The sequence below is a fragment of the Pseudomonas quebecensis genome (assembly GCF_026410085.1).
GTDB lineage: Bacteria > Pseudomonadota > Gammaproteobacteria > Pseudomonadales > Pseudomonadaceae > Aquipseudomonas > Aquipseudomonas quebecensis.
Map to the genome: position 1 here is coordinate 4431515 of NZ_CP112866.1, position 55464 is coordinate 4486978.

The following is a 55464-nucleotide window of genomic DNA, read 5'->3' on the forward strand; positions in this document are numbered from 1 at the left end:
CGGCGCCTCCAAGGCCGGCCTGCGGTATTTGTTCGAATCGCTGCGCATCAGCCTGTCGCCGGAAAACATCGACGTCACGGTGATCAGCCCGGGCTTTGTCGACACGCCCCTGACCGAACGCAATGACTTCCCGATGCCCCTGAGCTGGCCCGCCGACAAGGCCGCGCGGCATATCTTCGCCAAACTGCAAAAGCGGCCGTTGGAGATCGCCTTCCCCGCGCTGTTTATCGCCACCCTGTGGCCCTTGTCGAAGCTGCCTAACCGCGCGCAGTTGATCATCGGCAAGCGCATGTTGCGCAGTGCTCCGCCGAAGAAGGACGACCTGTGAAGATCGCCATCATCGGCAGCGGCATCGCCGGGTTGACCAGCGCTTACCTGCTCAACCGCCGTCACGACATCACCCTGTTCGAAGCCGGCGACCGCATTGGGGGCCATACCCATACGGTCAAGGTCACGGTGGAAGGCCAGCACTACGCGGTGGACACCGGTTTCATCGTGTTCAACGACTGGACCTACCCCAATTTCATTCGCTTGCTGGGGCAGATCGGCGTGGCGTTCAAACCCACCGAGATGAGTTTTTCGGTGTGCGACGAGCGCACGCGCTTTGAGTACAACGGCAATAACCTCAACAGCTTGTTCGCTCAGCGCAGCAATATCCTGTCGCCGGGCTTCTGGGGCATGTTGCGCGACATCCTGCGCTTCAATCGCCAGGCGCCATTGGATTTACAGGAACACCGCATCAGCGCCGACATGACCCTGGGCGACTACCTCACCGCCGGCGGCTATGGCGAGCGCTTCGTGCGCCACTACATCGTGCCGATGGGCGCGGCGATCTGGTCGATGTCGCTGGCGGACATGCTGGGCTTTCCGTTGCAGTTCTTCGTGCGTTTTTTCAAGAATCACGGCCTGCTCTCGGTGAACAATCGCCCACAGTGGTGCGTGATCGAAGGCGGCTCCAGTGCGTACATCGAACCCCTGACTCGCGGTTTTCGTGAGCGGATCCGCTTGAGCTGCCCTGTGCATAACGTCGAGCGCAACGAGGACGGCGTGGTTATCCACAGCGCGTCCGGCAGTGAGTCCTTTGACCGCGTGGTGTTCGCCTGCCATAGCGACCAGGCCCTGGCGTTGCTCGGCGACCCGAGCCAGGCGGAGCAGGAGATCCTCGGTGCCCTGCCCTATGCCGATAACGACGTGGTGCTGCACACCGACACGCGCCTGCTGCCCGATCGCACACTGGCCTGGGCCAGTTGGAACTACCGGCTGACCGGCGACAGTCAGGCCCAGGCCGCCGTGACCTACGACATGAACATCCTGCAAGGCATCGACAGCGCCACGACGTTCTGCGTAAGCCTCAACCAGACGGCGGTGATCAACCCGCTGAAGATTCTTGCGCGCTACACCTATGCCCATCCGCAATACAGCCTGGGCGCCGTCGCCGCCCAGAACCGCTGGGAAGAATTGAACGGCGCCCGCCATACCCATTATTGCGGCGCCTACTGGGCCAATGGCTTTCATGAAGACGGCGTAGTCAGCGCCCTGCGCGTGGCGCAAGCCTTTGGGGAAACCCTGTGAACAGTGCCCTGTACAGCGGCTGGATCGCCCATCGCCGGTTTGCGCCCAAGGGCCATGCGTTTCGCTACCGCATCGGCCTGCTGTACCTGGATTTGAGTGAAGAAGACCACGTGCTAGGGCTCTCGCCCCTGGCCGGGCGCAGCCGCCTGGCGCCTTTTGGTTTTCGCCAGCAGGACTACCTGCGTGAGTTGACCGGCCACGGCATGAGCCTGAGCGATGCCGTGCGCCAGGAAGTCGGCAAGGCGCTGGGGCGTACACCCCAGGGCGTTATCTGCCTACTGACCCAGGCCCGCAGTTGGGGCCTGGCTTTTAATCCGGTGAGTTTCTTCTACTGTTTCGAGGCCGACGGGCAACTGGCCGCGATCCTGTGTGAAGTCACCAATACCCCTTGGCGCGAGCGCTACCGCTACGTCCTGCCGGCCCAGGCTCTGGGTGCGGACGAGCACCAGCATTTTGCCGTGGCCAAGGCGTTCCATGTGTCGCCGTTCCTGCCGCGCGACCTGCAATACCGCATGAGCTTCAGCCCGCCCGCCGAGCGGCTCGGCGTGCACATGGCCGACTGGCAGGGCGAATTGAAAGTCTTCGACGCCACCCTCAGCCTGCACAAAGAGGCGCTGACCCGCGCCAGCCTGCACCGCTACCTGTGGCGCTTTCCGTGGATGACCGCCAAGACCTGCCTGGCGATTTACTGGCAGGCCTTGCGCCTGTTGCTTAAACGTACACCGATTTTCTCCCACCGGGCCGCCGATGGCGCCTCTCGCACCGCCGTCGGGTATACCAAGGAACATCGCCATGAAATCCCCTAGCTTATCGGTCAAGGCCAGCCGCCTGAACGTCAACGGCATGACCACCGCGCTGCTGCGCAAGGGTGTGCTGCGTCAACTCAGCCAATTGCGCCACGGCCAGTTGGTGGTGATCGAGGATGGTGAACGCCAAGTGTTCGGCGCACGGGAAGCGCACCTGCTAGGGGAAATCCAGATCGTCGATCCGGCCGTGTGGGGCCTGGTGGCGGCCAACGGGTCGATCGGCGCCGGCGAGGCATTTATCCACGGCCATTGGACCAGTCCGGACCTGACCGCCGTAGTGCGGGTGATGGTCAGCAACCTGGACGTACTCGACGCGATGGAGGGTGGCCTGGCCCGCCTCGCGCGCCCGCTCACCCAAAGCCTGCACTGGCTCAACCGCAATACGCGCAAGGGCTCGCAAAAAAATATCGCCACTCACTATGACCTGGGCAACGACTTGTTCGAAGCGTTTCTGGACCCGACCATGATGTACTCGGCGGCGCAATTTCTGACGGCCGACGACACGCTGGAACAGGCGCAACTGAACAAACTGGAACGCATCTGTCAGAAACTGGCGCTTAAACCCAGCGACCATTTGCTGGAAATCGGCACCGGCTGGGGCAGCATGGCGCTGTATGCGGCGCAGCATTACGGCTGCAAGGTCACCACCACGACGTTGTCCAAAGAACAGTTCGCCTACACCCAGCAACGAATCCACGCCTTGGGCCTGCAGGACCAGGTCACCCTGTTGCTGAGCGATTACCGCGATCTGACGGGGCAGTACGACAAACTGGTGTCGATCGAGATGATCGAAGCGGTGGGCCATCGCTTTCTGCCCACCTACTTCAAGCAATGCGCGCAGTTGCTCAAGCGCGACGGCCTGATGCTGCTGCAGGCCATCACCATTCGCGAACAGCGTTTCGAGCAGGCCAGGCGCAGTGTGGATTTTATCCAACGCTACATTTTCCCCGGCGGCGCCCTGCCTTCGGTGCAGAACATGCTGCACATCGTCGGCCGCGACACCGACATGAACCTGTTGCACATGGAAGACTTCGGCCTGCACTACGCAAAAACCCTGCGCCTGTGGCATGAGAATTTTCGCCGCGCCCATGGCCGCCTATCGGAACTGGGCTACGACGAATACTTCCTGCGGCTGTGGGAGTTTTACCTGTGTTACTGCGAAGGTGGCTTTATGGAGCGCACCATCGGCACCGCTCAATTGCTGCTGGCCAAGCCCGCAGCCATCAACCCACCCCTGCTCGGACGCTTCAATGCTTAAAACCGTGGCCAACGCCGCGCTGTTCCAGTGCGGCTGGTTTGCCTGCGTGCTGGGCGGCGACAGCCTCTGGTTGCTGGTGGGTGTGGTAGTCCTGGCCGTTCACCTGCTGTGGATAAGTTCATGGGCCGAGGACGGCGCGCTGATTATCGGCGTGACCCTGGCGGGCACTGTGCTGGACACCTTGCTGCGGGTGTCGGGGGTGTTTCAGTTCAGCGAACCGGGGCCGTTGATCCCGTTCTGGCTGATGCTGTTGTGGGCCCTACTGGCGACCACGCTGCGGCATTGCCTGGCCTGGAGCGCGCAACCCTGGTGGCTGGCCGCCTTGCTGGGCGCGGTGGGTGGGCCGCTGTCGTATTACGCCGGCAGCCAGTTGGCGGGGGTGCGATTTGGCTTCGCCCTGGCACCGACGCTCAGCGGGTTGGCACTGCTGTGGGCGGCGGTTTTTGTCGGATTGCATCGGCTGGCACGCTGACGTCTGTCAGACCTTTCACACCCACAGCCTGCGCTTGCCTTACACTGCGCGCCTATGAACACCATCCCCCACCTGCAAATTGCTGAACCCGCCGTCACCTGTTCTACGTGTGCGGCGTGCTGCTGTCAGCTGGAAGTCATGTTGATTACCGACACGGGTGTACCGCAGCGCTATATCGACACGGACGATTGGGGCGGTGAAGTCATGCTGCGCCTGGACGACGGCTGGTGCGCGGCGCTGGATCGGGACACGATGATGTGCACAATTTACGAGCGGCGACCGCTGATTTGTCGCGAATTCGAGATGGGCGCACCGGAGTGTCTGGACGAACGCCAGGGCATTGCCACGGCGTATCGCTGATGCGCCATGCGGTAGGAGGCAAGCCCCCTGCCGCAAGGGTTTTACGGGAGGGCGGTTACAACGGCATGGTGTAGTGCAGCGCGTAGCTCTCTACCCCATCGTTGTTGCTGCTGATACCGGCGTTGGAATAATGCGTGGCGCGGATGCCCACTTCATGCCCACCGGTAAAGCGCAGCCCGAAACCCAAGCGGTCTTCGAACTGGAAAGCCTGGCCAATGTTGTTGTCTTCCAGCTTGGTGCGGGAAAACACCGCCACACCGATGCCGGCCTCGATATACGGCTTGACCGACTGCCCGGCGAATTCATACACGAACACTGGCGAGAACGACAGGCTGCTGGCGCCTGCGCGGTCGTCACCTTCCCAATACGTGTAAGCGCCGCTCCAGTAACCGGTCAGGCGCCCCATGTCGCTCTGCATCCAGCTCTTGTCCCAATCCGACGTCAGCCCCAGGCGATACGTCAGCGTCGAATCACTGGTGGCCCCCAGGCCGAATTCGAGGCCGGCGGCCTGCGCCGATAACGAGTGTCCTACCGCGACGGCTGCAATCGCAGCCAAACAGAACAAGCGCTTCATAAAACATCCCTTCCGAACGAGTTGTATGGTTTTTTGTACAAGCAATCTCGCTATAGAAGCCTGCGCAGTGACAGAAGTTCAGCTTCTAATGGCGAAATTTCACGAAATTTTCACGTGCGGAAGCTTCGCACAATTCCGGGATGTTTCCATAGTGTCGGTAGGACATTTCTGAAGTGAGACAGATCGCCACTGGTCCAGAACTGCGCCATCGCAGGTTCGCCGCCGGCCAGCACGTCGCGTTCACCCAATAAACGCTTAAGTTGACGTGCCACTGCGGCGCCAGTATCGATCAGGATGATGCTCGGCGGGAGCATCTGCGCCAGCAGCGGTTTGAGGAAGGGATAGTGAGTGCAGCCAAGGATGATGGTGTCGCAACCGCCACTGAGCAGCGGCCCGACGTAGCCCTGGAGCAACTGGCGCAGGGCCGGGCTGTCCAGGTCGCCGGTTTCAATCAGTTCCACCAGGCCCGGACAGGGTTGGGTGATCACGCGCACATCGGCGGCAAAACGATCAAGCAACGCCGCGAACTTGGCGCTTTGCAGGGTGCCGGTGGTGGCGAGCACGCCGACCACACCGCTGCGGGTCGCGGCGGCGGCGGGTTTGACGGCGGGCTCCATGCCCACCAACGGCCAATCGGGGTAATCCAGGCGCAGGTCAGCAACGGCGGCAACGGTGGCCGTGTTGCAGGCAATCACAAACGCCTTGGCGCCCCGCTCACGGAAAAACGCCGCGACCAAACGCGAACGTTCGCGGATAAAGGCCGGAGTTTTCTCGCCATAGGGGATATGTCCGCCATCGGCCACATAAAGCAGCGACTCGTGGGGCAGCAGTTGCTGGATTTCCTCCAGCACCGACAGGCCGCCGACACCGGAATCGAACACACCGATCGGCGCGTCCTTACCCATGGCGAGTGCCGCAGACACTGCAGCCAGGGTCACGCTTGACCCGCAGCTCGCGAAAACGCGTGGTCAAGGCATCGATCAGCAATAAACGCCCGACCAACGGTTCACCGAAACCGGCCAGCAGCTTCAGGGCCTCGAGGGCTTGCAGGCTGCCGACCAGCCCCACCAGCGGGCCGACCACGCCGGCTTCACTGCAGGTCAGCTCGGCGTCGCTGCCGTGCCCGTATAAACAGTGGTAACACGGGCTGTCGGCGCGACGCGGGTCGAACACCGACAGCTGGCCTTCCAGGCGAATCGCCGCGCCGCTGATCAACGGCTTGACGGCGGCGACACAGGCGGCATTGACCGCCTCGCGGGTGGAGAAGTTGTCGCTGCAATCGAGTACCACATCCACGCCGGCCACGGCAGCGGCCAGCGAATCGGCGTCCAGCGCGGTGCGATGGGGCACCAGGCGGATGTCGGGGTTGATCGCGCTCAGGCGCGCCATGGCCGAGTCGACTTTGGTCTGCCCGACGCTGGCGGTGTCATGGATGATTTGACGTTGCAGGTTGGTCAGGTCGACCGTGTCGAAGTCCGCCAAATGCAGCTGGCCCACTCCCGCAGCCGCCAGATACAGCGCGACCGGCGCGCCCAGGCCGCCGAGGCCTACGATCAGGGCGCGGGCGCTTTTGAGGCGCAACTGGCCGTCGATGTCCACATGCTGCAACAGAATCTGTCGGCTATAGCGCAACAGCTCCTGGTCGGTCAGCACGGCCGGCGCCCCAGGCTGATACGGTCGTGGCCGCCCAGGTCGACGCGGCTGTGCACGTGCTCAAACCCTTGGCTATGCAACAGGTCGCGCACCGCAGGGGCCTGATCGTAACCGTGTTCCAACAGCAACCAGCCACCGGCATTCAAGTGGGCCGGCGCGTCTTTGATGATCAACCGCAGGTCATCCAAGCCATCATGGCCCGCCACCAGGGCGCTGGCCGGCTCGAAACGCACGTCACCGGCCACCAGATGCGGCTCGTTGTCGGCGATATACGGCGGGTTGCTGATAATCAAGTCGAAGGTATGACCATGCAGGGCGCTGAACCAATGGCTGTTGAGCACCGTGACGTTAGCCAGGTGCAGACGCTGGCGATTACGCTCGGCCAGTGCCACCGCTTCCAGCACACGGTCGACCGCGGTGACCTGCCAGGCCGGGCGTTCGCTGGCCAGGGCCAGGGCAATCGCGCCGCTGCCGGTGCCCAGATCAAGCACCAGAGCGGGTGTAGCGGGCAACAATTCCAGCGCCGCCTCCACCAGCATTTCGGTCTCCGGACGCGGGATCAGCGTGTGCGGCGCCACTTCAAGGTCGAGTTTCCAGAAGCCCTGCTGGCCGAGAATATAAGCCACGGGCTCGCCCGCACGGCGGCGCTGCAGGTAGCCGGCAAATGTCAGGGCGTCTTCGCTGCTGACGATTTTTTCCGGCCAGGTGTGCAGGTAACTGCGCGATTTGCCCAGGGCCGCGGCCAGCAACAGTTCGGCGTCCAGACGCGCGGTGGGCGAATCAGGCAGGTCGGCGGCGCGCAACAGGCTGGCGATGATGGTCATTTATTCACCTATCGCCGCCAGTTGGTCGGCCTGGTATTCGGCGAGCAACGGCTCGATGACCGCGTCCACGCCGCCGGCGAGGATCTCGTCCAGGGAATACAGGGTGAGGTTGACCCGGTGGTCGGTTACTCGGCCCTGGGCGAAGTTGTAGGTGCGAATACGCTCGGAACGGTCGCCCGAACCCACCAGCAGTTTGCGCTCGCTGGCAATCGCATTGGCAGCGGCGCTGGTTTGCTGGTCGTTAAGCTTGGCCGACAGCCAGGACATCGCCCGCGCCCGATTCTTGTGCTGGGAGCGCTCTTCCTGGCACTCCACCACGATGCCCGACGGCAAGTGAGTGATACGAATCGCCGAGTCGGTCTTGTTGACGTGCTGGCCGCCGGCGCCCGACGAGCGGTAAGTGTCGATGCGCAGGTCCGCCGGGTTGATCTCGATGGCTTCCTGCTCGTCCGGCTCGGGCAACACGGCCACTGTGCATGCGGAGGTGTGAATGCGGCCCTGGGATTCCGTGGCCGGCACCCGTTGTACACGGTGCGCGCCGGACTCGAACTTCAGCTTGCCATAGACATTGTCGCCTTCGACACGCGCAATGACTTCCTTATAGCCGCCGTGCTCGCCTTCGTTCTCGGACAGGATCTCCACCCGCCAGCCGCGACGCTCGGCGTAGCGCGAGTACATGCGAAACAGGTCGCCGGAAAAAATCGCGGCTTCGTCGCCACCGGTGCCGGCGCGGATCTCCAGGAATACGTTGCGCCCGTCATTGGGGTCCCTGGGCAGCAGCATGCGCTGCAGGTCGCCTTCCAGTTCGGCAAGCTTTTCCTTGGCCTCGCGGACTTCTTCCACGGCCATTTCACGCATGTCCGGGTCGCTGTCCTTGAGCAGCGCCTGGGCGCCTTCCAGGTCCGCCTGCACTTTGAGCAGGTTTTTGTAGGTGGCGACCACGGGCTCAACTTCGGCGTATTCCTTGGAATAGGCACGGAACTTGGCTTGATCGGCGATGACTTCGCCATCGCCAAGCAATGCGGTCAGTTCTTCGAAACGGTCCTGGAGCACGTCCAGTTTATTGAGCAGTGACGCTTTCATTGCGGTTTTTTATCCGAAGAGCTGTCTGACGCGCCCTCACCGAGGGCAAAGAGTTCCTGGGCCATGGCCAGCGCATCGAGGCGGCCTTCGGCGGTCAATTTCTTGAGCTGTACGCTGGGTGCATGCAGTAATTTGTTGGTCAGGCCCCGCGCCAATTGCATCAGCACCTCTTCAGCGCTGCTGCCATTGGCCAACAGACGTTGAGCTTTGATCAGCTCTTCATCGCGCAGACGTTCGCCCTGCTGACGATACGCCTTGAGCACATCCACCGCCGCCAATTCGCGCAGGCGCACCATGAAATCTTCGGCGCCGGTGCTGACCATTTCCTCGGCGGCCTGGGCTGCGCCCTGCCGCGTCTTGAGGTTTTCGGCGACCACTTCATGCAGATCGTCGACGCTATATAAGTAAACGTCGTCCAATTCGCCGACTTCAGGCTCGATATCCCGGGGAACGGCGATATCCACCATGAAAATCGGCTTGTGCTTGCGCAGTTTCAGCGCACTTTCCACCGCGCCTTTGCCCAGGATCGGCAACTGGCTGGCGGTGGAGCTGATGACAATGTCACTGCGTACCAGTTCAGCGGGAATATCCGCCAACAGCACCGCATGGGCGCCGAACTGCTCGGCCAGAATGCTGGCACGCTCCAGGGTGCGGTTGGCCACCACGATACGCTTGACTCCCAGGTCGTGCAGGTGACGGGCGACCAGGGTAATGGTTTCCCCGGCGCCGATCAGCAGCGCCTGGCTGCGCTGCAGGTCGCTGAAAATCTGCTTGGCCAGGCTGACGGCGGCAAACGCCACCGACACCGGGTTCTCGCCGATAGCGGTGTCGGTGCGCACCTGCTTGGCGGAATTGAAGGTGGCCTGGAACAACCGGCCCAGCAGCGGCCCCACTGTGCCGGCCTCGCGCGCTACGGCGTAGGCGGATTTCATCTGGCCCAGAATCTGCGGCTCGCCCAATACCAGCGAATCGAGACCGGATGCCACGCGCATCATGTGACGAACTGCCGCATCCTCTTCGTGCACATAAGCGCTGGCGCGCAGCTCATCGAAGCTCAAATGATGGTAATCGGCCAGCCAGCGCAGAACGACATCCGCCGAAAGATGTTCCTGTTCTATATAGAGCTCGCTGCGATTGCAGGTCGAAAGGATCGCAGCTTCGCGACTGTCGGTGAGCCGGCAGAGCTGCTGCAAGGCCTCAACCAACTGCTCAGGCGTAAACGCCACGCGCTCGCGCACGTCTACAGAGGCAGTCTTGTGGTTAATACCGAGTGCGAGGAAGGCCATTCAATATCGCTGATGATGTCGGGAAGCCGGCGATTGTCCTACTTCGAAAGATTCAGAACAACCACCGTCGTCTATTGTCCCTATACCTTGTGCCTATAAAAGGCGCGCACTGAGACTCGGTTATGTTTGACCGAAGGCTTGTGTCATGATGATCCGACCGCAGGTTAGTCGTCCTCTTCCTATATGAATAGATCTTCCGCGTTGCTCCTTGCTTTTGTCTTCCTCAGCGGCTGCCAGGCCATGGCCCCCGCGCAGCCGGACGGTACGCCGCCGGCGGAAGACAGCACCCCCGCCCCAGAAAAGCCCAAGGTGTATTCATCGTTCAGTGAAGAAACGGTGTACAGCCTGCTGACTGCCGAACTGGCCGGCCAACGCAATCGCTTCGACATTGCGCTGGACAACTACGTCACCCAGGCCATCAATACGCAGGACCCGGGCATCTCCGAGCGCGCGTTTCGCATCGCCGAGTACCTGGGAGCCGATCAAGCGGCGCTGGATACTTCACTGATCTGGGCAAAGAACGCCCCGGACGACCTGGAAGCACAGCGGGCCGCAGCCATCCAACTGGCGCGGGCCGGACGCTATGACGACTCCATGGTGTATATGGAGAAAGTCCTGCAGGGCAAGGGCGACACCCATTTCGACTTCCTCGCGCTGTCGGCCGCCGACACCGATCAGGACACCCGCAATGGCCTGATGAAAAGTTTTGACCGTTTGTTGCAAAAGCACCCGAAGAACAGCCAGCTGATTTTCGGCAAGGCCTTGTTGCTGCAGCAGGATGACGAGGCCGAGGCGGCCTTGAAACTGCTGGAGCAGAACCCGCCGGACGACGGCGAGATCGCCCCGATCCTGCTGCGCGCTCGCCTGCTGCAGGCCCTCAATCGCGGCAAGGAAGCGATTCCGCTGCTGGAAAAAAGCATCAAGAAATACCCGGAAGACAAGCGCCTGCGCCTGACTTACGCCCGCACGCTGGTGGAACAGGATCGTATGGAGGACGCCAAAGTGCAGTTCGCCAATCTGGTCCAGCAATACCCGGACGACGACGAACTGCGCTATTCGCTGGCCCTGGTGTGCCTGGAAGCCAAAGCCTGGGACGAGGCCAAAGGGTATCTGGAAGAGTTGATCCAGCGCGAAAGCCATGTGGACTCGGCACACCTGAACCTTGGCCGTATTGCCGAAGAACGCAACGATCCACAGGCTGCGCTGCTCGAATATGCCCAGGTCGGCCCCGGCAACGACTACCTGCCGGCGCAACTGCGCCAGGCCGATATCCTGACGAGTAACGGCCGCACCGATGAAGCGGAAAAGCGCCTGGCCGCGGCGAGGGCTGCCGAGCCGGACTACGCCATCCAGCTGTACCTGATCCAGGCCGAGACATTATCGGCCAACAATAAAGGCGATCGCGCCTGGAAAGTGCTGCAGCAAGCCCTGCTGCAATTCCCCGACGATTTGAATCTGCTGTACACCCGCGCCATGCAGGCGGAAAAGCGCAATGATCTGGCACAGATGGAAAAAGACCTGCGCCTGATCATCAAGCGCGATCCGGACAACGCGATGGCGCTCAACGCTCTGGGCTACACCTTGTCTGATCGCACCACGCGCTACGACGAGGCCAAGGCACTGATCGAACAGGCGCACAAGCTCAACCCGGAAGACCCGGCCGTACTCGACAGCCTCGGCTGGGTGAACTACCGCCTGGGCAATCTGAATGAGGCTGAACGGTTGCTGCGCCAGGCACTGGAGCGCTTCCCCGACCAGGAAGTCGCCGCTCACCTGGGCGAAGTGCTGTGGGCCAATGGCAAGCAACGTGAAGCCCGCCAGATCTGGGAGAAATTCCTCAAGGAACAACCTGAAAGCCCTATTCTGCGCGGCACCATCAAGCGCCTGACCGGATCCGAGACCCTTTAAGCTTATGTTTTTGCGCCACGTTGCAATATTCAGTCTTATCGCCTTACTTGCCGGCTGCTCCGGCCTTGGCACCCGCGAATCCGTTGAAGGCCAGGGCAACCCGGCGCAATGGCAGCAGCACAAGAATCAGCTGGCCAGCATCGATGGCTGGCAGATCGAGGGGAAAGTCGGCGTTCGCGCGCCGAAAGATTCCGGCAGCGGCACATTGTTCTGGCTGCAGCGCCAGGACTACTACGATATTCGCCTCTCAGGCCCACTGGGCCGTGGCGCAGCGCGCCTGACCGGCCGGCCGGGGCAAGTCAGCCTTGAAGTGGCCAACCAGGGCCGCTACGAAGCAAGCTCCCCGGAAGCTCTGCTGGAAGAGCAGATTGGCTGGAAGTTGCCGGTGTCTCATCTCGTCTGGTGGGTTCGCGGGCTGCCAGCCCCGGACAGCAAGAGTCGCCTGAGCCTCAACGGCGACAGCCGCCTGGCCACCCTGGAACAGGATGGCTGGCAGGTTGAATACTTAAGCTACGTGCAACAGAACGGCTATTGGCTGCCTGAACGCATCAAGCTGCACGGCACCGACCTGGACGTCACGCTGGTGATCAAGGACTGGCAACCGCGCAAGCTGGGGCAATGACGTGAGCGCAGAAAAACTGACCCTGCCCTCCCCGGCCAAACTCAATTTGATGCTGCACATTCTCGGACGCCGTGAAGACGGTTACCACGAGCTGCAGACGCTGTTTCAATTTCTCGATTACGGTGATGAATTGACCTTCGCCGTGCGCGAAGACGGTGTGATTCGCCTGCATACGGAATTCGACGGCGTACCCCACGACAGCAACCTGATCGTGCGCGCCGCGAAAAAGCTCCAGGAGCAATCGGGCTGCGCGCTCGGCATCGATATCTGGATCGATAAGATCCTGCCCATGGGCGGTGGAATCGGCGGTGGCAGCTCGAATGCCGCAACCACTCTGCTGGGTCTTAACCACCTGTGGCAGCTCGGCTGGGACCCTGATCGCCTGGCGGCGCTGGGCTTGACGCTGGGTGCCGACGTCCCGGTTTTCGTGCGTGGCCACGCGGCTTTTGCCGAAGGCGTGGGGGAAAAACTGACCCCTGTGGAGCCCGACGAGCCGTGGTATGTCGTGCTTGTCCCGCAAGTATCTGTAAGTACAGCAGAAATTTTTTCAGATCCGCTGTTGACACGTAACTCTCCTCCCATTAAAGTGCGCCCCGTTCCCAAGGGAAACAGTCGAAATGACTGCTTACCGGTTGTAGCAAGGCGTTATCCAGAAGTACGTAACGCATTGAATTTGTTAGGTAAATTTACCGAAGCAAAATTAACCGGGACTGGAAGTTGTGTGTTTGGGGGCTTCCCAAGCAAAGCTGAAGCTGATAAAGTCTCGGCCCTTCTTACAGAGACCCTTACAGGGTTTGTAGCAAAGGGAAGCAACGTTTCGATGTTGCATCGCAAGCTGCAAAGTCTGCTCTAAAAGGAATCGAGTACTGGGTACTCGTTGCAACAGATACAGGGGCGTCGCCAAGCGGTAAGGCAGCAGGTTTTGATCCTGCCATGCGTTGGTTCGAATCCAGCCGCCCCTGCCATTTTCCTATACTCATCCAGGTTACCCTCAGCCTCTAGGTACTGCGCGTGTCCAAGATGATGGTCTTTACGGGGAACGCTAACCCCGATCTGGCTCGACGTGTCGTACGTCAGCTGCATATCCCTCTCGGTGACATCTCTGTCGGTAAATTCTCCGACGGCGAAATTACAGCCGAGATCAATGAAAACGTCCGCGGTAAAGATGTCTTCATTATTCAGCCGACCTGCGCTCCGACCAACGATAACCTGATGGAACTCGTCGTGATGGCTGATGCCTTCCGCCGCTCCTCAGCGACTCGAATCACAGCTGTAATCCCTTACTTTGGTTATGCCCGTCAGGATCGCCGTCCGCGTTCCGCACGTGTGGCCATCAGCGCGAAAGTCGTGGCTGACATGCTGACCGTGGTAGGCATCGACCGTGTTCTCACGGTTGACCTGCACGCAGACCAAATTCAGGGGTTCTTCGATATTCCGGTAGATAACATCTACGGCTCCCCCGTCCTGGTGGATGACATCGAAGACCAGCGCTTTGAAAACCTGATGATCGTGTCCCCGGACATTGGTGGCGTCGTGCGTGCACGGGCAGTTGCCAAATCCCTGGGCGTGGACCTCGGGATCATCGACAAACGCCGTGAAAAAGCCAATCACTCTGAAGTGATGCATATCATCGGTGATGTCGAAGGGCGTACCTGTATTCTGGTTGATGACATGGTCGACACCGCCGGCACCCTGTGCCACGCGGCGAAAGCCTTGAAAGAGCACGGTGCGGCCAAAGTCTTCGCCTACTGCACGCACCCTGTGCTGTCGGGCCGAGCGATCGAGAACATCGAAAATTCCGTGCTGGACGAACTGGTGGTGACCAACACCATCCCGTTGTCCGCCGCCGCTCAAGCCTGTGCGCGTATCCGTCAATTGGATATCGCACCGGTCGTAGCCGAAGCGGTTCGCCGCATCAGCAACGAAGAATCGATCAGCGCGATGTTCCGTTAAGGGTAACCCCCTTGGCAACACAGCACTGACGAAAAGCGCCCCGCCCCAGCATTGTGTTGGGGCGGGGCTTTTTTGCCCATATCGAGCCTGGCGCTGGTCGCAAACGCCACTCGATGATGGCTATTTTGGAGATACAAAATGACTGAATTTACTCTGAACGCCCAAGCGCGTACTGACCTGGGGAAAGGTGCGAGCCGCCGCCTGCGTCACGCCGCGAACATTCCTGCCGTTGTATACGGCGGTAGCAAGCCTGCTGAATCCGTGACCATCCTGGCCAAGGAAATCGCCAAGCTGTTCGAAAACGAAGCTGCCTACAGCCACGTTATCGAGCTGAACGTCGACGGCAGCAAGCAGAACGTCATCGTTAAAGCGATGCAGCGTCACCCTTCCAAGCAGTTCATCATGCACGCTGACTTCGTTCGCGTTGTTGCCGGCCAGAAACTGACCGCTATCGTGCCTGTGCACTTTGTTGGTGAAGAAGCTCCGGTCAAGAAAGGCGGCGAGATCTCGCACGTCCTGAACGAAATCGAAGTGACCTGCCTGCCAAAAGACCTGCCTGAGTTCATCGAAGTCGACCTGTCGGCTCTGGAAATCGGCGCCATCGTTCACCTGTCCGACATCAAGGCGCCAAAAGGCGTTGAGTTCGTTGCACTGGCTCACGGTGATGACAAAGCAGTTGCCAACGTACACGCTCCACGCGTTGCTCCAGAAGCTGAAGAAGGCGCTGCAGAGTAATTCACTCTGTCTTGCCGGAGCTTGAGGAAACATCGCGGACCGAAACGTAGCGAGAAAGCGGGCGATAACGCGACGTTTACTCTTGAGTAAATGATCTTTGTCGTCCACTTTCGCCGCACACAGGTCGCGGCGACGTTATCCACAACTCCAAAGGAAGGGCCCCTGTCGTGACTGCCATCAAACTGATCGTTGGCCTGGGAAATCCAGGCGCCGAATACGAACAGACCCGGCATAACGCGGGGGCCCTTTTTGTTGAGCGCATCGCCCACGCCCAAGGTGTCAACCTGGTGGCCGATCGCAAATATTTCGGCCTGACCGGGCGCTACTCGCATCAGGGTCAGGATGTTCGTCTGCTGATTCCCACCACCTATATGAACCGCAGCGGCCAGGCTGTCGCGGCGCTTGCGGGCTTCTTCCGGATCAAACCCGAGGAAATCCTGGTGGCCCATGACGAACTGGACCTGCCACCCGGCGTCGCCAAGCTCAAGCAAGGCGGTGGCCATGGCGGCCACAACGGTCTGCGCGACATCATCGCGCAGTTGGGCAATCAGAATACCTTTTACCGCCTGCGGCTCGGCATCGGCCACCCAGGCGTTGCCAGTATGGTTTCAAATTTCGTCCTGGGTCGTGCGCCACGCGCCGAACAGGAAAAACTCGATGCCAGCATCGATTTTGCCCTCGGCGTGCTGCCGGATATCCTCGCCGGTGAATGGAACCGTGCGATGAAAAACCTGCACAGCCAGAAGGCCTGACTCTTACCGAGGGGAAACACCATGGGATTCAATTGCGGCATCGTCGGCCTGCCCAACGTCGGCAAATCCACCCTGTTCAACGCCCTGACCAAGTCCGGTATTGCGGCGGAGAACTTCCCCTTCTGCACCATCGAACCCAACAGCGGTATCGTGCCGATGCCCGACCCGCGCCTGGACGCATTGGCGGCGATCGTCAATCCCAAGCGCATCCTGCCGACCACCATGGAATTCGTCGATATCGCGGGCCTGGTAGCCGGCGCGTCGAAAGGCGAAGGCCTGGGTAACAAGTTCCTGGCCAACATCCGTGAGACCGACGCCATCGCCCACGTGGTCCGCTGCTTTGAAGACGAGAACGTGATTCACGTCTCCAACAGCGTCGACCCGAAGCGCGATATCGAGATCATCGACCTGGAACTGATCTTCGCCGACCTCGACAGCTGCGAAAAACAACTGCAGAAAGTCGCGCGTAATGCCAAGGGCGGCGACAAGGATGCCGTGGTCCAGAAAGGCCTGCTGGAGCAGTTGATCGCGCACTTCACCCTGGGCAAGCCGGCACGTAGCCTGATGAAAACCATGGGCGCCGACGAGAAGGCCGTGATCAAAGGCTTCCACCTGCTGACCACCAAGCCTGTGATGTACATTGCCAACGTCGCCGAAGATGGCTTCGAGAACAACCCACTGCTTGATGTGGTCAAGGCCATTGCCGACGAAGAAGGCGCCATTGTTGTTCCGGTGTGCAACAAGATCGAAGCAGAAATAGCCGAGCTCGACGACGGCGAAGAAAAAGACATGTTCCTTGAGGCCCTCGGCCTGGAAGAGCCTGGCCTGAATCGCGTGATCCGCGCCGGTTACGAAATGCTCAACCTGCAGACTTACTTCACCGCCGGTGTCGAAGAAGTCCGCGCATGGACCGTCAAGGTCGGCGCCACCGCTCCACAGGCGGCAGGTGTGATCCACACCGACTTCGAGAAGGGGTTTATCCGTGCCGAAGTCATCGCCTATAACGACTTCATTCAGTACAAAGGTGAAGCCGGTGCCAAGGAAGCCGGTAAATGGCGACTGGAAGGTAAGGAATATATTGTTAAAGATGGCGATGTGATGCACTTCCGCTTTAACGTATAAACATCACCCAGCACTTCCGTCACAAATAAAAAAGCCGATGCCCTGCATCGGCTTTTTTGTGCCCATTTCTTCAAGGCCGAGCGCACAATCCCTCTCCCGACTTATCCTACTTGCCCAACCTTCTTTAATTAAAAGTTAAAACATATAACTCCAGACTCACACCATGAACTTTTTCCTACGTCATTCCAGAACATGACTACTTTAAGTTTTGGCGATCCGCTTGATACTCTGCGCTCGATTGCATTGCGATAATGGAGCACTTCTTAATGCCGGCCTCCAAGCACAGGGACAATGAAATAGACATTTCACTCATCGAAGGTCCGGACATTGAGAACATACTAAACAGCACCGCTACGCTCAACATTGACCTGCTTTTACTGGGAGAAACAGGCACCGGAAAAGATACCCTTGCACAGCGGATTCATCGCCTATCGGCGCGGCGAGGCAGCTTCATTGCCGTGAACTGTGCGGCCATTCCAGAAACGCTTGCGGAGAGCCAGCTATTCGGCGTAAACACCGGTGCCTACACTGGCGCCGTGCAGTCGAGGGCGGGCTTTATCGAAGCCGCACATCTGGGGACGCTGTATCTGGATGAAATCGACAGTATGCCGCTCCCATTGCAAGCCAAACTATTACGCGTACTGGAATCGCGCAGTGTCGAACGCCTGGGCTCAACTCGATCTATTTCTGTCGACATGCGCGTCATCGCCTCCGCCCAACAATCACTGCACGAGATGGTCGAGCAAGGCACCTTTCGCAGGGACCTCTACTATCGCTTGAACGTCGTCAGCATCTACCTTCCGCCCCTGCGGGACCGGCGAGAGCGGATCATCCCATTGTTTCTGGATATGATTGCGCAAGAGGCCCAACTCTTTAAGCGTTCCAAACCCAGCCCTCTTGGCAAGCTATTGCTGGAGCAACTGTTGCAACACCCCTGGAAAGGCAATATCCGCGAATTACGCTCTACAGCGAAACGCTTCGTGCTGGGGCTCCCCACATTCTCAGCGCCAGTGGTACCCCGCCATGAAGCCGACCAGAGCCTGAAGTCACGATTGCACCAGATGGAAAGATCGTTGATCGAGGAATCACTGCGTCAACATGAATACTGTATCGACGCCGTGGCGATTGAATTGGGTGTCGCGAAAAGGACGCTCTATCATCGGATCAAGCAGCTGGGAATCTCACTCAATGGAGAATGACCTCTGTAACCGGTGAAACTCTACACTTTTTGAAACATACATGACGTGAAGCAATGGAACGCTCAAATTTTATGAACCACATAACTTATGGAACAGCCTTGCTGAATCCGACAAAAGAATACTCACTTCTTGGAGAAAACAGTATGAATATTCCAGGTTACACCCCGCCGTACGTTGGCAGTTATGGAGGTCTTTCTGAAAGTGAGGCAGATAACGCTTTCGAGCAGATACAAGATAAAAAGCGTGCGGACGGTGTCCGAAACGCCCTGGAAAAAGCAGTCGCTGAAAACACCAACGGTAAAAAAGCGACGGCTGACACGATTCGCTTGTCGTAAAGATTGAGCGCATCGGGGCTTTCCCGGCATATCGTGCCGGGAAGGTCATGTCAACCAAATAACGGTCATTACTGACAACAATAGGTTCGTTCACATTTTATGATGGCAGGTGTTCCATGCTTATAGGAAACATACGAGAGAAGGAGATCAATACACATACCAAGGACCAGGAGTCCGCCCCGCCGAGTTCAGATTTAGATTTTTTTAACGCCCTGTTGCCACCTCAGGCATTCGCGAGTACGGCCATAAGTACCGCGCCCTCGATGAGGCTACTGTCCGAGGCATCAAACACGTTGGACTCGATGACTAAAAACATGACTAAAAGCCTGCGTGCATTGACCAGCAAGGACAAACACGAAGAGGCTCGAAAATACCCGAGCCAGCTATCCGACGCAGTACTGCTTCAACATATGTTGACCAAGTGCGTTGGTAAAACCGCTCAGGGCATCGATAAAATCTGCAATCTCCAATAGGTTTAAATGACTCGCACGCTGCTTATCGTATCCACTCTGCCCCTCATACTCTTGCTGACCGCTTGCAGTGAACGTGTCGAGCTTCATACCAAGTTAACTGAGCAAGAAGCCAATGAAGTTGTGGCAGAACTGGCCGACAAACATATCCGCGCCACCAAGGCTCCAACAAAAGACGGTGTTACGGTGGCCGTCGATGCCAACGATATTGCGCGCGCTGTGCGAACACTGGAAGCCGTTGGGCTGCCGCGTGCGACGCGCGCTACGTTAGGCAATACCTTTCGCAAAGAGGGCGTCATTTCAACGCCCTTGGAAGAACGCGCTCGCTACATCTACGCGTTGTCCCAAGAACTGGAAACCACGTTATCGAATATTGATGGGGTTATTGTCGCTCGCGTGCACGTCGTACTGCCCGAGCGCGTCGCGCCGGGAGAACCTATACAGCCTGCGTCCGCGTCCGTGTTTATCAAACATGATCCGCGGCTTGATCCCGATAACATCAACGCCCGTGTACGCAGGATGGTTGCAAGTAGCATTCCCGGCATGACCACAGCGGTCGACAACCCACAAAAAATGACGGTCGTATTTGTGCCGGCCACGGCCTATCTGGAGCAGCAACGCTTGGCCTATTTCGGGCCCTTCCTGGTGCCCGGAAATGACATCGGTTTTTGGCGGGCCAGCGTTACATTCTCGCTGATCGCTGTAGTGCTTATAGGTGCGGCGGGAATATTCTGGCGTAAACGAAAGAAAGCTCAGCCCCTTGACGTGCCTGTTCGCTCCCCAAATGAGCAGTAATCTGGTTTGGGCCCAATGGTGGTCGGCACCTTGGTTACAGGCCCACGAGGACTGGAGAGAACTCGATAACTACCCAGCACACCTGGCGCTGCATCGCACCCGGCAGGTGGTAGTGGGCACGTATTACGGCGTTGCGCCCTGCCTGCCTCCCTCACCCGACCCTGTCCTGCTTCAACTGGCAATTGCCTCGGCGGCACAACTTGAACTTGCGCTCGCCTTGATTGGCAGTGTCTGCCGCCCGGCCTGCGCCCAAACATTGGATGAAGAACTTTATCAGTGGTGTAACAGACTATCCAAAGCGCTGGCGCTTGATATGGCGCAACCTGATGTTGATCCGTTGCAATTGCTGCGCGCCTGGGTTCCTGCCGATACCTGGCAACGAATCAGGCTGCGATTCCCCCGTCAACGCGTTCTGGATCTGGAAGCAGAGATACTGTCGCGCGGCGACTCACAGAGCCGTCTCGATACGCTGTGGCATGCCGTCGTTTGGCGAATAGGGGGAATGTCGAGCAACGATAGCGCTTCGAGTTCAGAGGCGCATGGAGATTAACGATGCTGGTCCGACGTAAAATCAAATCCGTGGAAGGGGCGCCGCCTCTGTCGGGAAGCCTGATCTCTGGCGAAACGCTGGCAAGCTACTCGCAGGCCATTGATGTGGTGGATCAAGCAAAAGCGGAAGCTCGGCAACTGCTGGAAGAAGCCAAAGAACAACGCCAAGAGTTCCTTGAAAAAGCAAGTCTTGAAGTATGGGAGCGTGCCGATGCGCAGTTCAGACGCTGGGAAATCGAGCATCAGGCCTTATGCGATAACCTGGAGCAATACGCCACCTCAGTCGCCAACCAGGCCATTTATCATCTGCTTGAAGAAACACTCGCTCCACAGCGCCTGGCTGCGCTGATCAGGCAACTAATGGCGTGCCATGTTCCGGCGATCAAGGCTACGTTGGCCTGCCATCCGCATGACCTTGAAGCAATCAAGCAGTGCCTTGCCAGCCGTAACAGCACTCACTGGCTACTGCGCCCAGATAATGCCCTTCAACCTCAAACACTGATATTGCATACCGACGAAGGGGACTTCCATATTGATTGGGAGGCGATGATCCACGCGTTCATGGAAAACGATAAAGGCCGTTAACGTCACGCCACACCGTCGTATAAGAAATAAGTGGCCACACATGGAACCAAATCGACATAAAAACCAAAAAATAAAAAATATCCCCCTCAAAGGCCCCCCTATGACCTTTATCGATAGCTATAAAGACAGACTTCTAAGCGATGCGAGACACGCCAAAAGGAATGTCGACTTCGCAGCGGAAAATAACTCTGGATCAGAAGAAGATGTGGCGGCGTTTTACGACCTGATCATGAAATATCGCAAAGCGGAATACGCTATCAATGAACAGACGCGAATTAAATTCATGCTGACCAAATCTGGCCTGGACAGCGTATAGCAAATTGAAAACGTTGATTCGTGAGTACTTGAGAAACAAGAGCGGGGAGTTCCGTTACTTCGAGAATGATGACGAAATCATCTTTCGCTACTGTTCAAGCCGTTTGTTGATAAGTGTTCAACTGTCCACCCGCGCTCCGGATAAAGCACAGTTGATGACGTGGATGCGACTGGGAGAGCCCAGTCTGAATCACTTTCAGGGAGCGCTCGCTCAAGCCCCAACCAGCGGTGCACTTTGGTTGATTCATTGTCTGCCTGAACGGACGGACGAACAGCATCTGAATAGCGGCATCGAAGCCCTGCTCAACCAACGCGATACTTGGCGCGCCACTGCCGCGCGCATGAATGAACGCCCTCCTGAACCGCCCCTCACCTCGCTACGTTCGTTGCTGTACTAATCAGAGAAATGTCTATGTATAACAAGCCCCACAAGCGCAACAGTTTGTGTATCGCCCCGTCCGAATCTTCATGCAGACGAGCCGATTGGCGAAGCCTGATCTTACTGGCCTGCCTGTTGACGCCGGCGCAAAACACCCTTGCCGCCATCCCTCCCGAATGGAAAAACACCGCTTACGCCTATGAAGCCGAACACAAACCTCTGCGCGAAGTACTGGAAGACTTCGCCCAGACCTTCGGCACCCAGCTCCAGGTCGAAGGCCTGCTGGAAGGTAACGTCAACGGCAAGATCCGCGCTAATACCCCGCAGTCGATGCTCGACCGTCTCGGTGTGGAACACCGTTTCCAGTGGTACCTGTACAACAACACCCTCTATATCAGCACGTTGGATCAGCAGGAATCAGCGCGCCTGGAAGTCTCGTCCGAAACCATTGCCGACCTCAAGCAGGCCCTCACCGATATCGGCCTGCTCGACAGCCGTTTCGGCTGGGGTGAGTTGCCCGAAGATGGCGTCGTGCTCGTCTCAGGCCCCCGTCGCTACATCGAGCAGATCAAGCACTTCAGCAGTCAACGCCGCTCTCCGGATGAAAAACAGAGCGTGCTGAGTTATCCACTGAAGTTCGCCAATGCGGCTGACCGCCGCGTGGATTATCGCGGTGAGAAGCTCACCATCCCCGGAGTGACCAGTATTTTGCGCGGGCTGTTGGAGCCGCGCTCCACCTCGACGCTCTCGAGTCTGAGCCAGCGCCCAGCGTCACCCCCCGCGCCGCTCACACCCAACATTCCCCGGTTAGGCAACCCGCTGCTGGGCCAGATGCTCGGAGCCGGTGCAAACCCAGCGCCATTGGACAACGGTGCAACGCTCACTCCACGCGCCCCAGCCCCCACCAGCAGGATTCGCGTCGAAGCCGATGTGCGCAATAACGCGGTGCTGATCTATGACCTGCCGGAACGCCAGGCCATGTATCGCGATCTGATTACTCAACTCGACGTCGCGCGCAAACTGGTGGAAATCGACGCCGTCATCCTGGATATCGAGCGCACGCAGCTGCATGAGTTCGGCGTTACCTGGGGGTTCCAGAACAGCCGGTTCCGCGGTGGCGCCGGCGTGTCACCGGGCGCCTCGTCGCAGCTGTCGATTGAAAACCGCGACCGTTTCTATGCCGACATCCGCGCCCTGGAAGCCAAGGGGCTGGCAACCATGGTGTCCAACCCATCGGTGCTCACCCTGGAAAACCAGCCGGCGGTGATCGACTTCAACCGTACGCAATACCTCACGCCCGGCAGTGAGGTCGCCACCATCCTGCCGGTGACCGTGGGCACCAGCGTCCAGGTCGTGCCACGCGTCATCACCAGCCGTGGCGGGCATCAGATCCATCTGGCGGTGGATATCGAAGACGGTAACTTCGATGACAGCAACTCTAAATCCGGCAACCTCGATGTACGCCGTGGCACGGTCAGTACCCAGGCAGTAATGGCGGAAAAACGCTCGCTGGTGGTCGGTGGTTTCCACGTCACCGAAAGCAGCGACAAGCACAGCAAGGTGCCCCTGCTCGGTGATATTCCCTTATTGGGCAAAGCGTTGTTTTCCTCGACCGAACGGCAGAACAATCGACGTGAACGCCTGTTCATCCTGACCCCGCGGGTCATCGGCGACCAGGCCGACCCGTCACGCTACCTGCCCCAGGCCGATCAGGTTGAGTTGCAGACCGCCCTCGCCCCGTTGGCCAGGCGTTATGCCTCTCATCAACCGGTGATCAAGCGCAGCGATATCATCGGCACCCTGGCGCATCTGGTCAGCGGTGAAGTGCCCAAGGCCTTCAAGGCCGCGCCGATGCCGCTTGGGCTGAATACGCTGTGCAGCACCCGTGACGTGCTCGCGCTGAACACCGAACGCAGCCAATGGTATGCCGGCCCCGACTACAACGTCGCAGTGGTGGTGCTGCGCAACCAGTTCACGCGCAATGTGCGTATCGACGAGAAAGAATGCAGCAACTCGCAGACCCTGGCCGTCAGCGTGTGGCCGCGTGCCTGGCTCAAGCCGGGTGAAGAGGCCGAGGTATTTATCGCCATGCGCCCCGTGGTGAAGGATGAACACCTGAGTGTGCCGCGCCCCTCCTTGATCACTCCTGCTCAAAAGGTTACGCCATGAAACCTCGCCTGCTATGCGCCACCCTGATCGCCACTGCGCTGCTCGTCGCCGGCTGCACCCCCACCTGCAAGGGCGACTCCTGCTCTCGCCCGCAATCGAGCAAGGACACCATGGTGATCTGGTGGCCGCCACAGATGCGCGTTGAACCAGGCCCCGCCGGCGAGCGAAAAGACTACCAGACGGTATCACTGGAGCGATGAGCGCGCCGCAAATGCCCGACGTGCTACGCCAGGCGTTTCTGGACAATCTGGTGAGCGGCGCTGCCGCTCACCTGCCGCTCGCTCCCGGTATCAAGGCGTGCGCGCTGCAAGGCGGCAAGCAGCCGGGGCTGGCGTTGTATATCGCGCGCGAGGCTTTGCAACCCGGGCAACTGCAACGGGTGCTGGAGCGACGCTTTGAGTATGCGTCGTTGTACGAGGGCTGCTTCGCCTACCTCGATGCCCAGCACGCTTTGGTGATCTGGCACGCATTGCCTGCGGCGCGTCACACGCTGGACACAGTCCTCAGCCGGATGTTGTCGCTGGCCAACCTCGCCGCCCTGGACTCACCGTCCAACCGCTGATCAGCGCCGCTCCAGCTCCGGCAACTCCAGGGTTTCACGCTTGGCCTCATCATCCAGCTCACGCAGGGTCCGGTAGATCAATGCCACGGCCTGCAAGGTTTCGCGAGGAATGCTTGCACCCAGTTTGTTCTTGTAGAGCGTGCGGGCCAGCCAGACGCATTGGATCACCGGCACTTCGGCGGCCTTCGCCCGGGCGATCAGCTGTCGCGCATCGGCGTCCGTACCTTTGCTGACCAGCAGCGGCAACGGCGTCTTGCCTGGGCGGTAGTACAGGGCCACCGCAAAGTGCGTGGGGTTGACCACCAGCATGTCGGCCTCTTCCAGCTTGGGCAGCTTGACCTTCGGCTCCTCCTGGGCCAGTTGGTACGCCAGTGAGCGGCGCTGGCCTTTGACATGGGGGTCGCCTTCCATGTCCTTGTACTCCTTGACGACCTCGACCTGGGTCATGCGCATGCGTTTGGCGAAAAAGTACTTCTGCAGGCTCAGGTCGATCAGCGCCAGCACCAGCAGCAGCCCGAGACAGGCATGCAGCAAGTGCCTGAACAGTGCGATCAGCGCCAGCAGGTAACTTTGCAGGTCGCTGTTGGCCAGATTGATCAACACCCCGAGCGAAGGCCAGACCACCACATACACAATCAGGCCAATCAGGAACGCCTTGGCGATGCTCATCAACAGGTTCATCACCGACTGGGCCGAGAACATTTGCTTGAGCTGGCTGACGGGGTTGAGGCGGTTGAAATCGAGCTTCAGGACCTCCGGGGCGAACAGCAACCCGAACTGCATCCAACTGCTGATCAGCTTTGTAACAATCGCCACGCCAACCATCAGCAGGGCGAACGAGACAAACATCAACAGCCCTTCAACCAGCACTTCTTCCAGCGCTCGTACAAACGGCTGGTTAAAGCGCGACATCGGCAGCGCCATCAATTGCTGGAAGCGCTGCAGGCTGGTCTCGGCGGTGAACAAAGCGATCTCACTGATGGCGGTGAGCACCAGCAACTTGGGAACGTCCTGACTCTGGGCGACCTGCCCCTTCTTGCGCTGGTCGCGCAGTTTCTTGGCTGAAGCGGGGTGCTTTTTTTCGCCCGAATCACTCATGGTGCCGAGGCCCTGAACAGCAGCCCGAGCGAGTGTTTTAACTCGCCAAGCCCGAACATGCGCCCGACCATCAGGTCCTGCAGCAGCGCAAAGTACAACAGCACAACCCCGATACCTGCCAGGCTCTTGACCGGCGGTGCCAGCGTACTCACCTGTAACTGCTGGCTGTAGACCCCCAGTAAGGCGATTCCGAATTCCAGCAACAACAGCACCGCAATGAAGGGCGCGGCGTACAGCATCATATGCATGAAGGTATCGCCAAGCAGGCCGACGAATACACTCGTGCCGTTAGGCGCAGGCAGCGGAAACCACACCGTGGGGGGCCAGATCAGGTAGCTGTCCCAGATCACCTGGGTCAACGCGCCCAACCCCAGGCTGACCATCAGCAGAAAGATCGCCAGCTGCTTGAACAAGTGCCCGATCGGCGTGGCATCCGGCCCCAATGAAGGGTTGAGTTGACCGCCGGCCAGCGCACCGCGCTGGTTGTCCAGCAGTGCCCCTACCGCCTCGAACATCCAGAACGGCATCGACAACAGCACTCCCAGCAATACGCCCAGCGCCAGCTCCTTGAGTACCAACCCGCCGAGCATGAACGCCGAATAATCCTGCCCCTGCAGCGCCGCATGGATACCCGGCGCGGGCATCAATGCCATGACCATCACAATGGTGTGCCGAGGCATGCCGCGTATGTGCTGAAAACAGAACGCCGCCACCAGGAAGGCACAGGGGTAGATACGCGCCATGCCGATCAACAGGCTGGGCAGGAACTCGAGATAGAACAGCACGGGCGAGGCCTCAGTTCAGGGCCGAACGGCCGATCATGTCGAAGGTCAGGTTGATCAGTTGGATCAACTCCACACCAATCCAACGCCCGGTCACGATCAGCGTGATACCCACCGCCACCAGCTTGATACCGAAGGGCAACGTCTGGTCCTGTATCTGCATCAGCGCCTGCACCAGGGACGTCAGCACACCGACCACCACCGCCACGATCAACGGCGGCGCTGACAGCACCACCACCAGCAACATGCCCTGCTTGAACAGCACGATCGGTTCCATAAGCCACTCAGAGGTAAGAAAGGAACAGGCTGTCGAGCAGCCGCGACCAGCCGGACACCAGCACGAACAGCAGCAGTTTTAGCGGCAGGGAAATGGTCATTGGCGACACCATCTGCATGCCCAGCGCCAGCAGCAGGTTGGAGACGATCAGGTCGATCACGATGAAGGGGATATAGATCAGAAAACCGATCTCGAACCCCGCCTGCAGTTGCGACAGCACGAACGCCGGCACCAGCAGGATCAGGTCTTCACGCTGCACCTCCTGCGCCATTTGCGCAGGCCACAGCCGCGTGGTGTTTTCCAGCAGATGGGTCAACACATCCGGGTCCACGTTGCGCAGCATGAAGGCACGCAATGGCTGGATAGCTTCACTCCCGGTCTGCAAAAACAGTTGCACACTGCTCGTGTCCACGGGTGAAGCCTTGACGTTCTCCGCGATCGCGTACCCCACCGGCGCCATGATAAACAGAGTAGCCGCCAGGGCGATGCCGTTGATGGCCATGCTCGGCGGTACCTGCTGCACGCCGATGGCGTTGCGGGTAATCATCAGCACAATGACAATCTTCAAAAACGATGTGCAAATCACCAACAGCATGGGCAGCAACGCCAATGCCCCGACGAACATCGCCAGAACCAGGGGGTTGACCCCTTCAAATGTCATCGGCCGACCATCACGCGGGACAACTGCAAGCCCAGGCGCCCGTCGACTTCCACCAACTGTCCCTGGCCGATGGTGCGGTCGCCGTAATAGAGACCCGCCATGCCAGGCGCATAACCGGCGATACCCAGTACCGAGCCGGGTGCGAGATTCCGCAGCTCACCCAGTGTCAGATTCAACGTGCCGCAGCGCACGTTCAACGTCATGCTCAACTCGTCGAACGGCTCGTGGCCGAACACATCCACCACGGGTTCATCTTCTCCATAGTTCGAATAATCGGGCGCCGCAAAATGTTCATCCATGGATGTGTCCTCGATAGAAGTAAGGGTCAGGCACAAAGCCCCGCCGGCATCGTCGATGCGGCCATGCAGCCGCTGTTTGCCAACCTGCAGGTAGCCGCTGCCCTGGGCTTGGAAAAAAGTCTGCTCAGGCACCAGCACGTCACCGGTACGCAGGCCGCGCACCTGGGCGATCAGTAGGTGCAAACGCCCAAGGGTCACGGCAATTGCCAGCTGCAATTGCGCCGGCAACGGCTCGGCCACGGCACGCCACGCGCCGGCCTCGCACAACGCCAGAAAGCTGTCAGGCGTCAGCCACACGTAGCTGTCGACCCGAGACGTGCCCAGGGAAACGCAGAGCCGGCAACCAAACCCTTCAGGGCGATCGGTTTCCAGCAAACGCACAGGGCCCAGTAACGCGCTCACCTGAGGGCTCAGGTGATGCTGGAACACTGCCCAGAACCATGAATCCGGATCGTTGCCGGACGGGGCCAATGTCACTGGACAATCGCCCAGCAGACTGAGCACCGGCCCTGCCTGGGCGAGCGCCAGCACGCCACACGCGGTTTCGAAGCAAACGGCCTCGGCCCGTGTGGGCGCGCGTCCGGGCTCCAACCGCAGCTCGCCGTTCTGGTCAGCAACCTGAAACGCCAGGCGCAGTCCGCGCCCCAAACGCCGGCGCGCGGCAACCGTGTCGCCCTTGATCAAGGGCAAGGTCAATGTCGGGACCATCATGCGCCGCCGGCAGCAGGCAGCAGCAGATTGACCGGCAGACCCAGCACGTGTGAAAACCGGTCTTCACAGTGTTGTCGCACACCGCTGAGCCAGCGTGCCGTCGCGCCCTGTTCCGCTTCCAGTTCAACGCTCCAGGCGCTCTGTTCACGGTGCACGCGGGCGTTGATCCGGCCCAGGCGAGGTAAATACAACACTGCCTGCAGGGGCCATTGGGAAGCGGCCTGTATGCGAGGCGCCAATTGTTCGGCGAGGGCCTCAACCATGCCCGCCGCAGCCGATGCCTTGATGCCCGATAAGGACGCCCCAGAACCACTGTGTTCATCGCTATCGGCAAACAATTGAGCGAACAGTCGCCCTTGCTCCCAAGCCACTGCGCCCACAGCGCCCGGCTCGCGCTCCTCGCGCGCATGAAGCGGACGTGGGCGCTCAAGGGGTTTATTCGAAACCTCGCTCATGTCGACTCCTGAGCCATAAGTCGGGACAACTCCTGGAGTTTTTCCACTTGACGCAGACACTCGGTGACGTGCTTCTGGGCCTGCCCAACGCGGCTTTCCCTTTCGTCCTGCTGGCCTTGCAATTGCGCCAGTTGGCCTTGGTTGCGCCGGGTACTGGCGGATAACGAGCGCTCCTGCGCGCCCCAGGACTTCAAATCCTGCAGGCTCAGCATTCGCCCCTGGTGCTGGCTGAGCAGTTGAGCACTTTGCCGGGTCTCTTCCAGTCGAGTCTGCTCAAGTGCTTCCTCGGCCTGTTGGATATGTGCGAGCAGCGCCTGCCGGGCACGCTTGGCCTCGCGTAACGCCCGCTCGGCCCGGTCGGCACGATGCCGGCGCAGGCGCCGCAATGTATCCACCTCACCGAGCAGCACATCAGAATGGGACATGGGTGGTCAGCTCCTTGAGTTGCTCCAGCGTGTGCGCCATCGGCGTCGGCTCACGCAGGTCCTGGCGCAGGAAACCGTCGACCGCCTGGCGACTGTCCACCGCCAGGTCAGTGAGAGGGTCGCTGCCGGGTTGGTACTCGCCCAGCTTGAGCATCAGTTCGATCTGTTGGTACGCCGACAACAAACGGCGCAAGCCGGTGCCGGCCTGGATATCTTCAGGTGCCGCGACGTTGCTCAAAATCCGCGACAGGCTCGCCAGCACATCCACCGCCGGATAGTGCCCGCGTTCGGCCAATTTGCGGGACAGCACGATATGGCCGTCGAGCAGTGAGCGCACTTCATCGGCCACCGGATCGTTCATGGAGTCCTGTTCAATCAGTACCGTGTAGATCGCCGTGATCACGCCATCGCGCGTCAACCCGGCACGCTCCACCAGGCGCGGCAGCAGGCTGTAAACCGACGGTGGCAGGCCTCCGCGCCCCAGAGGTTCGCCGGCGGCCAGGCCGATTTCGCGCTGGGCCCTGGCGAAACGGGTCAGTGAGTCGATCAGCAGCAAGACTCGCCGGCCCTCGCGCCGAAACCCTTCAGCCAGAGCCGTGGCGGTGAACGCCGCGCGGGCGCGTTCCATGCTGGAGCGGTCGGAGGTGGCACACACCAGCACCGCCTTGGCGCGCAGTTGCTCATCGAGTTCATGGTCGAGGAACTCCCGCAGTTCCCGACCCCGCTCACCAATCAGGCCGAACACGATGACATCGCACTCGACGTTGCGCGCAATCTCGGCCAACAACGTGGTCTTGCCGCAGCCGGCACCGGCAAACAGCCCGACGCGCTGCCCTTCGCCGAGGGTCAAAAGGCCGTCGATCGAACGCACGCCGGTGGCCAGTGCGCGATTGATCCGCGGCCGCTCGGTGGGCAGCGGTGCATCACACAACACGGAGTGGGCGTCCGATGCGCCGGCTTCGGCAAATGCACTGGCGCCCTCGCCGCTGATCGGTCGCCCGAAACCATCCAGCACCTGGCCCAGCAATGCCTGGCTGACCTGCACGCGATGCGAGATGCCCAGGCGCTCTACGCCCGCGCCGACTTGCACGCCTTCGAGGTTGCCCAGGGCACTGAGCACCGCATCCTGATTATCGAAGCCGATGATCTCGGCGAGCATGTAATCGCCGGGGTGCTTTTCCACCTGGCACAGATCAACGATACGCGCCTGGGGCAGCCGACATTGCAGCAGCATACCGTTGACGCGCTGGATTCGACCGCGCATGGTCACTGGCGAAAAATTGGCCAGTGACTGGATCTGCCGCTGCTGCCACGCGTCCAGGCGCGCCTGTAATTGCGTGCTCACCAGCGCACCTCATAACGCTGCGCGCCATCGAAGACCACCTTGCTGTTGTCGATCAGTACCAGGCGCAGCCCATCCACTTCGTCGCCTACAAAGAGTCGGTTGCCCTCCTCCAGCACCACGTGACCGTTGGGCCCTCCTACGATCTGCACAATCCTGAACGGCAGTTGCTCATCGCGCGCTCGCACGCGGCTGATCACCGGCACCGCGCTATCGAACTGCTCACCAAAACGGCTGAGCATGCGCGCCACCAGCTCCACTTCTTCCTGGGAAACGTCGCCGCCGAGTGCGACCTGGCCATTGATCAGTTGCAGGCTGACGCGCTGGCTCAATTCACGCTCGCTGAGCATCTTCAACAACTGCTGGCGCACGTCAAACGGCGAATCGAGTTTGTGTTTCTGGGTCACCGGCGGCATCAAGGAAGCCTGGGCCTCAGGCTCCCCTGTAGAAATCATGCCCACCACCACGATCATGGCCGTAACCGCCAGCACCAGACTGAGCAGGCGCTTTTGCTGCGATGGCGGGATCGACGATAGTTTAAAGCCCGGTGCGGGGTCATCGGCCGGTGACTGCGAGGGTGGCTCGGGCGTGGCGGCCTGGGGCCAGGGCTGGTCGGCCAAGGTGACGCACAACTGCGCCTCCCCCACCCAGAACGGTACGTTCAGCGCCAGGCTTGCGATCTGTGCCAGCATCCGACCGCCGGCGTCCCGCAGCAGCCCCGCCTGCGCCTGCACCGACCAGTTAGCCTTGATAAAACGAAGGTGCGCATGTTGCTCAGCGATCCCCGTACCGTGGAGTACCAGGTCGGCATCGGCGTGGGCACCGATGCTCCACTGCTCACCGAACAATGGCAACGCAGCGCCCTGACTCGGTCCGTCAAGCACCCGTAGCTCAAACATCATAGGGCCCTCCACACCGGCCGTGGCCAAGTCGTCATGCCGCCGCACCACGCATTAGCTCGTCCTGGCCCAGGTCAATGCGCCCCAGCACTTTGACCTTGGACGTGCTGCCCAACTCGGCAAACGACAACACGGCTATATGGTTGAACTCTTCCACCAGCAAAGTACGCAAGGGGCTGCGCAAATCCTGCGCCACCAACAGCACGCTTTTGCTCTTGGCCCTCAAGGTAAAGGCCTGGTTGAGCAGGTTGATCAAGGCTGCGCTGTGTTCATCCTCCAGCGCGAAGAACACCCCGGTCTGTGTCTGGCGCAGGGCTTCACGCAGGATGTTTTCGCTGTGCGGCGACAGCAACCAGGCATGCAGGCCATCGTCTTCGCTGTGCTGGTGGTATATCTGCGCCTTGAGGGCAATGCGCGCGTAGTCGGCCAAGGCCTCCGGTTCCCGCTCGTGCTGGCCGTATTCGATCAGCGACTCGACGATCAGCCGCACAGCCCGCAGCGGCACCCCCTCACTGGCCAGGCGCTGCAGCACCGCCGAAAAGCGTGACAGCGGCATGATGCGTTGCAGTTCCTGCACCAACTCCGGCTGGTTGTGCTCCAGCCAACCGAGGATCGCCTTGCTCTCCTGGATGCCCAGGAACTGCGGCCCGCTGAGCATCATGGCCTGCTTCATGCGGTCGATGATCAACGCCGTGGCGGTGAAGCGCTCCAGCTGCGGATCATCGAGCAACGGGTCATCCGGCGCCAGCCAGAGCCAATTCTGCTCGTCACGCTCCACCAACCCCGGTATGCCACGCCCAGGCTCGACTGTCAGCGCACTGCGCTCAACCGCCAGATGGCTGACCACCGACGCTTTGACCATCGGCACTTCGTGCACACAGAAACGCATTTCATCGGCGGCCAGCGAATCATCCAGCTCGACTTCGAATGGCGGCAGCGTCAGGCCGATATTGGCGACCAATGCGTTACGCGACTGGCGAATCCCGTGAATGAGCTCCGCCACCTGGGGCGTACCGCGCAAGGACGAAGGGAACTGCAGCAGATAAGGACGCGAAGGATCGAACCCGCGCAAATCCTCGCTGCCGTTCTCCTCGGGGCGAACGGCGTCGGTGGCCTGAGCGGCGGGTTCCGCTTGCCGTCGACGCTGACGCAACAGGTAAAACCCCAAGGCGCCGGAGATCAGCGAGATCAGCATGAAGACTCCGGTCGGCATGCCCGGCACCGCGGCGAATGCGAGCATGCCCACCGACGCGATCACCCAACTCTTGGGTTCGCTGGTCATCTGCCGGGCGATTTCGGCGCCCATGTTGGTCACGCCCCTGCGCCCATCCGGCGCCACGCGGGTGATGATCATGCCGGCCGTCAGCGAAATCAGCAGCGCCGGAATCTGTGCAATCAGGCCATCACCGATGGTCAATACCGAATACAACGCCATGGAATCGGCGGCACTCAAACCGTGCTGGAACATCCCCGTGGAAAAGCCTCCCAGCAAGTTGACCACCACGATGATCAGACCGGCTATGGCATCGCCCTTGACGAACTTCATGGCGCCGTCCATCGCCCCGAACAACTGACTCTCGCGGGACAGTTGCTCGCGCTTGTCGCGCGCTTGCGCGCCGTCAATCAGGCCGGCACGCAGGTCGCTGTCGATGGACATCTGCTTGCCCGGCATGGCATCGAGGCTGAAGCGCGCGGCGACTTCGGCGACCCGCTCGGAGCCCTTGGTGATGACCAGGAAGTTGACCAGGGTCAGGATCAGGAAAATCACCATCCCCACCGCCAGGTTGCCCCCCACCACAAAATTGCCGAAGGCCTCGACGATATCCCCCGCGTCCTGTTCCAGCAGAATCAGGCGCGTCGTCGCGATCGACAGTGCCAGCCGGAACATGGTCGTCAACAGCAGGATTGAAGGAAACGAGGAAAACGCCAGGGGCCCCGGCAGGTAAAGCGCCAGCACGATAAGCAGGCATGAGATGCAGATATTGAGTGCAATCAGGATGTCCACCAGCCAGGTGGGCAGTGGCACGATAAAAATAAACACGATGGCCATGACCACCACCGCGCCCAGCACTTCGGCGCGCTGTGCCACTTTGAGCAATACACGGTTGATGGCCGACAGTGCGGTCACGCCGTGCCCCTCGGCTCACTGATAAACCGTGCGGCTGGGCGTGTCGTGCGGTGCAACTCATCCAGCACCACCAGCAATACATGCAAGGCCTCCTGCCGTGCTCGGCTGTCGGGCCACACCGCCAGGGGCAGTTGTTGGAACAACGGATAAAGCGCGTTGAGGCACACCAATTGCTGCTGGGTCGGGCCACCGCCCAGCTCACTCGCCAGGCGCAAGGCCTCGGCGGATGCAATGCCGCCGCCGGCGTAACCCAACAGACGCTGGAGCAAGTCGACGGCGTCGTACTCGACGCACAGGCGTTGGATCATCCCACGGCAGCCGGCCAGCACTGCGCTCAGTTGCCCGCAGCTTTGCAGCCCCAGCAGCAAGGTGCGCAACGCGGCAGTAGGCACCGATGAGACCTGCGCGGCAACATCGTCGGCCAGCGCTTTGCGCATCACCTTGATGCCTTCGTGGAACCGCTCAGCACCGTATACACCCAACAGGGCTTGCATCATCGTTGCCAAGGATTGGCGCCTGACCACACTGGCGTAATACAGAGCACGCAGCGCCTGGCGCTCCTGCGGATCGACACCCGTCGCCTGCAGCGCCGAGGCGATGTTCAGACCGGCCTGAATCTCACCACTGAAACGAACCTCCAGCCTGGCAATGGCATCGCGCGCCAGTGCAGCCTCAGCCGCACGCACTTCGGCATCCGCCTGGGCCGCCACGTACTTGAGCACCACAAAAGCTCGCGCCGGGTCTTGCCCGGTGAGTTCCAACAGTGTTTCAACGGTGGGGTTGTGCAGCAGCTGCATCCTGATCCGACGCGAAATGGATGCCATGGTCGCCTGGGCCGGATGACCCAGCTGATCATAGAGCTGCGCAAGCTGCTCGGCGGGGGGCACACGCACACCCACTTTCCGTTCGGCCAGGGTCCGAAACTGATTACCCACTTCCTGGCTGAACAGCTCAGCCAGCTCGTCAACGCCTTTGCCGGGCACCGGTACCGACGCCGGGGTGACCGCCGGCAGATCCAGGCGTGGGTTCACTTGAATATCGTTATTGGCTTCAATCTTCATGGCAGGCCAGCACAGCAAGAATGTTTCCCTGTGTGGCAAGACCCGCCGCTACGGTTCCATCCAATTCCAGTGTGCGCGCCAATTGAAAAGACTTGCACAGACGCCCCTGCACAGCGTGCCAGCGGTTGCGCAAAATCGACTCAATTCAAGATATTTATCTATATTAATCAACTAGTTATATATGTTTTTTTGCTTGGCACAGGCAGTGCTTAGTGGGTCTGGTCGACACGTTTCGACTGCGTCTACCCAAAGGAAAAAAACATGAATATCCCTATTGAAGCTTTAGCGCACCTCGTTGGCAGCTCGCCTCAATTCATGCATCACCTGACAGACGACGAGCAAAAAAAACTCCGGCGCTTCATCCACAAGCGCGTACTCAACCCCGAAGATGCGGACGATCTGCTGCAATTGACCTACCTGGAAGCCTGGCGCAACCGTGAGCGCTACAGCGGCATAGCCACGCTCAGCACCTGGATGTGCGGCATCGCGCAGAACCTGATACGCAATCACTTCAGGCGCATGTACGCCAAGCCGGCGCACTGCGAATTCGACGAGTCGCTTTCCCACGGCCAGGATGAAAGCAACAACCTGGACTGGGAGTTCGAGGTCAATCGCCGCCTGGAAAAGACCCTGAACGCCATCGATCATTTGCCCACGGAAATGCGTAAGACACTTTACGCCTCGCTGGAAACCGACGGCAGCTATCAGGACACGGCTGACGCGCTGGACATACCCATCGGCACCGTTCGCTCCCGCCTTTCACGGGCACGTGAACAGCTCAAACGCGTGACTCACACTTCGCAACATCCGTAGCCGAGACTCAACGTTGGGCGGCAGGGATATCGCCCAATCGAAGCCTTCGTGTACCGCCTGCCAACCGCGCAAGCTCGACAGCCCCTCTACTGCCGAAAGCCTCCATCCACCTCGCCACTCGTCGCCGAAGCGCGCTGTTTTCGTTAAACAGTTGAAAGCGTAGGTAAAAATTCAAAATAAACGCTTGACGCCTTGGCGTTCTGCGCGAATAATGCGCGCCACTTGGCTACATAGCTCAGTTGGTTAGAGCATAGCATTCATAATGCTGGGGTCCGGGGTTCAAGTCCCTGTGTAGCCACCAAGTACCGGTTTAGAGATGTCTACATCAGTCTCTAAACCACCTCAAGAAGCCCGCCTCGTGCGGGCTTTGTTGTATCTGGCTATCTCTCCTTGTATCCCCCTATGCCTTCCCTCCGTGTATCCCCCTGTGTATCCTCGGCAAATAATTGAACCGAGGGGATACAAGCCCAAATGAAGCGATCCGAGATAAAACGCCGCCCCCTTTCCGATACCGCATTGGCCGGCCTGGAGCCTGATGCCAACGAGTATCGCGAACTGGACGGGAGCGGCCTTTATTTCCGCGTGAAGCCTGATGGCCAAAAGTCCTGGCAGCTTCGCTACAAGAAGCCCGACGGCAAATGGTCATGGCTTGGGCTTGGCGGTTACCCCGAGGTGAGCGGATCAGTCGCCAGGCAGAAAGCTGCCGAATTGCGCACCGACGCCGCCGACGGCAAAAACCCGATCGTTACCAAGCAAGCCCGCAAGAAAGCAGAGAGGGATATCGCCGGCGAGACATTCGAGCCACTGGCGAGAGAGTGGTACGCCTCACGTCTCACCAACTGGGATGCGGGTACCGCCAAGCGAATCATCGGAGCCCTGGAGCGTCACGTCTTCCCGGTGTTCGGTAAACGCCCCTATGCCGACATCACACCGCTTGAGTGGATGGAGTTTCTGCGCGGCATGGAACAACAGGGAATTCTTGAGCAAATGAGCCGGGTGCGCTCGTACTGCCGAGACGCCTACGACTTGGCCAGGGTAACTGGCCGGGCGACCCATAACCCGCTTGAAGGGCTGCAAAAATATCTCCAGTCCGGCAAGGCCGAGAACTACGCCCACGTCTCACCCGATGAACTTCCCGGCCTGATCCGCGCCATTACTGCCTATCCGCACGCCCACGATGTGCGCCTAGGTCTGCGCCTGCTGAGCCTGTTCGCGGTGCGCCCTAGCGAGCTGCGCGAGGCCCGGTGGTCGGAGTTCGATTTCACCAAAAAGCTCTGGACGATCCCAGTCGAGCGCAAAGGCCGCAAAAAGGGACTTGAGCACCTGGTGCCGCTTTCGTCTCAGGCGATCGAGGCGCTAGAGGAACTGCGTCAGTACACCGGCAGCTATCCCCTTCTGTTCCCTGGCCGCAGCGACCACACCAAACCACGCAGTGATACCGTGTTTCTCATGGCGCTACGTCGTATGGGATATGAGGGCCGGCAAACCGGGCACGGCTTCCGGCATATCGCCTCGACGGTGCTCAACGAGAACGGCTTCGACGAAAATCACGTCGAGGCCCAGCTATCACACAAAAAGCCTGGTGTTGCCGGCGTCTACAACAAGGCTCAGTACCTGCCGCAACGCACAAAGATGATGCAGTGGTACGCGAACTACCTCGACGGCCTTGCCAGTGGTGTTGTCATCCAAGGCGACTTCGGCAAGCGCGCTTAAGGTGGCGCTTTCTTTGTTCACGTAGACAGCTATAGACTGAATGCCATTACTGTTTGTATAAACAGTTCCTTCTTTTCACGCGTAAAACATACCTAAACCAGCAATCGAAGAGGCCCTCTTAGCGCTTTAAAGCTGTGGTAGGAATGTTTAGGGGCCTGCAGATGCTCGACTTTGATGACCTTGAGGATTTCACGCCTTCGGAACGGCTGCCCAACCTAGACCACTGGAAGGCCGTTATGGAGTTCTCCGTAGAGCAAGCCGCTCTGCTGTCGGCAATGATTGATCCTTTTGACTGTGAAAATCTCATCCTGGCAAAGAGACACAACCACGCTCGCTGGAAAAAAGCACACGGTCATGCGTTGGGAATTGTCTCAGCGATACGTCAAGGGTTGATCTCACCAGTCGTATGCATGGGCTATGTGGAAGAGGAAGTGAGCGATTGGAACGGCAATCCTTCGCTTGAACGTAATCTACGAGTAGTCCGCCCTACGCAGCGCGAGGCTGAAATTAGCATGGCGGACACCATCATCACTCGAGCATCGCTACTCGCTTGGATTACCACGGCTAATGTCCAAGTTACTCGTCCTCCACGGCCTGTAGAAAAGCAGTTAGTCGAACGGATGCCAAAGGCTTCGGCGCCAATTGTGCAGCAGCCTCCACCATTGGCCCTACCAAACTACAGCCACAAATCAGAAGGGCTGGAATTTGTGGAAGAGGCCATAAAACACTTTTGGTCGACCTACGACGAAGAAGATCCCAGCACCGCACCCCGTCGTGACGAGATCATTGAGTATCTGAAAGGAAGAGGGGCATCAGGCCGTGAATCGGAAGCCGTCGACTTAATCCTGAGACCCAAAAATATGCGAACTGCTCACCTCAAAAACCGTAAGGTGCCCACCCGAGCGGACGAGTAAAACCAAGGCTTACAGCCAAGGTGCCCACTCGATATAACGCCCCAGTGGAGCCCTTACTCCCGCTCTCGTGTGCCCGGTGCCGTACACCCTAGAGGCTTGATTAACACCCGTCGCGTACCGTCAACCTGTTTCCCGTATTCATCAACAACGGGAAACAAATATGACCAACATCTCCTCGACCTCAGCCTCAGATACAAGCGCACGCCCATTCTGTGATCCGGCTACCACCCTCATCCGCATTCCGGAAATGGAAGCCATTACCGGCTATAAGCGACCGACGATTTATAAGCGCCTTAAGGATGACCCGACCTTTCCAAAACCGGTGCCGTTGAGCAACAGCAAAGCGCGCGGCGCACCTGTGGCATGGGTGCTTGCTGAAGTTCAAACATGGGTACGTCAGCGCATCGCATTGCGCGAGGTAGCCGCCTAATGAACAAAAAAAAGGCCGACCAACAGGCCAGCCACAAAAATACTCGCGTCGAGAATACCAGCGGAACCGCACAACGCGCTCGCCTTTTGGAGCGCCTGCAAGCGGGCCCGATTGATACCTTCACCGCCATCCGCGAACTAAATATCGTCCGCCCTGGTGCGCGCATTAATGAACTGCGCGGCCTGGGCCACAAGATTCTAACTCACCGCCTCACCCTGACCGACGATCAAGGGCGTACTCACCAGGGCATGGCGCTCTACTACCTCAGCACCAACCCGCCGGCGGAGGTGCCAGCATGAGCGCCCGCATCATCCCCTTCGACTATCAGGGCCAGACCGTCACCTTCAACGCAGAGGGCTGGATCAACGCGACCGTGGCAGCCGCCCGCTTCGATAAGGTTCCCAACGAGTGGCTGCGTCTAGGCTCCACCGAGGAGTACATAGAAAAACTGGCGAGCAGAATGATTGAGAGTAATACGGGAAAACCCCGCATTACTCTTGTTACGACCCGTCGAGGCAATAGTGCCAACAGCGGTACCTGGCTCCATCCGAAGCTGGCAGTGAAATTCGCCCGCTGGCTCTCTGTGGACTTTGAGCTCTGGTGCGACGAGCAGATCGACGCTCTGGTACGTGGTGACCAGGCCAAATGGCAACAGGCCCGCCAGCAATCGGCCGTCGGCTATCGCGGCCTGTGTGATGCGCTGGCAATCGCTTATGAAGAGAGCGGTAAAACTCCCCAGCGCCACCACTTCATTAATGAAGCCAAGCTAATCAACCAGGTAATCACCGGACAATTCGCCGGCCGCAACCGCGACGAACTTAGCGCCCATGAGCTGCTGCTGGTCACCCTGATCGAGATCCGTGACGTGCTGCTGATTGGCCAGGGCAAGGACTTCGCAGCCCGCAAAGCATCCCTACTGCGCTATGTCCAAAGCCTTACGGCCAAGCACCTTAGGAGTAATGCCGCATGACAGCTATGCTCATGATCAGCGATAAACGGTCGATAACTTTTGTTGCAAGCAATCGCGCTCGTCGGTATGGTTTGCCCGTCGCTGCAAATTCAGCGATCGGGCTTGGCCGCTCGAGGAACGTTAGGCGCAATAGCGCCCCCATTACGATTGCTGGCGCTTTTTTTGTGCCCGCAGTTACGTGTTATGGCGGGTTGCGTGGGGACACCTTCGGGTGTGCCGGGTTCCTAACGTCCCGGTCGGCCAACCCCGCGCAACCTGCCACCCTAATTCGCTTGGCCGCGAACGGTGGCAGTTCCTCAACGTTAGGAGCTACACCGATGCCTACCCTAAGTCCGTCCGCGATTCGCGCCTTTGCTCACCGCCGCATGGCCCTGAGCGCCCTCCGCGCAAACTCCAGCCTCGCAACCCGCCTCAAGCGTTACTCGCACCACATGGGCATTGCCCGCTCCCTAGAGTCTGCCGGGGGTGTGCAATGAATGCTCACGCCCGCACCATCCAAGAGATTGCCCACGACACGCTTGAGGATCTCGAAAGCGCCCAGATCGCCCTACGCAAGGTTGAGGCCGTTCTCTATGCCGCATTGGCAGACAAGGGCACGAGTCAGCACGTCCGCAATCTGGTAGACGTCGCGTGGAACCTAGCCGCTGACGGCGCCAACACCGCCGACTGCAACCGCGAGGCAATTTCCGCCGCTCTGTCAGGGTGCGCTGGCCTAGGCGCCGGGGGTGACGAATGAAAACGGCAATCCAAACGCGGGATGACCTCAGTTTCACCAAGCGCGACGACATGGGCAGGCTCATCAACTGGCCCCGGAACAACCCTGGCGTAGCTGCCGATTGGGAAAAGGGCCTTGCTTGCTTCGATTACGAGATCACCGAGCTGGCCGCGCATGATGAAACCGAAGCATTCGGCGCCATTCAGTTCGCCTTGTGCGGCATGGGTGGGCGATATACGAACCTTGAAATCGGCTTTATAGATCGCGTAGCCAGGGCTGCGGTGATTGGCTTGCGCGCAATGCGAAATGGCTCCGAACGGTTCAAGCCGAAAGACCCAGTAGAGGCTTAAAAAATCATGAACAACCAAACCTGCAAAAACGCGGGTACGCCGAAGGCTTGCCTGAAGAAAACTATCGAACTGTTTTACGTCACGCACCCGAAGGTGCCCAAGGCGTTGCTGGGACCATTCTTGACCGAGGCCGACGCTGAGTGCGGGCGACTTGTTATGCGCAGTGCTGGCGCCCAGGTGACGGCCTGCCTGGTTGATTCAATCGACGACATTACCCGCTGGCACGGTGTGAACAACGGTCAAGTTTGCCGGGCCTTTGCTGACGTTGATCGCCGGGAGGTCAGCCATGGGTAACGTCACCCCCATCAAGCGCAAGGGCAGTGGCGGGCCACCCGCTGCTGGCGCTCATATCGACAGCGCCAGCTATGTGCTGCTGGTGGAAACCCTGGTCGGCTTCCTGGAACTGCGAATCTCGGGAGGCGACCAAGACCGCCAATGCAATGAGTTGGAGCGCCTGACTCAGAAACTGGAGAACTTGGCCAAGCGGTTTACCCCGCCGAAGGGGGCCGCATGACTGACGCAACGATCCTATTCCGCGAAGCGCTCCAGGCCGTCTATGGCCCTCTCGACTGGCTACCAGAGCCCGACGGTGCAATCCACCGGTTCCGTTTGCCGGCGGATAGGCCCGGCTCTCTCAACGGCTGGTATGTGCTGTACCTGGACGGCATCGCATCCGGCGCGTTCGGCAGTTGGAAAGCCGGCGGCGCCAGCACCTGGTGTAGTCGCGAACCGGTGGACGCCCGCGAAGCGGCCCAGATCCGCGAGCGAGTTGACCAAGCCCGGCGCCAGCGCGAAGCCGAGCAACACCGGCGCCAGCAGCAGGCCGCCGAGAAGGCTAATCACTGGTGGCGCAATGCGCGCCGCGCCTCACCCGACCACCCGTATCTGATCACCAAGGCGGTTCGCTCCTACGGCCTGCGCCAGCGTGGCACTGACCTGCTGATCCCGCTGTACCTGGATGGGCGCTTGGTCAACCTGCAAAGGATCGGGCCGGACGGCGAGAAGCGCTTCCTGTTCGGCGGCCGGATCAAGGGCACCTATTCGCCGCTGGGCATCATCGAGCCAGGTTCTGTGCTTTGCATCTGCGAAGGGTGGGCGACGGCCGCCAGCCTCCACCAGCACGGCGGCTATGTCGTTGCCGCTGCCATGAACGCGGGCAACTTGATCCCGGCGGCGATGGCACTTCGCGCTCGCTACCCAAGCCAGCCAATCGTCATCGCCGGCGACGACGACCGGCTCACCGATGGCAACCCGGGACGCGCAGCGGCAAACGCGGCGGCAGCGGCAGTGGGTGGCCAAGTGGCTTTCCCTGAGTGGCCGGAAGGCGCACCCGACGACCTCACCGACTTCAACGACCTCGCCAACTGGAAACTCGCCCATGTCCAAGCCTGACACCAACGTGATCAACCTTCGGCCGGACGCCGCGACCATTGCGCCAGATCGCCCGTGCTGGGCGGTGTATGAGCATTGGGTGATCAATGAGAAGGGCCGCAAGCTGCGCCCGGGCGTTTACTGGCATAGCTTCAAGCGCGCCGCCGCTGACCAGGACGACGCCGAGGGCGATACCGGCGACCGGCCTATCACCGATGAGTGGATCTCCAGCCCTGTCACAGTCGTGGCCCGAACCACCAACAGCGACGACGGCAGCGAGGGGCGGTTGCTGCGCCTGGTAACTGAGGGCGGCATCAAGGAATGGATCATCGCCATGGAAGTGTTCGGCGGCAGCGGCGAGGACGCCCGGCGCGCATTGTTCGGGATGGGCGTCATTATCGCCCTCAAGAAACGCGGCACGTTCATGGAGTACCTGCTCGACCAGCATCCTGCAGAAGTGTTTGCCACCACCAGCCGGCCGGGCTGGCATGAATCGGGAGCGTTCGTGCTGCCTGGGCGAACCATCGGTAGCGCCAATGTGCGGTACCAGGCCAGCAACAAGGCTCAGGTACTTTTCAGCCGGCGCGGCGAGCTGGCGCTGTGGCAATCGGAGGTAGCCGCCAGGTGCGCGGGCAACCCGGTGCTGACACTCGCGATCGGCTGCTCGCTGGCTGGCCCACTGCTGAGTTTGGTCGGCGTGCTAGGTGGCGGTGTTCACCTGGTGGGCGATAGCTCGAGCGGTAAGTCGCTGGCGCAACTGATCGGATCGTCGGTATGGGGCGACCCAGGCGTGTTCGCCGCCAGTTGGGACATGACCAAGGGCGGCCTGGAGATCGAGGCGTCGAGCCGCAATGACACCATCCTGCCCTTGGATGAGATCAAGCGCGCCGACCCCAAGCGCGTACAGGAAATGGCCTACTCCCTCGCCAACGGCCAGGGCAAAGGCACCATGACCCGAGAGCGCGAAGGCCGCGCCAAATTGAGCTGGCGCCTGCTGACACTCTCCAGCGGCGAGCGCTCCCTCTCTGAGCACGCGGCCATATCCGGCAATGCCGCCCACGCTGGCGCTGAGTTACGCATGGTCGACGTGAACGCCGGTACCCGCACACACCGGGCCTTCGACGAATTGCACGGGCTTGAGGGGGCAGACTTTCACCGCCAGCTCACCGTAGCGGTAGGCGCCCACCACGGCCATCTTGGACCAGCGTTTGTGGAGTGCCTGGTCGCCGCCGACGATAAGCCCGGGCTGCTCAGTGACTTTGACGGCATCCGCGCCCAGTTCGTCGAGGACAACGCCCAGGCCGGCCGCGTGGCTGACCGGTTCGCCGTGATCGCGCTGGCGGGCGAGATGGCCATCGCCTACGGCCTGTTGCCATGGGAGCCGGGCACCGCCCTCTCCGACTGCCGCTTGCTCTACGGGGAATGGCTCTCCCGTGTCGGCGGGGGCAACGCGGAAGACCGCCAGATCCTGGCCGGCATCATCGATTTTATCGACAAGCACGGCAGCAGCCGATTCTCCGATGTCGACGCAGCAGAGGTGGACGCCAAGGTATTCAACCGCGCCGGGTACTGGGAGCTGGTGGCCGGCAAACGGCTCTATCTGTTCAACAAGTCCGCGCTGATCGAGGCCGCCCATGGGTTCGGCCTCACCCGCGTGGTCAAGGCATTGGAGGTTGGCGGGGCCCTGGCCAAACGCGACACCGACCGCGATAGCCGCAAAACCAAAAAGTACCGCATCCCCGCCGGCGGATCGGCGCGCCTGTACGTCATCGACCCAGAGGCTATGGACAGCGAAGGGGGCGGCGCATGACCTCCATATCCACCAAATATGAGTGCCCGAGTTCACAGGAACCTATAAACGTGGGGAACAGGGGGAACGGGGGTACAACCAGTAAAACCGTGGGCTGTGGCTGTTCCCCCTTATTGAATGTATGGGGACAGGGGGGAACACAAACATGTTTTTGAATATAAGCGCGCCTGCGTTTTCGATAATTTGGTTATCACCGTTCCCCACAAAAAAACGTGGGGAACAGAAACCCCCTCTGAAAGCCCCGGAAACATTGGCTGTTCCCACTGTTCCCCCGTTCCCCCGATTTTTTTCTAGAGACACATATGGGCAATGGAGCAATCAGGCCGAGGTGACGCCATGAGTCTCCTTTCCGGCCTGCTCGATCATATGCCCCCAGCCATTGCCGGTACCGACTCCGCAATTTTGCGGAGTCGCCATGAACCTCGCCCGCGCCTGGTGCTGGCCAACCCAGTCGAGCGCACTACCCGGCTCATCACCAGCCCACACGCAAGCGCCGCCACCGCCACGCCCGAATGGCGTCAAGCCCGTGACCATTACCTCAACCACATCATGGTTTGTCGGAGTTGCTACGCGCCCACCGGCCGCCATTGCACGGCTGGCGTCCACCTGCGCGCCAGCTACGACGACACACCTATGGAGGCGCACCAATGACGCCAAGCCTTATCACCCGCTTGTGCAACATCGCTTTGAAGCCAGGCATTAGCGCTACCACGCAGCTCATCACCACCCGGCGAATCTGTCGCGCCATTGCTGACCAACTCGACGCTATCCGCAGTGAGCGGCGAGCCCTCCGCCGGCAGGCGGGCAAGTTGAAAGCATTCCTCCCCTTCACCCGGCAGGCCATTGATGAATTGGAGGAGCGAGCCCAGGAACACCAAGAGGCCATCCGCAGCGGAGCGTGGAGCGCACTTGCTGGGTTTGGCCAATCACTGATGTTCGACCGCAAGGGGCTGGCACAGGCGCTGGGCTTCGACCAGATGTGCGATCTGCTGGGCGTCAACCCAGTACATCGCCAGGATGCCAGCGCAGACGGTGACACCAGCCTTCGCGGAGTGGCCTACCTATCCCAACTGGAGGATAGCGCCGACCGCAAGAGCGACGAATGGGGCGCCGGTGGCCCGCTGTATCGCGCCTGCCACGCCGCGATGATCCGGTTCATCAGGGAATGCCCAGAAGACCAACTACCCGACCCGTTCGCCCCTGGCGCGCCGTTCGGCCCAAAGCTGCCGCCCGCCCTAAGCATCGTCGGCAAATGACCATTTTGCGCGCCACGTTTTGCGAATCACGAAAACGTGGCGCGACACCGAGCAACACCATCGGGCAACTGCCCATGATCAGCGCCAGCGGCGCATTGAGGAAAACATGACTGACCAAGACAGCAACACAGCGGGCCACACGCCCACCTATCAGGAGCGATTCACCGACGCATGCAACACACTTAAATTCAAACCCTACGAGCTGATTCAGGGGCCGGACGCAGGCTACCTGGTGTGGGAGGTCCAGCACGTTCGCAATGGCCAGCAAGTGACCATAGACGGCCCCTACTTCACTGAGGAAGAAGCCCGGGTTTCGGCGGACCTGATGCGGGGAACATTCCGCGGCGCCAGGGCAAGCGAAACAATCTACAACCGGGTGTGGAACTACGACCCGCGCCAGGAACAATTGACCATCGACCAGGCGCATATGTCGCGCGCAGTACTCGCCATTCGCCTTGGGCTACCTGCCCCTTCGATCACCGTATAGGAGGCCACATGGCCGCTACCGCATTCGATAACTCCCCTATGACCACCATCAAGCTCTACGGACAACTCCGGCAGTTCGGCAGGTCCTACGACCTTGCCGTGCGCACGCCAGCGGAAGCCTTGAAAGCGCTGTGCGTGCAGATTCCCGGCCTTGAGCGATTCATCTCAAACGCCAGGTCGCGCGGACTTGTGTTTGCTGTTTTCCGAGGAAAGAAAAACATCGGTGAAAGTGAGCTCAATTATCAAGGCCATGGCGACATCATTATCGCCCCCGTGATCGTCGGCAGTAAGCGGGCAGGTATCTTGCAAACGATCATAGGGGCTGTACTGATCGTTATGAGCCCTTTCACAAATGGCGCAACACTTGCGCCGGGTATCGCGCTGGCCGCCGGCGGCGTAATTCAGATGTTGAGCCCGCAAGCCCAGGGCTTGAAGTCTAGCGCCGCGCCCGAGAATACTCCTGGCTATGCCTTTGGTGGTGCAAAAAACACCGTGGCATCAGGCTTGCCCGTACCTCTTTGCATCGGCCATCGCCGCTGGGGTGGCGCGATCATCAGCGCTGCTATTTACGCTGAGGATCGGGTATGACTGCCATCGAATATTCACCGCGCACAACCATTCTGCTCAGCGGTTCACTGGCCAAAAAGTACGGCCGTAGACACACCTATGCCCTATCCGCTCATGGCGACACCAGGGAGGCGCTGAGGGCAATAGATGTGAATCACCCAGGGTTCCTGAGCGATATCGCGCGAGCACGCTCCATCGGTCTGGAGTTCGCAATTTTCCGCAACAGGAAGAATGTTGGCGAATCCGAGCTGACACTCGGCGGAGCCAAGGAGATACGGGTCGTCCCCGTGATCACCGGTAGCAAGCGTGCTGGGATACTTCAGACCATCATCGGAATTGTGTTGATCGTGGCTAGTCCGTTCACCAACGGCGCTACGCTTGCCCCAGGGATTGCTCTCGCTGCTGGTGGTGTTATCCAAATGCTCAGCCCCCAGGCCGGCGGTCTCAAGACCAGTGCCGCACCAGAGAACACCCCCGGGTACGCCTTCGGCAGCGCCAAGAACACCACGGCCAGTGGCAACCCGGTGCCGCTCTGTTACGGCAAACGGCGGATAGGCGGAGCGATCATCAGCGCTGCCATTTACGCCGAAGACCAGATGTAGGGGTGCTGGTGTAAAGTGATCCATCAACCCCGGAGGAAGAAATATGCACAGGATTTTGCTCGCCACCGTCACCTTCGCACTACTGGCTGGATGTTCAAGCACACCAGTAGCGCCTGGCTCTGCAAAGCGGGTGCCTGCCGACAGGGTCTACGCCTATCAGTCAGACGTTCCTGGTGGTGCGACACTGGCAGTTAGTCGAGACAACGGTTTTTGGGCGTCTGGCGGCTGCTTGGCCACCGTGCTCATCGACGGAAAAAAGGTCGCCCGCATCGACACCGGCGAAATTGTGAAATTCAAGGTCAAGCCAGGTCGGCATATCGTTGGCATTGCCGGCGATGACGAAGGCAACGGCCTCTGTGCAATGCAGATCGGTCAGCCCGTGAAGGAAACGGCAGCCGAGGTCAGCTCAGGAGAAACCCAAAAATTCAGGATTTCGGGTACTCAAAATGGAACGGACATACGCCCGAGCTCCATTTAACTGACTGATCGCGACAGACGATATGGTCTCACTCAGACCAAATCGTCTGTCTCGCAGCTTCGCCGGTAACCACTCGGGTAACCACCAAAAGTAACCACTCTGCTTAATCGTAACCCGTTAGCAACCACATGCATTCAGAGGCAAAACATGGAAGCTCAAGCCTATCTTCGAGAGCTGAACACCCAGCTTACCTATTTGTTTGCCTATGTGCGCAAAATCAATGAAATCGACACCGCCGCAGGTCTTTTCGGCGAGTTTCGAGGAATGCAGGATGCTGGCTGGAGTACTGTCGCCACTGCCCACGAGGTTTTCCATGAGCTGAAAGTCCTCGGGTCAAAGGGGGAGCCATTGACTCGGGCCGAGCTTCGCCAAGTGCTATGCCTATACGCGCATCTTGCCGAGGCAGGTGGTGTGTACGAGGGGTTGTTGAACACCATGCAGATCCCTCAGTTGAAGGCTTACAACCTCTGGCCGTTTCAAAAGCTCGTCCGAGTGCGTCCTGAACCCAGAGCTATAATCGGCCCAAACGCTAACGCGATGTTTCGGCACCTAGCACGGGTTGCGACTGAAATAGGTATGAGCAGCCTGGCGAGGTTGTTAGAGACCACCTTTCGGGACGACATCAGAAATGCCATAGCGCATGCCGACTACACTCTCGTTCCTGAAGGATTGCGAGTAAGGCGAAGAAACGGAGGCCAGCCAGTCATTGTCTCCCACGCAGAGATCGGAGAGGCTTTACAGATAGCAATTTTCTTCTTTGAAATGCTCCAATCCTTCCAACAGGAAATTGCAGAGTCATTTCGCCCGGCCCGAACTATTGTCGGAAGGTTCAGCGAGAACCCACCCATGGCCTGGAAAATCGAATTATCCGATGATGGGGGATTCTCCCTTTCTAGCGATGCGCCTGGCCCACAATACGATGCTGCGTATGAACGACAGAAGCGGATTAATGACCGCTTGGGCGGGCGTATGGTGGCGGCTTACATTGAACCAGGCGCGGACTTGCCGCCCGGGCTCATTGCAGAGATCTCAACAATGGGCTTTGAGGTTCTGATAGTGGAATTCGAGAGTGACCAGCAATTTGCAGATCTTGTAGCTGAAGTAGAGAAGCATCAATTGTGGAACCCAGGGCCAATTCCAGAAAATGATTTTGGACGTGTGCTCATGTCGACACCTTTTGGATTTCAAAAAATCTCAAACGGGAAGCAATTCAAAGCCTCGCTTCCCGTTGTTGAGGAAGTTCTGATGGCATGATCTTTACGGAATTCGGCCACGCGCTTGGTCTCAGGCTTTGTCAGGTTCCACGCTGGCCCTATGTAAAGTTTTGACAAGTCGCCGGCGTGGACCAGACCAGTCCGTAACCACCACAAGTAACCCACTCGCGTTGCTACATCAATCAAAGGGATCTCCATCAGGGAGCCGTCCGGTGCCGGTCAACCTTGACTATTGTTAACAGCACCACTGGATGTGTAAGCGGCGGCAATCAGCCAATAGGAGAGCTGGACATGGCGAAATTTGATGAGCCTTTTCACGCCAACCTTGACACCCAAAAAGTAATGATTGGGGGTAAGAGTCTTGAACAAAGGAAGAGTGATCTTGAAGCGGGCGTGGCTCGGATTGGTGGCTTTTGGCGTCACCCGAATTACTTTCAAGCCTACTTACATTCAGCATCTCTACTGATCGAACAGGGACGAGCGACAGAGACGCTGGATGAAGTAGGGTTGCCCGCCTTTTACCTCCAGAGACACGCCATCGAATTATTGTTGAAAAGCTTGCTGTCATGGCTGACCAATATTTCCGATCTTCGCAACGACTTAGGACGATCTAAGGAGCAACCAAGCGACGATCTGAAAGATGCTTTGCGCAAAAGCCATGACCTCAAAAAGCTCCATGGACACCTCCTAGAATTTTGCGCCGCGCTTAACGTCCCACCGCCGCCAGCGGAGCTAGGCAGCTTGATAGAGAGTATGGGGCAAGTGGAGATAACGGAGACGTGGTCCAGATACAGCTCCTCATCAAAAAAATCGAAGGACGGCGCACGCATACAGGTCAAACACATTCCAGAAGAAATTCTGATCCCGATCGTTGAACTACAAGAGGGACTTGATGCTATCGCGATCCTCGTGTCGGCGCGCGTAGCCTTCGGCGAGACATACGAGGATGAGCTACATGACATCTGGGCGCAGCTAAATGCCGATCTAGATCGAGCATAAAACGAAGCAGAGGGTTAGCCTTTACTGAGTTGCAGGCGCTGACCAGATCGCGCGGTATCCACTCTGGTATCCACGGGTTGGCATTGGTCCAACGCTCTACACAACCAGGTAGGCGCCAATGATCGAAGTGCAACTGATCTCGAATTCAAGCCGGTACTGACGCGGTCTAAGGCAACTGCATCTTGGTGCTGAAGTTTACGTAGGAACCACCTACACCTAGGGTTTTCACATATCGCCCTTTGAGATTCTCACCCTCACGACCAAAAACCGATTGAACGCTTTCTGGCTGAACTGCCGCCATCCCTGCACTCACCTCGATGGTGTAAAGGCCTGGAGGTAAGGCGGCGTCACCATCAGAGAATTTTCCGGCCGAAAACTTGCCGCCCTTAACGGTTGCCTCAGATTGCGCGAAGTACTTTCCACCAACCAACTGGATGCCAACTATCAATTCAGTCTCATCAGGCAGGTTAGTTTTCCCGAAGATAGTTGGCTTTCCGTCACCGTCAGAACTCACACTCATCGCAACATTTAAGGCAGATGCGCTAAACGACAAAAGTGCTAAAACACAGCCCGCTAAGGCTACCTTCATTCTCATGACTGCTCCCTGCAAATTTTGCTCGTACGCAACGGCGATGTGCCGTGCTGACCTGCTTCTAATTGAACATATAACTGCACAGTACGCTACCAGTTGACGATGCGAGCTCTGGAGCAGATCGGTGCCCCATCAGAAAAGTCCCGAGCGCGGCAATTTGCAAATTGCCTTCCTCGGAAGGCTTCAAACCGTAAAGCCATGAATTTGGGCCGCTTGAAGGCCGGCGCTATGTAGATGATCTAACGCCAACCATCGCCTGTTGCTTGGTTGGGCAGTAACTGCGCAAATTGCGCACAAGAAGTGCGCAGTTCAGTACGCACGGTTGGTGCGCATTCGGGGCGTAGCGGCAGTAGGTTCGCACTGAGGTTCGCAACAGCCAATGCGAACCATGGTAGATCTGCTGGAGGCAGAAAAATATTAATAAAAATGAACATCAAAAATCAGGATTAACGCAAAAGCTTTATCATAGTGTCGGGATAATTTGTTACTGCTTCGTACTGGTGCTTTTGGATATTAGAGGCTTGAAATGACTCATCGTATGGGACACATACGGCAAGAACGCTGTCATCTCCGCCGAGATATATCGCAGACATAGACTCATAGAGCTCAAATGACATATCGAAAAAAATATTTGCTACAAGACCGTCAAAATAAAATCGATAACTTTGCAAAAACAGCTCTTCCTTTTCCACCTCTAACTTAAACGGGAGCTTCATTTTCAACGGCCCAAGGTTGTGTCTGGGGCCTAGAGAAGTAAGCTGCGTCAGCTGAACAGGCAGGAAGCTGAGTGGGTAGGGATTTTTTTGCAACACCATAAGCCGCAACTGCTCTAGCTCATTAGCCGGAAGTCGAACATGGGCGTATTGAGGAAGATTTGAAGCTGCTGCCCGCCACAAGATACTCAGGAAAAAAACCCTTAGGTTCAAAACATCCAAGCCGGGAACGGTGCGAAGCCCAAATTTCTCACCTGGATTTGGAGTTACCTCTTCCTGAACATCGCTATCGCCAGACCAACCGCTCCAAACCAACTTCCCCTTTCGTAGTTCAATAGCAGCCGAGCTATCTAGCTCAGAAAGAACATCTTCACCCTTGCGAATTACAAGAGCTCGATCGTACCAACTAGTTGGTCTTCTGGTCGGACGACCTCCTGGTGCGCCATCAATGAAATACTGCCCCTCACTAGGGCCGGAAAAGCACAGTGGAATGAGGTGTGATTTGACGAATGTTCCAGTCTTTAATGTCAGCTTGCAGGTACCTATCGCCACGATCCATCTCCTTGGGGTCTGACTAATCTAGGATGCCTTAAAAACACAGCCAAATAAATGTACGGATCGGCACTTCAGGTGCATCTATCGTTGATAGGCTGGGCATCAAAAGTGGGGTATCAGTATCTGGTTTCCACTTTGGTTTCCACCAAAAGCAGGAGTTTTGACTGGCAAACTGCGCACCCGCCGGAATACTGTCTGGCTGGCCGGCGTAAGACGTTTACCCTCAGTGGGGAAAAACTCATGATTGAACATCGGAAACTTCAGAGAGAACAAAATGCCGAGTATCGTTTGGGGCCGACATCCTCAAGAGGCCTATGACAACCCGTATGAGCATGAAGCCCAACGGCAATTCCTTAGGGAATGCGATGCCCTGCTTCGCGAAATCATCAAACGCCTCAGGCCGCACACACTGAAATACCATCGCGACGAGCAGTCGCTGCAGAAGGCGACTTGGCTAATCACCATGGACTTGCTGGCATCACTCCTAGACTGCGTGGCCTTACTGAAGGAGACACGACACCGCCCAGTTGCGCGAGTCTTCCGTGACGCAGTTGAAGCGATCGACGTGATGCGCTATTTGCACGCGGAATCCCCAAAGGCCGAATTGGCTTTGAAGAAGTGGTACGCGAACGATACGATTTCTCATGGCGAAATCCGGAAGCTGATCGAAGCATTAGACGGGGTGGAGGCGGCTACTGAACGCAGAGTCTTCTATCAGGAACTGTCCAAATTCACCCATCGCACTTATCGGGCACTTCTCCACAGTGTTTCACTTGGCCGGGACGAACTCATGGTTCACGACAGCCATGGTTCCGGTTTTCTAGTTCTGCCACAAACCATCGCCGCCTACATGGCTGTGCTGGGGGACATAACGATCCAGGCGACTGGAAGCGTCAGCTCAACCGGACTGCTCTCCGCTGATGAGGTGGTGGAAGCATGGGGTGTGGCCTTGGAGATTCATACGGTCCCCCGGCGCTTCGCAATGCGTGTAAAACCTGACTCTCCACTTTGACTACGCTTTGACGGAATGCGAGATAGGCATCAGACCAAAACCACGCCGGCTTGGCGTCTGAGGCTTATCGTGTGGCCAGCCCGTCAAACAAGCGCACCTTTGCCGCTGATACCCCTGACAGACCCCAGACGGACACGGCGCTTTCGGGCCGCCTACTTTTACCTGGCCTTTACCGAATCGCTGGCGATTGTGAGACAGGCATGAGACCGAATCCAAGCCGGTTGGGCGTCTGAGGCCTACTCCGAGTGGGCTGCATCAAAGTAGGCTGTCTGGCATTCTGATACCCCTGACAGCCCCATACATCGATTGTACAAATTGGCCTGACTTGCGGTCGATGGTGTAGTAACTCACTCGCTCAAGCGGTGATGACGAGTAACTGACGAAGGTATCTGGAAAACAACGCAGACAGGGAATTCAACACCTGTCCACGCGAACTCAGAAGTCGCAATTAGAGCGAATCAACTCCACACCTGAAATTTGAAGAAATTCAAACTCAATGCAACAATGAATAATTAGTTCTTAGCGCATCTAAAGTCGATTTCAAGAAAGGAACTTCGACCCTTCCTGGAGAAAATTTAACTTTTAGATAACATGAAAACTGCAGCCAACTGGCTTCAACATGCGACACCTTACCTTCATAATCTTTATATAAAGCTTTGACTCTTGCTATCTCAGCACTTTTAAAAACTTTATTTACTTCTTCAAAAGCATCAGTGACGGCATCAAATAAATTATGCCCCCTCATAAAAAGAAAAAAGCTATCCGGTGTTACTCCTATCGCCGCGAGTTCCTCAATAAATTTTTCATATTCAGCGCGCCCAACCGCCGTTACAGCCTTTCCAACAGTGACTTGCAGTGCATTTAAACTGGAAACAAAACCTTTATAAGCTGCACAAGAGCTAAGACTCTGGACATTTGCCTTCCTAAGTTTTTCAACCTTTCCATAAACAAGCTTATGTGAAAGACCAAATTCCTTCGCCCTCTTGACACCCTCTAAATAATAAATCCCCGTATAGGTTTCCCACACCTCCTTGGCAATCATACTGATAAAATCGGAAGGTAGCAGGTTGTGGTGTTGAGGACCTACCGTGGTCAATGTTGTAAATGCGTGATCAACATATTCACCTGATAAAAACGCATTATCAATAGCATATATATTTGTTACATATACATGAGGCCGCGTGTTTTTTTTCGATACATAGCCAGGAATCATGCTTTTTATAAAAGAGTCATCACTATCAATACAGAAAATACAATCCTTACCAAGACTCAATACTTTTTGCTTTTCAAGAGCGAATAAACGGTCACAACCAGTGGATTTTTTGCCATCCGCCGACGTCGCTTCATCTGGCCCTCTAACATTAAATTTAAACTTATCGTTTGCTTTTAAAAAATCCTGCCAAAACCATTTATCAGCTAATGCCTCAACCCAAACATCAACATAAAGGGCCTCAGACCCATCAATATTAAACAACATTAGAGCTTTACCCAGTCCTCCACTGACAGGAAACGATACATCCTTGTCTTCATTCATATACCTTGGTCCTTATAAATTTTCGCCAAATTCACAACTTGTTCTGACTGAGTGTGCATGACCAAAAAAGGCGAGTGAGTACCGATTATAAACTGCGCTTTAGGAGCAAGCTTTTGGAAAGCAGGCAGCAATTTCTGTTGCCACTCAACATGTAGAGACAAATCGGGCTCATCCAACAGGAAAAAAGATACATCCTGATTTAGATACACGGTAAGCATCAAATTGAGCAAGGTTTTTTCGCCTTTTGAGAAATCTACAAAAGGGATCACGCCTTCATTCCTCACATCTAAGCATATAGAATCATTGTGCCAGACCAAATTTCGCCCTGTCATACCATAAAACGTATTTAAAACTTCAAAAACCTCATTATCCTCAAAGTTGGTTACATTACTAAACTGCTCTACGGCAGCCTCCACTGCTGCTCGAATTTTATCCTTATTCAAGCTAGAAGTTAGCTTTCCTCCCTTCATTGTAAACAACGAAGAAATACGACCCGTTACTTGATCAGCTATTGCATGCTTTATCACAAACTCATGAATTAGAGATGCTAAAGTCTTATCGATTGTTGTGTTATTCTGATCCCCCTGAATCACGCTACTCATAACTTTTGAAGGAAAATTCCTATGTATCGCTTCATCTATGTACGCAATCATGCTTAGATTATGCGCATACAGATCAGGATTAGTAATCCTCAACAACTTAGGAGGCAGTTTCACTCCGCTCCCACAGAACTCTTCTCTTTTCTCGGAGCTAGTTGAAGACTTTGTATACTTTGTTTTAGAGACTTCTTGGCTTACCATCTTGATAGAATTCTCAAGCGCTTTTTCAAGAGATAAATCCTTATCAAAAAAATCTTCAAAAAGCTGATTCACCTCTTCCTTTGTAGCTGAACCTTGCTCCATTTTTAACGCACGAACTTTCCCCCCATCAGAAAAAGTGCAATCAAATGCCCAGCGAGAGATATTAGAATCAAACTTTGTATCTCTAATAGTGCAAAATGCCTCCTGCATGATTTTTATAATGCGGCTTTTACCAGCACCATTGTATCCAGTAAGAACAAAAAACTGGCACTTCTTATCTAGCTCAAAAACCACCTTTTGATTACTTTTGGGCGAGTTATAAAACTCTAACTTTGATATTCTACTCAATGTGCACCTCTATAAATAATAAAAAGCTCACTATGATAGCATGTTTTCATTGACGCCCAACCTGGTCAAACCTCAAGCAGTTGCTGCAAATCCACACCAGCACTTAGCGCTGAGCTCAACTCACTGTTAAGACTCTGACAAGCTGAGGCCGTTTATTGTGTTGACCACGACTTGAAGGAATGCCAATTGGTAATGAGACGCAGCCTCGCATGGAGGGCGCCTGAGGCTTATCGCGTTTGACCCCGTCAAACAAACGGACCAAGCTAGCGCCCCCCCTGGCGGATTCTGGCCTAAAGGTCCGGCTACGCTTAACAACCCTTCACCGAGCCTCCGGCTCATATGAGAAAGGCATGAGCCGGATTCTGCGAGCGTGGCCGCCTAAGAACCCGCAGAGGCCCTTGCGGGCAAGGCTCACGCATTAGATGTGGGGAATCCCGTATCACATCGCCAGGATACTTTTACGCAGGCGGAAGCAAACCACGGAAAGGTGATTACGGGCATTCACGGCGCCGGTGCTACGATCTCTCGAAACACGGAGACCCACCATGACGGACACCAAACTGATCGCCAACCTGTTCGACCGCCTCAATCAGAACCAGCTCGCCTTGGGCGCCGCGGTGGAGGAGCTTTCCAACTGGGTCGAGCAGCGCGGATCGGCAGACATTGCCAACAACGTGCGCGGCGCTCTCGAAACGCTCGATGAGAACCTGGTGTTCATTCGCCAGGGCATTGCCGAGCTGACCGTC

At 58.1% G+C, this 55464-nt stretch carries 66 protein-coding genes and 2 tRNA genes (2 of these 68 only partly in view); 47 read left to right on the forward strand and 21 right to left on the reverse strand.

Annotated elements, in window-relative coordinates:
• The 6 genes in view from OSC50_RS20630 to OSC50_RS20655 are tightly spaced (at most 54 nt apart) and all read left to right on the forward strand, a layout consistent with a single transcriptional unit that may run on beyond the window.
• Window positions 1-328, forward strand: partial view of an SDR family NAD(P)-dependent oxidoreductase gene (locus tag OSC50_RS20630; protein ID WP_253510382.1) — the final stretch only. Its footprint begins 455 nt before the window's first position; the window shows 328 of its 783 coding nt (coding positions 456-783); its start codon lies beyond the left edge, outside the window; it ends in the stop codon at window positions 326-328.
• Window positions 325-1572: an NAD(P)/FAD-dependent oxidoreductase gene (locus OSC50_RS20635; RefSeq protein WP_181079602.1), complete on the forward strand. Its 1248-nt coding sequence runs from the start codon at window positions 325-327 to the stop codon at window positions 1570-1572. The genes OSC50_RS20630 and OSC50_RS20635 overlap by 4 nt, the downstream gene beginning before the upstream one ends.
• The gene (locus tag OSC50_RS20640) at window positions 1569-2378 is read left to right on the forward strand and encodes a DUF1365 domain-containing protein (protein WP_181079601.1); all 810 of its coding nucleotides are present in this window, start codon (window positions 1569-1571) and stop codon (window positions 2376-2378) included. The genes OSC50_RS20635 and OSC50_RS20640 overlap by 4 nt, the downstream gene beginning before the upstream one ends.
• The gene (locus OSC50_RS20645; protein ID WP_181079600.1) at window positions 2365-3636 is read left to right on the forward strand and encodes an SAM-dependent methyltransferase; all 1272 of its coding nucleotides are present in this window, start codon (window positions 2365-2367) and stop codon (window positions 3634-3636) included. Before OSC50_RS20640 ends, OSC50_RS20645 begins: the two co-directional genes overlap by 14 nt.
• Entirely contained in the window at window positions 3629-4108 is a 480-nt protein-coding gene (locus tag OSC50_RS20650; RefSeq protein ID WP_181079599.1) for a DUF2878 domain-containing protein, read from the forward strand. The genes OSC50_RS20645 and OSC50_RS20650 overlap by 8 nt, the downstream gene beginning before the upstream one ends.
• Window positions 4109-4162: 54 nt before the next feature.
• On the forward strand, window positions 4163-4468 hold the full coding sequence (locus tag OSC50_RS20655) for a YkgJ family cysteine cluster protein (protein ID WP_181079598.1): 306 nt from the start codon (window positions 4163-4165) through the stop codon (window positions 4466-4468).
• A 55-nt stretch (window positions 4469-4523) separates the two neighbouring features.
• Here the strand turns inward: OSC50_RS20655 and OSC50_RS20660 are convergent, their stop codons facing one another.
• The 6 genes from OSC50_RS20660 to hemA all read right to left on the reverse strand — a co-directional run bounded on the left by OSC50_RS20660 (window position 4524) and on the right by hemA (window position 9888).
• Entirely contained in the window at window positions 4524-5042 is a 519-nt protein-coding gene (locus tag OSC50_RS20660) for an acyloxyacyl hydrolase (protein WP_181079597.1), read from the reverse strand.
• Between the two features lie 110 nt (window positions 5043-5152).
• A complete protein-coding gene (murI, locus tag OSC50_RS20665; protein WP_253511991.1) occupies window positions 5153-5947 on the reverse strand; it encodes a glutamate racemase in 795 nt (264 codons plus the stop codon).
• A complete protein-coding gene (locus tag OSC50_RS20670) occupies window positions 5940-6695 on the reverse strand; it encodes a molybdopterin-synthase adenylyltransferase MoeB (RefSeq protein ID WP_181079595.1) in 756 nt (251 codons plus the stop codon). The genes murI and OSC50_RS20670 overlap by 8 nt, the downstream gene beginning before the upstream one ends.
• Window positions 6689-7519 (reverse strand): peptide chain release factor N(5)-glutamine methyltransferase, encoded by an 831-nt coding sequence (gene prmC, locus OSC50_RS20675; protein ID WP_266245907.1) that lies wholly within the window; start codon window positions 7517-7519, stop codon window positions 6689-6691. Before prmC ends, OSC50_RS20670 begins: the two co-directional genes overlap by 7 nt.
• Window positions 7520-8602, reverse strand: a complete 1083-nt coding sequence (gene prfA / locus OSC50_RS20680) for a peptide chain release factor 1 (RefSeq protein WP_181079593.1) — start codon at window positions 8600-8602, stop codon at window positions 7520-7522. It lies immediately after the preceding gene.
• Complete coding sequence (gene hemA, locus OSC50_RS20685) at window positions 8599-9888, reverse strand: glutamyl-tRNA reductase (protein ID WP_266245905.1); 1290 nt, start codon at window positions 9886-9888, stop codon at window positions 8599-8601. The genes prfA and hemA overlap by 4 nt, the downstream gene beginning before the upstream one ends.
• A 183-nt stretch (window positions 9889-10071) precedes the next feature.
• On the opposite strand from hemA, the gene OSC50_RS20690 reads away from it, so the two are divergent.
• The 18 genes from OSC50_RS20690 to OSC50_RS20775 all read left to right on the forward strand — a co-directional run bounded on the left by OSC50_RS20690 (window position 10072) and on the right by OSC50_RS20775 (window position 24338).
• On the forward strand, window positions 10072-11796 hold the full coding sequence (locus OSC50_RS20690; protein ID WP_266245903.1) for a tetratricopeptide repeat protein: 1725 nt from the start codon (window positions 10072-10074) through the stop codon (window positions 11794-11796).
• Window positions 11797-11800: 4 nt separating this feature from the next.
• Complete coding sequence (gene lolB, locus OSC50_RS20695) at window positions 11801-12418, forward strand: lipoprotein insertase outer membrane protein LolB (RefSeq protein WP_181079590.1); 618 nt, start codon at window positions 11801-11803, stop codon at window positions 12416-12418.
• Window positions 12419-12467: 49 nt separating this feature from the next.
• Complete coding sequence (gene ispE, locus OSC50_RS20700) at window positions 12468-13271, forward strand: 4-(cytidine 5'-diphospho)-2-C-methyl-D-erythritol kinase (protein ID WP_266247463.1); 804 nt, start codon at window positions 12468-12470, stop codon at window positions 13269-13271.
• 37 nt (window positions 13272-13308) lie between these two features.
• A tRNA-Gln gene (locus OSC50_RS20705) sits at window positions 13309-13383 on the forward strand.
• A gap of 46 nt (window positions 13384-13429) precedes the next feature.
• Window positions 13430-14371 carry a ribose-phosphate pyrophosphokinase gene (locus OSC50_RS20710; RefSeq protein ID WP_003171603.1) on the forward strand — a complete coding sequence of 314 codons (942 nt, stop codon included), beginning with the start codon at window positions 13430-13432 and terminating at the stop codon, window positions 14369-14371.
• 138 nt (window positions 14372-14509) lie between these two features.
• Window positions 14510-15106 (forward strand): 50S ribosomal protein L25/general stress protein Ctc, encoded by a 597-nt coding sequence (locus OSC50_RS20715; protein ID WP_266245900.1) that lies wholly within the window; start codon window positions 14510-14512, stop codon window positions 15104-15106.
• A gap of 167 nt (window positions 15107-15273) precedes the next feature.
• The gene (gene pth / locus OSC50_RS20720) at window positions 15274-15858 is read left to right on the forward strand and encodes an aminoacyl-tRNA hydrolase (RefSeq protein ID WP_095169011.1); all 585 of its coding nucleotides are present in this window, start codon (window positions 15274-15276) and stop codon (window positions 15856-15858) included.
• A 21-nt stretch (window positions 15859-15879) separates the two neighbouring features.
• Window positions 15880-16980: a redox-regulated ATPase YchF gene (gene ychF, locus OSC50_RS20725; RefSeq protein WP_253510373.1), complete on the forward strand. Its 1101-nt coding sequence runs from the start codon at window positions 15880-15882 to the stop codon at window positions 16978-16980.
• A 266-nt stretch (window positions 16981-17246) separates the two neighbouring features.
• On the forward strand, window positions 17247-18179 hold the full coding sequence (locus OSC50_RS20730; RefSeq protein WP_181079587.1) for a sigma 54-interacting transcriptional regulator: 933 nt from the start codon (window positions 17247-17249) through the stop codon (window positions 18177-18179).
• Window positions 18180-18232: 53 nt separating this feature from the next.
• Window positions 18233-18514: a hypothetical protein gene (locus OSC50_RS20735; RefSeq protein ID WP_253510371.1), complete on the forward strand. Its 282-nt coding sequence runs from the start codon at window positions 18233-18235 to the stop codon at window positions 18512-18514.
• A 479-nt stretch (window positions 18515-18993) separates the two neighbouring features.
• Window positions 18994-19779: a type III secretion system inner membrane ring lipoprotein SctJ gene (gene sctJ / locus OSC50_RS20740; protein ID WP_181079585.1), complete on the forward strand. Its 786-nt coding sequence runs from the start codon at window positions 18994-18996 to the stop codon at window positions 19777-19779.
• Window positions 19769-20329 (forward strand): type III secretion protein, encoded by a 561-nt coding sequence (locus OSC50_RS20745; RefSeq protein ID WP_266245893.1) that lies wholly within the window; start codon window positions 19769-19771, stop codon window positions 20327-20329. Before sctJ ends, OSC50_RS20745 begins: the two co-directional genes overlap by 11 nt.
• Window positions 20330-20331: 2 nt before the next feature.
• The gene (gene sctL, locus OSC50_RS20750; RefSeq protein WP_181079583.1) at window positions 20332-20913 is read left to right on the forward strand and encodes a type III secretion system stator protein SctL; all 582 of its coding nucleotides are present in this window, start codon (window positions 20332-20334) and stop codon (window positions 20911-20913) included.
• Between the two features lie 100 nt (window positions 20914-21013).
• A complete protein-coding gene (locus OSC50_RS20755) occupies window positions 21014-21229 on the forward strand; it encodes a hypothetical protein (protein WP_266245891.1) in 216 nt (71 codons plus the stop codon).
• Window positions 21230-21233: 4 nt separating this feature from the next.
• A complete protein-coding gene (locus OSC50_RS20760; RefSeq protein ID WP_181079581.1) occupies window positions 21234-21626 on the forward strand; it encodes a type III secretion protein in 393 nt (130 codons plus the stop codon).
• A 14-nt stretch (window positions 21627-21640) separates the two neighbouring features.
• Entirely contained in the window at window positions 21641-23776 is a 2136-nt protein-coding gene (gene sctC / locus OSC50_RS20765; RefSeq protein ID WP_266245889.1) for a type III secretion system outer membrane ring subunit SctC, read from the forward strand.
• Window positions 23773-23976: an HrpT family type III secretion system protein gene (hrpT, locus tag OSC50_RS20770; protein ID WP_266245887.1), complete on the forward strand. Its 204-nt coding sequence runs from the start codon at window positions 23773-23775 to the stop codon at window positions 23974-23976. The genes sctC and hrpT overlap by 4 nt, the downstream gene beginning before the upstream one ends.
• Window positions 23977-23987: 11 nt before the next feature.
• The gene (locus OSC50_RS20775) at window positions 23988-24338 is read left to right on the forward strand and encodes a transcriptional regulator (protein WP_181079578.1); all 351 of its coding nucleotides are present in this window, start codon (window positions 23988-23990) and stop codon (window positions 24336-24338) included.
• Here OSC50_RS20775 and sctU read toward each other — a convergent pair whose 3' ends face one another.
• Genes sctU through sctW form a run of 11 tightly spaced genes read right to left on the reverse strand, consistent with a single transcriptional unit; the run spans window position 24339 to window position 34476 of the window.
• Window positions 24339-25436, reverse strand: coding sequence for a type III secretion system export apparatus subunit SctU (gene sctU / locus OSC50_RS20780; RefSeq protein ID WP_266245884.1), 1098 nt, complete (start codon window positions 25434-25436; stop codon window positions 24339-24341).
• Window positions 25433-26221, reverse strand: coding sequence for a type III secretion system export apparatus subunit SctT (gene sctT / locus OSC50_RS20785; RefSeq protein WP_253510360.1), 789 nt, complete (start codon window positions 26219-26221; stop codon window positions 25433-25435). The genes sctU and sctT overlap by 4 nt, the downstream gene beginning before the upstream one ends.
• A gap of 10 nt (window positions 26222-26231) precedes the next feature.
• Window positions 26232-26495 carry a type III secretion system export apparatus subunit SctS gene (gene sctS / locus OSC50_RS20790; protein WP_181079575.1) on the reverse strand — a complete coding sequence of 88 codons (264 nt, stop codon included), beginning with the start codon at window positions 26493-26495 and terminating at the stop codon, window positions 26232-26234.
• Between the two features lie 7 nt (window positions 26496-26502).
• A complete protein-coding gene (sctR, locus tag OSC50_RS20795; protein ID WP_181079574.1) occupies window positions 26503-27156 on the reverse strand; it encodes a type III secretion system export apparatus subunit SctR in 654 nt (217 codons plus the stop codon).
• Window positions 27153-28166, reverse strand: a complete 1014-nt coding sequence (locus OSC50_RS20800) for a FliM/FliN family flagellar motor switch protein (RefSeq protein WP_266245882.1) — start codon at window positions 28164-28166, stop codon at window positions 27153-27155. Before OSC50_RS20800 ends, sctR begins: the two co-directional genes overlap by 4 nt.
• Window positions 28163-28621 carry a type III secretion system HrpP C-terminal domain-containing protein gene (locus OSC50_RS20805; protein ID WP_253510358.1) on the reverse strand — a complete coding sequence of 153 codons (459 nt, stop codon included), beginning with the start codon at window positions 28619-28621 and terminating at the stop codon, window positions 28163-28165. The genes OSC50_RS20800 and OSC50_RS20805 overlap by 4 nt, the downstream gene beginning before the upstream one ends.
• A complete protein-coding gene (gene sctO, locus OSC50_RS20810; RefSeq protein ID WP_266245881.1) occupies window positions 28618-29046 on the reverse strand; it encodes a type III secretion system stalk subunit SctO in 429 nt (142 codons plus the stop codon). Before sctO ends, OSC50_RS20805 begins: the two co-directional genes overlap by 4 nt.
• Window positions 29033-30391 (reverse strand): FliI/YscN family ATPase, encoded by a 1359-nt coding sequence (locus OSC50_RS20815; RefSeq protein ID WP_266245879.1) that lies wholly within the window; start codon window positions 30389-30391, stop codon window positions 29033-29035. The genes sctO and OSC50_RS20815 overlap by 14 nt, the downstream gene beginning before the upstream one ends.
• A complete protein-coding gene (locus tag OSC50_RS20820; RefSeq protein WP_181079657.1) occupies window positions 30388-31287 on the reverse strand; it encodes an FHA domain-containing protein in 900 nt (299 codons plus the stop codon). Before OSC50_RS20820 ends, OSC50_RS20815 begins: the two co-directional genes overlap by 4 nt.
• 34 nt (window positions 31288-31321) lie before the next feature.
• Window positions 31322-33415, reverse strand: coding sequence for a type III secretion system export apparatus subunit SctV (gene sctV, locus OSC50_RS20825; RefSeq protein WP_253510352.1), 2094 nt, complete (start codon window positions 33413-33415; stop codon window positions 31322-31324).
• Window positions 33412-34476 (reverse strand): type III secretion system gatekeeper subunit SctW, encoded by a 1065-nt coding sequence (gene sctW, locus OSC50_RS20830; protein ID WP_181079568.1) that lies wholly within the window; start codon window positions 34474-34476, stop codon window positions 33412-33414. The genes sctV and sctW overlap by 4 nt, the downstream gene beginning before the upstream one ends.
• A gap of 261 nt (window positions 34477-34737) precedes the next feature.
• Between sctW and OSC50_RS20835 the strand changes: the two genes are divergently transcribed.
• The 21 genes from OSC50_RS20835 to OSC50_RS20935 all read left to right on the forward strand — a co-directional run bounded on the left by OSC50_RS20835 (window position 34738) and on the right by OSC50_RS20935 (window position 49164).
• A complete protein-coding gene (locus tag OSC50_RS20835; protein WP_181079567.1) occupies window positions 34738-35289 on the forward strand; it encodes an RNA polymerase sigma factor in 552 nt (183 codons plus the stop codon).
• 224 nt (window positions 35290-35513) lie between these two features.
• Window positions 35514-35590, forward strand: a tRNA-Met gene (locus tag OSC50_RS20840).
• Between the two features lie 170 nt (window positions 35591-35760).
• Window positions 35761-37002 (forward strand): tyrosine-type recombinase/integrase, encoded by a 1242-nt coding sequence (locus tag OSC50_RS20845; protein WP_266245876.1) that lies wholly within the window; start codon window positions 35761-35763, stop codon window positions 37000-37002.
• Between the two features lie 161 nt (window positions 37003-37163).
• Window positions 37164-37916, forward strand: a complete 753-nt coding sequence (locus OSC50_RS20850; protein WP_266245874.1) for a hypothetical protein — start codon at window positions 37164-37166, stop codon at window positions 37914-37916.
• A 160-nt stretch (window positions 37917-38076) separates the two neighbouring features.
• Window positions 38077-38346, forward strand: a complete 270-nt coding sequence (locus OSC50_RS20855; protein WP_266245872.1) for a helix-turn-helix transcriptional regulator — start codon at window positions 38077-38079, stop codon at window positions 38344-38346.
• Window positions 38346-38645: a helix-turn-helix domain-containing protein gene (locus OSC50_RS20860; protein WP_266245870.1), complete on the forward strand. Its 300-nt coding sequence runs from the start codon at window positions 38346-38348 to the stop codon at window positions 38643-38645. The genes OSC50_RS20855 and OSC50_RS20860 overlap by 1 nt, the downstream gene beginning before the upstream one ends.
• Window positions 38642-39316 (forward strand): KilA-N domain-containing protein, encoded by a 675-nt coding sequence (locus tag OSC50_RS20865; RefSeq protein WP_266245868.1) that lies wholly within the window; start codon window positions 38642-38644, stop codon window positions 39314-39316. The genes OSC50_RS20860 and OSC50_RS20865 overlap by 4 nt, the downstream gene beginning before the upstream one ends.
• Window positions 39317-39788: 472 nt before the next feature.
• On the forward strand, window positions 39789-40052 hold the full coding sequence (locus tag OSC50_RS20870) for a hypothetical protein (protein ID WP_266245866.1): 264 nt from the start codon (window positions 39789-39791) through the stop codon (window positions 40050-40052).
• The gene (locus OSC50_RS20875; RefSeq protein ID WP_090367430.1) at window positions 40049-40381 is read left to right on the forward strand and encodes a hypothetical protein; all 333 of its coding nucleotides are present in this window, start codon (window positions 40049-40051) and stop codon (window positions 40379-40381) included. Before OSC50_RS20870 ends, OSC50_RS20875 begins: the two co-directional genes overlap by 4 nt.
• 6 nt (window positions 40382-40387) lie before the next feature.
• On the forward strand, window positions 40388-40675 hold the full coding sequence (locus OSC50_RS20880; protein WP_266245863.1) for a hypothetical protein: 288 nt from the start codon (window positions 40388-40390) through the stop codon (window positions 40673-40675).
• On the forward strand, window positions 40668-40895 hold the full coding sequence (locus OSC50_RS20885) for a hypothetical protein (RefSeq protein ID WP_266245862.1): 228 nt from the start codon (window positions 40668-40670) through the stop codon (window positions 40893-40895). Before OSC50_RS20880 ends, OSC50_RS20885 begins: the two co-directional genes overlap by 8 nt.
• Window positions 40892-41773 carry a toprim domain-containing protein gene (locus OSC50_RS20890; RefSeq protein WP_266245861.1) on the forward strand — a complete coding sequence of 294 codons (882 nt, stop codon included), beginning with the start codon at window positions 40892-40894 and terminating at the stop codon, window positions 41771-41773. Before OSC50_RS20885 ends, OSC50_RS20890 begins: the two co-directional genes overlap by 4 nt.
• Window positions 41760-43562, forward strand: a complete 1803-nt coding sequence (locus OSC50_RS20895; protein WP_266245859.1) for a DUF927 domain-containing protein — start codon at window positions 41760-41762, stop codon at window positions 43560-43562. Before OSC50_RS20890 ends, OSC50_RS20895 begins: the two co-directional genes overlap by 14 nt.
• Before the next feature lie 336 nt (window positions 43563-43898).
• Window positions 43899-44213: a hypothetical protein gene (locus OSC50_RS20900; RefSeq protein WP_266245858.1), complete on the forward strand. Its 315-nt coding sequence runs from the start codon at window positions 43899-43901 to the stop codon at window positions 44211-44213.
• Window positions 44210-44818, forward strand: a complete 609-nt coding sequence (locus OSC50_RS20905) for a hypothetical protein (protein ID WP_266245857.1) — start codon at window positions 44210-44212, stop codon at window positions 44816-44818. The genes OSC50_RS20900 and OSC50_RS20905 overlap by 4 nt, the downstream gene beginning before the upstream one ends.
• 106 nt (window positions 44819-44924) lie before the next feature.
• Window positions 44925-45305, forward strand: a complete 381-nt coding sequence (locus OSC50_RS20910; protein WP_266245856.1) for a hypothetical protein — start codon at window positions 44925-44927, stop codon at window positions 45303-45305.
• An 8-nt stretch (window positions 45306-45313) separates the two neighbouring features.
• On the forward strand, window positions 45314-45892 hold the full coding sequence (locus OSC50_RS20915) for a tail assembly protein (RefSeq protein ID WP_266245854.1): 579 nt from the start codon (window positions 45314-45316) through the stop codon (window positions 45890-45892).
• A complete protein-coding gene (locus OSC50_RS20920; RefSeq protein WP_125969313.1) occupies window positions 45889-46473 on the forward strand; it encodes a tail assembly protein in 585 nt (194 codons plus the stop codon). The genes OSC50_RS20915 and OSC50_RS20920 overlap by 4 nt, the downstream gene beginning before the upstream one ends.
• Before the next feature lie 43 nt (window positions 46474-46516).
• Window positions 46517-46951 carry a hypothetical protein gene (locus OSC50_RS20925; protein ID WP_125969312.1) on the forward strand — a complete coding sequence of 145 codons (435 nt, stop codon included), beginning with the start codon at window positions 46517-46519 and terminating at the stop codon, window positions 46949-46951.
• 147 nt (window positions 46952-47098) lie between these two features.
• Window positions 47099-48205 carry a hypothetical protein gene (locus tag OSC50_RS20930; protein ID WP_266245851.1) on the forward strand — a complete coding sequence of 369 codons (1107 nt, stop codon included), beginning with the start codon at window positions 47099-47101 and terminating at the stop codon, window positions 48203-48205.
• Between the two features lie 251 nt (window positions 48206-48456).
• Window positions 48457-49164, forward strand: coding sequence for a hypothetical protein (locus OSC50_RS20935; RefSeq protein ID WP_266245849.1), 708 nt, complete (start codon window positions 48457-48459; stop codon window positions 49162-49164).
• Window positions 49165-49330: 166 nt separating this feature from the next.
• Here OSC50_RS20935 and OSC50_RS20940 read toward each other — a convergent pair whose 3' ends face one another.
• Together OSC50_RS20940 and OSC50_RS20945 are read right to left on the reverse strand one after the other, a co-directional pair.
• On the reverse strand, window positions 49331-49759 hold the full coding sequence (locus OSC50_RS20940; RefSeq protein WP_266245847.1) for a hypothetical protein: 429 nt from the start codon (window positions 49757-49759) through the stop codon (window positions 49331-49333).
• Between the two features lie 443 nt (window positions 49760-50202).
• Window positions 50203-51021 carry a hypothetical protein gene (locus OSC50_RS20945; RefSeq protein WP_266245845.1) on the reverse strand — a complete coding sequence of 273 codons (819 nt, stop codon included), beginning with the start codon at window positions 51019-51021 and terminating at the stop codon, window positions 50203-50205.
• Window positions 51022-51298: 277 nt separating this feature from the next.
• Here OSC50_RS20945 and OSC50_RS20950 point away from each other — a divergent pair, with 277 nt between their 5' ends.
• The gene (locus tag OSC50_RS20950) at window positions 51299-52036 is read left to right on the forward strand and encodes a hypothetical protein (RefSeq protein ID WP_266245843.1); all 738 of its coding nucleotides are present in this window, start codon (window positions 51299-51301) and stop codon (window positions 52034-52036) included.
• Between the two features lie 493 nt (window positions 52037-52529).
• On the opposite strand, the gene OSC50_RS20955 is transcribed toward OSC50_RS20950, so the two are convergent.
• Complete coding sequence (locus OSC50_RS20955) at window positions 52530-53570, reverse strand: hypothetical protein (RefSeq protein WP_266245841.1); 1041 nt, start codon at window positions 53568-53570, stop codon at window positions 52530-52532.
• On the reverse strand, window positions 53567-54718 hold the full coding sequence (locus OSC50_RS20960) for an AAA family ATPase (RefSeq protein WP_266245839.1): 1152 nt from the start codon (window positions 54716-54718) through the stop codon (window positions 53567-53569). The genes OSC50_RS20955 and OSC50_RS20960 overlap by 4 nt, the downstream gene beginning before the upstream one ends.
• A 545-nt stretch (window positions 54719-55263) precedes the next feature.
• Between OSC50_RS20960 and OSC50_RS20965 the strand changes: the two genes are divergently transcribed.
• On the forward strand, window positions 55264-55464 hold the 5' portion of the coding sequence (locus OSC50_RS20965) for a hypothetical protein (protein ID WP_078827578.1). The gene runs 24 nt beyond the window's last position; 201 of the gene's 225 nt are visible here — the first part of the coding sequence; it begins with the start codon at window positions 55264-55266; its stop codon lies off the right edge, out of view.

Coding starts and splice junctions, on each gene's coding strand:
- OSC50_RS20660 (WP_181079597.1), bottom strand. CDS start 5,042: ATGAAGCGCTTGTTCTGTTTGGCTGCGATTGCAGCCGTCGCGGTAGGA.
- OSC50_RS20910 (WP_266245856.1), top strand. CDS start 44,925: ATGACTGACCAAGACAGCAACACAGCGGGCCACACGCCCACCTATCAG.
- OSC50_RS20800 (WP_266245882.1), bottom strand. CDS start 28,166: ATGATGGTCCCGACATTGACCTTGCCCTTGATCAAGGGCGACACGGTT.
- OSC50_RS20930 (WP_266245851.1), top strand. CDS start 47,099: ATGGAAGCTCAAGCCTATCTTCGAGAGCTGAACACCCAGCTTACCTAT.
- OSC50_RS20715 (WP_266245900.1), top strand. CDS start 14,510: ATGACTGAATTTACTCTGAACGCCCAAGCGCGTACTGACCTGGGGAAA.
- OSC50_RS20885 (WP_266245862.1), top strand. CDS start 40,668: ATGGGTAACGTCACCCCCATCAAGCGCAAGGGCAGTGGCGGGCCACCC.
- OSC50_RS20870 (WP_266245866.1), top strand. CDS start 39,789: ATGAATGCTCACGCCCGCACCATCCAAGAGATTGCCCACGACACGCTT.
- OSC50_RS20875 (WP_090367430.1), top strand. CDS start 40,049: ATGAAAACGGCAATCCAAACGCGGGATGACCTCAGTTTCACCAAGCGC.
- OSC50_RS20955 (WP_266245841.1), bottom strand. CDS start 53,570: ATGAATGAAGACAAGGATGTATCGTTTCCTGTCAGTGGAGGACTGGGT.
- OSC50_RS20835 (WP_181079567.1), top strand. CDS start 34,738: ATGAATATCCCTATTGAAGCTTTAGCGCACCTCGTTGGCAGCTCGCCT.
- OSC50_RS20890 (WP_266245861.1), top strand. CDS start 40,892: ATGACTGACGCAACGATCCTATTCCGCGAAGCGCTCCAGGCCGTCTAT.
- sctS (WP_181079575.1), bottom strand. CDS start 26,495: ATGGAACCGATCGTGCTGTTCAAGCAGGGCATGTTGCTGGTGGTGGTG.
- OSC50_RS20650 (WP_181079599.1), top strand. CDS start 3,629: ATGCTTAAAACCGTGGCCAACGCCGCGCTGTTCCAGTGCGGCTGGTTT.
- OSC50_RS20850 (WP_266245874.1), top strand. CDS start 37,164: ATGCTCGACTTTGATGACCTTGAGGATTTCACGCCTTCGGAACGGCTG.
- sctL (WP_181079583.1), top strand. CDS start 20,332: ATGCTGGTCCGACGTAAAATCAAATCCGTGGAAGGGGCGCCGCCTCTG.
- OSC50_RS20820 (WP_181079657.1), bottom strand. CDS start 31,287: ATGTTTGAGCTACGGGTGCTTGACGGACCGAGTCAGGGCGCTGCGTTG.
- OSC50_RS20860 (WP_266245870.1), top strand. CDS start 38,346: ATGAACAAAAAAAAGGCCGACCAACAGGCCAGCCACAAAAATACTCGC.
- OSC50_RS20805 (WP_253510358.1), bottom strand. CDS start 28,621: ATGAGCGAGGTTTCGAATAAACCCCTTGAGCGCCCACGTCCGCTTCAT.
- sctJ (WP_181079585.1), top strand. CDS start 18,994: ATGACTCGCACGCTGCTTATCGTATCCACTCTGCCCCTCATACTCTTG.
- OSC50_RS20690 (WP_266245903.1), top strand. CDS start 10,072: ATGAATAGATCTTCCGCGTTGCTCCTTGCTTTTGTCTTCCTCAGCGGC.
- OSC50_RS20745 (WP_266245893.1), top strand. CDS start 19,769: ATGAGCAGTAATCTGGTTTGGGCCCAATGGTGGTCGGCACCTTGGTTA.
- prfA (WP_181079593.1), bottom strand. CDS start 8,602: ATGAAAGCGTCACTGCTCAATAAACTGGACGTGCTCCAGGACCGTTTC.
- OSC50_RS20935 (WP_266245849.1), top strand. CDS start 48,457: ATGGCGAAATTTGATGAGCCTTTTCACGCCAACCTTGACACCCAAAAA.
- OSC50_RS20940 (WP_266245847.1), bottom strand. CDS start 49,759: ATGAGAATGAAGGTAGCCTTAGCGGGCTGTGTTTTAGCACTTTTGTCG.
- OSC50_RS20950 (WP_266245843.1), top strand. CDS start 51,299: ATGCCGAGTATCGTTTGGGGCCGACATCCTCAAGAGGCCTATGACAAC.
- OSC50_RS20900 (WP_266245858.1), top strand. CDS start 43,899: ATGAGTCTCCTTTCCGGCCTGCTCGATCATATGCCCCCAGCCATTGCC.
- OSC50_RS20915 (WP_266245854.1), top strand. CDS start 45,314: ATGGCCGCTACCGCATTCGATAACTCCCCTATGACCACCATCAAGCTC.
- sctC (WP_266245889.1), top strand. CDS start 21,641: ATGTATAACAAGCCCCACAAGCGCAACAGTTTGTGTATCGCCCCGTCC.
- OSC50_RS20855 (WP_266245872.1), top strand. CDS start 38,077: ATGACCAACATCTCCTCGACCTCAGCCTCAGATACAAGCGCACGCCCA.
- OSC50_RS20655 (WP_181079598.1), top strand. CDS start 4,163: ATGAACACCATCCCCCACCTGCAAATTGCTGAACCCGCCGTCACCTGT.
- sctR (WP_181079574.1), bottom strand. CDS start 27,156: ATGACATTTGAAGGGGTCAACCCCCTGGTTCTGGCGATGTTCGTCGGG.
- hemA (WP_266245905.1), bottom strand. CDS start 9,888: ATGGCCTTCCTCGCACTCGGTATTAACCACAAGACTGCCTCTGTAGAC.
- sctU (WP_266245884.1), bottom strand. CDS start 25,436: ATGAGTGATTCGGGCGAAAAAAAGCACCCCGCTTCAGCCAAGAAACTG.
- murI (WP_253511991.1), bottom strand. CDS start 5,947: ATGGGTAAGGACGCGCCGATCGGTGTGTTCGATTCCGGTGTCGGCGGC.
- ispE (WP_266247463.1), top strand. CDS start 12,468: ATGCTGCACATTCTCGGACGCCGTGAAGACGGTTACCACGAGCTGCAG.
- OSC50_RS20775 (WP_181079578.1), top strand. CDS start 23,988: ATGCCCGACGTGCTACGCCAGGCGTTTCTGGACAATCTGGTGAGCGGC.
- hrpT (WP_266245887.1), top strand. CDS start 23,773: ATGAAACCTCGCCTGCTATGCGCCACCCTGATCGCCACTGCGCTGCTC.
- OSC50_RS20645 (WP_181079600.1), top strand. CDS start 2,365: ATGAAATCCCCTAGCTTATCGGTCAAGGCCAGCCGCCTGAACGTCAAC.
- ychF (WP_253510373.1), top strand. CDS start 15,880: ATGGGATTCAATTGCGGCATCGTCGGCCTGCCCAACGTCGGCAAATCC.
- OSC50_RS20845 (WP_266245876.1), top strand. CDS start 35,761: ATGAAGCGATCCGAGATAAAACGCCGCCCCCTTTCCGATACCGCATTG.
- OSC50_RS20880 (WP_266245863.1), top strand. CDS start 40,388: ATGAACAACCAAACCTGCAAAAACGCGGGTACGCCGAAGGCTTGCCTG.
- sctO (WP_266245881.1), bottom strand. CDS start 29,046: ATGTCCCATTCTGATGTGCTGCTCGGTGAGGTGGATACATTGCGGCGC.
- OSC50_RS20735 (WP_253510371.1), top strand. CDS start 18,233: ATGGAACGCTCAAATTTTATGAACCACATAACTTATGGAACAGCCTTG.
- OSC50_RS20905 (WP_266245857.1), top strand. CDS start 44,210: ATGACGCCAAGCCTTATCACCCGCTTGTGCAACATCGCTTTGAAGCCA.
- OSC50_RS20920 (WP_125969313.1), top strand. CDS start 45,889: ATGACTGCCATCGAATATTCACCGCGCACAACCATTCTGCTCAGCGGT.
- OSC50_RS20895 (WP_266245859.1), top strand. CDS start 41,760: ATGTCCAAGCCTGACACCAACGTGATCAACCTTCGGCCGGACGCCGCG.
- sctW (WP_181079568.1), bottom strand. CDS start 34,476: ATGAAGATTGAAGCCAATAACGATATTCAAGTGAACCCACGCCTGGAT.
- lolB (WP_181079590.1), top strand. CDS start 11,801: ATGTTTTTGCGCCACGTTGCAATATTCAGTCTTATCGCCTTACTTGCC.
- OSC50_RS20925 (WP_125969312.1), top strand. CDS start 46,517: ATGCACAGGATTTTGCTCGCCACCGTCACCTTCGCACTACTGGCTGGA.
- prmC (WP_266245907.1), bottom strand. CDS start 7,519: ATGACCATCATCGCCAGCCTGTTGCGCGCCGCCGACCTGCCTGATTCG.
- OSC50_RS20755 (WP_266245891.1), top strand. CDS start 21,014: ATGACCTTTATCGATAGCTATAAAGACAGACTTCTAAGCGATGCGAGA.
- OSC50_RS20730 (WP_181079587.1), top strand. CDS start 17,247: ATGCCGGCCTCCAAGCACAGGGACAATGAAATAGACATTTCACTCATC.
- OSC50_RS20865 (WP_266245868.1), top strand. CDS start 38,642: ATGAGCGCCCGCATCATCCCCTTCGACTATCAGGGCCAGACCGTCACC.